The organism is Allobosea sp. BK604, assembly GCF_004341515.1.
Classification (GTDB): Bacteria; Pseudomonadota; Alphaproteobacteria; order Rhizobiales; family Beijerinckiaceae; genus Allobosea.
On record NZ_SLZF01000004.1, the window covers coordinates 402785 to 460455 of the forward strand.

At 66.2% G+C, this 57671-nt stretch carries 48 protein-coding genes (2 of these 48 running past the window's edge); 24 read left to right on the forward strand and 24 right to left on the reverse strand.

Annotated elements, in window-relative coordinates; translation table 11 throughout:
• Window positions 1-2929: the 5' portion of a vitamin B12-dependent ribonucleotide reductase gene (locus EV560_RS14915; protein ID WP_131856556.1), read on the reverse strand. 785 nt of this gene lie to the left of the window's left edge; only the first 2929 of its 3714 coding nucleotides appear in the window; it begins with the start codon at window positions 2927-2929; its stop codon lies off the left edge, out of view.
• A gap of 501 nt (window positions 2930-3430) precedes the next feature.
• On the reverse strand, window positions 3431-4129 hold the full coding sequence (locus tag EV560_RS14920; RefSeq protein WP_131856557.1) for a TetR/AcrR family transcriptional regulator: 699 nt from the start codon (window positions 4127-4129) through the stop codon (window positions 3431-3433).
• Window positions 4130-4235: 106 nt separating this feature from the next.
• Here EV560_RS14920 and EV560_RS14925 point away from each other — a divergent pair, with 106 nt between their 5' ends.
• Complete coding sequence (locus EV560_RS14925) at window positions 4236-4976, forward strand: NIPSNAP family protein (protein WP_131856558.1); 741 nt, start codon at window positions 4236-4238, stop codon at window positions 4974-4976.
• A gap of 170 nt (window positions 4977-5146) precedes the next feature.
• Window positions 5147-5557, forward strand: a complete 411-nt coding sequence (locus EV560_RS14930; protein ID WP_131856559.1) for an NADH:ubiquinone oxidoreductase subunit NDUFA12 — start codon at window positions 5147-5149, stop codon at window positions 5555-5557.
• A gap of 84 nt (window positions 5558-5641) precedes the next feature.
• On the opposite strand, the gene EV560_RS14935 is transcribed toward EV560_RS14930, so the two are convergent.
• Window positions 5642-6985, reverse strand: a complete 1344-nt coding sequence (locus EV560_RS14935) for an Nramp family divalent metal transporter (protein WP_131856560.1) — start codon at window positions 6983-6985, stop codon at window positions 5642-5644.
• A gap of 268 nt (window positions 6986-7253) precedes the next feature.
• Here EV560_RS14935 and EV560_RS14940 point away from each other — a divergent pair, with 268 nt between their 5' ends.
• Window positions 7254-7859, forward strand: coding sequence for a DUF2155 domain-containing protein (locus EV560_RS14940; protein ID WP_248312072.1), 606 nt, complete (start codon window positions 7254-7256; stop codon window positions 7857-7859).
• Window positions 7860-7938: 79 nt separating this feature from the next.
• On the opposite strand, the gene aat is transcribed toward EV560_RS14940, so the two are convergent.
• From aat to EV560_RS14965, 5 genes are all read right to left on the reverse strand, one after another.
• A complete protein-coding gene (gene aat, locus EV560_RS14945) occupies window positions 7939-8613 on the reverse strand; it encodes a leucyl/phenylalanyl-tRNA--protein transferase (protein WP_131856562.1) in 675 nt (224 codons plus the stop codon).
• A gap of 177 nt (window positions 8614-8790) precedes the next feature.
• Entirely contained in the window at window positions 8791-10152 is a 1362-nt protein-coding gene (gene accC, locus EV560_RS14950) for an acetyl-CoA carboxylase biotin carboxylase subunit (RefSeq protein ID WP_131856563.1), read from the reverse strand.
• Window positions 10153-10181: 29 nt separating this feature from the next.
• Window positions 10182-10646 (reverse strand): acetyl-CoA carboxylase biotin carboxyl carrier protein, encoded by a 465-nt coding sequence (gene accB / locus EV560_RS14955; protein ID WP_131856564.1) that lies wholly within the window; start codon window positions 10644-10646, stop codon window positions 10182-10184.
• A gap of 73 nt (window positions 10647-10719) precedes the next feature.
• The gene (gene aroQ / locus EV560_RS14960) at window positions 10720-11178 is read right to left on the reverse strand and encodes a type II 3-dehydroquinate dehydratase (protein WP_131856565.1); all 459 of its coding nucleotides are present in this window, start codon (window positions 11176-11178) and stop codon (window positions 10720-10722) included.
• Between the two features lie 168 nt (window positions 11179-11346).
• On the reverse strand, window positions 11347-12162 hold the full coding sequence (locus tag EV560_RS14965) for a DsbA family protein (protein WP_131856566.1): 816 nt from the start codon (window positions 12160-12162) through the stop codon (window positions 11347-11349).
• Window positions 12163-12353: 191 nt separating this feature from the next.
• Between EV560_RS14965 and EV560_RS14970 the strand changes: the two genes are divergently transcribed.
• Window positions 12354-13541: a pyridoxal phosphate-dependent aminotransferase gene (locus EV560_RS14970; RefSeq protein ID WP_131856567.1), complete on the forward strand. Its 1188-nt coding sequence runs from the start codon at window positions 12354-12356 to the stop codon at window positions 13539-13541.
• 91 nt (window positions 13542-13632) lie between these two features.
• Window positions 13633-15924, forward strand: coding sequence for a mechanosensitive ion channel family protein (locus EV560_RS14975; protein ID WP_131856568.1), 2292 nt, complete (start codon window positions 13633-13635; stop codon window positions 15922-15924).
• A gap of 174 nt (window positions 15925-16098) precedes the next feature.
• Here the strand turns inward: EV560_RS14975 and EV560_RS14980 are convergent, their stop codons facing one another.
• Complete coding sequence (locus tag EV560_RS14980) at window positions 16099-16473, reverse strand: hypothetical protein (protein WP_131856569.1); 375 nt, start codon at window positions 16471-16473, stop codon at window positions 16099-16101.
• Between the two features lie 78 nt (window positions 16474-16551).
• Window positions 16552-19326 carry an Rne/Rng family ribonuclease gene (locus tag EV560_RS14985; RefSeq protein WP_131856570.1) on the reverse strand — a complete coding sequence of 925 codons (2775 nt, stop codon included), beginning with the start codon at window positions 19324-19326 and terminating at the stop codon, window positions 16552-16554.
• A gap of 722 nt (window positions 19327-20048) precedes the next feature.
• Here EV560_RS14985 and EV560_RS14990 point away from each other — a divergent pair.
• The 4 genes from EV560_RS14990 (at window position 20049) to EV560_RS15005 (ending at window position 26395) form a co-directional block, all read left to right on the forward strand.
• Window positions 20049-21206 carry an N-acetylmuramoyl-L-alanine amidase gene (locus EV560_RS14990; RefSeq protein WP_131856571.1) on the forward strand — a complete coding sequence of 386 codons (1158 nt, stop codon included), beginning with the start codon at window positions 20049-20051 and terminating at the stop codon, window positions 21204-21206.
• Window positions 21207-21376: 170 nt separating this feature from the next.
• Window positions 21377-23827 carry a penicillin-binding protein 1A gene (locus EV560_RS14995; RefSeq protein WP_131856572.1) on the forward strand — a complete coding sequence of 817 codons (2451 nt, stop codon included), beginning with the start codon at window positions 21377-21379 and terminating at the stop codon, window positions 23825-23827.
• A 206-nt stretch (window positions 23828-24033) separates the two neighbouring features.
• Window positions 24034-25162 (forward strand): peptide chain release factor 2 gene (gene prfB, locus EV560_RS15000; RefSeq protein WP_131856573.1). Its coding sequence is split into 2 segments (ribosomal slippage): window positions 24034-24102 and window positions 24104-25162, totalling 1128 coding nucleotides; the frame shifts between segments, so codons are not numbered across the junction.
• A 117-nt stretch (window positions 25163-25279) separates the two neighbouring features.
• Window positions 25280-26395: an SGNH/GDSL hydrolase family protein gene (locus EV560_RS15005; RefSeq protein WP_131856574.1), complete on the forward strand. Its 1116-nt coding sequence runs from the start codon at window positions 25280-25282 to the stop codon at window positions 26393-26395.
• Window positions 26396-26418: 23 nt separating this feature from the next.
• Here the strand turns inward: EV560_RS15005 and EV560_RS15010 are convergent, their stop codons facing one another.
• Window positions 26419-27738: a M23 family metallopeptidase gene (locus tag EV560_RS15010; RefSeq protein ID WP_131856575.1), complete on the reverse strand. Its 1320-nt coding sequence runs from the start codon at window positions 27736-27738 to the stop codon at window positions 26419-26421.
• A gap of 111 nt (window positions 27739-27849) precedes the next feature.
• Complete coding sequence (locus EV560_RS15015) at window positions 27850-28314, reverse strand: peroxiredoxin (RefSeq protein WP_131856576.1); 465 nt, start codon at window positions 28312-28314, stop codon at window positions 27850-27852.
• A 240-nt stretch (window positions 28315-28554) separates the two neighbouring features.
• Between EV560_RS15015 and EV560_RS15020 the strand changes: the two genes are divergently transcribed.
• Window positions 28555-32004, forward strand: coding sequence for a YhdP family protein (locus EV560_RS15020; protein ID WP_131856577.1), 3450 nt, complete (start codon window positions 28555-28557; stop codon window positions 32002-32004).
• A 121-nt stretch (window positions 32005-32125) separates the two neighbouring features.
• Here EV560_RS15020 and tyrS read toward each other — a convergent pair whose 3' ends face one another.
• Complete coding sequence (gene tyrS, locus EV560_RS15025; protein WP_131856578.1) at window positions 32126-33367, reverse strand: tyrosine--tRNA ligase; 1242 nt, start codon at window positions 33365-33367, stop codon at window positions 32126-32128.
• A 147-nt stretch (window positions 33368-33514) separates the two neighbouring features.
• On the reverse strand, window positions 33515-34186 hold the full coding sequence (locus tag EV560_RS15030) for an alpha/beta hydrolase (protein WP_131856579.1): 672 nt from the start codon (window positions 34184-34186) through the stop codon (window positions 33515-33517).
• A gap of 296 nt (window positions 34187-34482) precedes the next feature.
• Between EV560_RS15030 and EV560_RS15035 the strand changes: the two genes are divergently transcribed.
• The 9 genes from EV560_RS15035 to EV560_RS15075 all read left to right on the forward strand — a co-directional run bounded on the left by EV560_RS15035 (window position 34483) and on the right by EV560_RS15075 (window position 43171).
• Window positions 34483-35688, forward strand: a complete 1206-nt coding sequence (locus EV560_RS15035; protein ID WP_131856580.1) for a cysteine desulfurase family protein — start codon at window positions 34483-34485, stop codon at window positions 35686-35688.
• A 57-nt stretch (window positions 35689-35745) separates the two neighbouring features.
• Window positions 35746-37218 (forward strand): Fe-S cluster assembly protein SufB, encoded by a 1473-nt coding sequence (sufB, locus tag EV560_RS15040; RefSeq protein WP_131856581.1) that lies wholly within the window; start codon window positions 35746-35748, stop codon window positions 37216-37218.
• 109 nt (window positions 37219-37327) lie between these two features.
• Complete coding sequence (gene sufC / locus EV560_RS15045) at window positions 37328-38080, forward strand: Fe-S cluster assembly ATPase SufC (RefSeq protein ID WP_131856582.1); 753 nt, start codon at window positions 37328-37330, stop codon at window positions 38078-38080.
• Window positions 38080-39429 carry a Fe-S cluster assembly protein SufD gene (gene sufD, locus EV560_RS15050; RefSeq protein WP_131856583.1) on the forward strand — a complete coding sequence of 450 codons (1350 nt, stop codon included), beginning with the start codon at window positions 38080-38082 and terminating at the stop codon, window positions 39427-39429. Before sufC ends, sufD begins: the two co-directional genes overlap by 1 nt.
• Window positions 39429-39635, forward strand: coding sequence for a tautomerase family protein (locus EV560_RS15055; protein WP_131856584.1), 207 nt, complete (start codon window positions 39429-39431; stop codon window positions 39633-39635). Before sufD ends, EV560_RS15055 begins: the two co-directional genes overlap by 1 nt.
• A 3-nt stretch (window positions 39636-39638) precedes the next feature.
• Window positions 39639-40877, forward strand: a complete 1239-nt coding sequence (locus EV560_RS15060; protein WP_131856585.1) for a cysteine desulfurase — start codon at window positions 39639-39641, stop codon at window positions 40875-40877.
• A gap of 13 nt (window positions 40878-40890) precedes the next feature.
• Window positions 40891-41274 (forward strand): SUF system Fe-S cluster assembly protein, encoded by a 384-nt coding sequence (locus tag EV560_RS15065; protein WP_131856586.1) that lies wholly within the window; start codon window positions 40891-40893, stop codon window positions 41272-41274.
• A gap of 6 nt (window positions 41275-41280) precedes the next feature.
• Window positions 41281-42186, forward strand: coding sequence for a protein-L-isoaspartate O-methyltransferase family protein (locus EV560_RS15070; RefSeq protein ID WP_131856587.1), 906 nt, complete (start codon window positions 41281-41283; stop codon window positions 42184-42186).
• 97 nt (window positions 42187-42283) lie between these two features.
• Window positions 42284-43171, forward strand: a complete 888-nt coding sequence (locus EV560_RS15075) for a PhzF family phenazine biosynthesis protein (protein WP_131856779.1) — start codon at window positions 42284-42286, stop codon at window positions 43169-43171.
• Between the two features lie 48 nt (window positions 43172-43219).
• Here EV560_RS15075 and EV560_RS15080 read toward each other — a convergent pair whose 3' ends face one another.
• Window positions 43220-43579 (reverse strand): MmcQ/YjbR family DNA-binding protein, encoded by a 360-nt coding sequence (locus tag EV560_RS15080; RefSeq protein WP_131856588.1) that lies wholly within the window; start codon window positions 43577-43579, stop codon window positions 43220-43222.
• Between the two features lie 10 nt (window positions 43580-43589).
• Window positions 43590-44663 carry a malate/lactate/ureidoglycolate dehydrogenase gene (locus EV560_RS15085; protein ID WP_131856589.1) on the reverse strand — a complete coding sequence of 358 codons (1074 nt, stop codon included), beginning with the start codon at window positions 44661-44663 and terminating at the stop codon, window positions 43590-43592.
• 181 nt (window positions 44664-44844) lie between these two features.
• On the opposite strand from EV560_RS15085, the gene EV560_RS15090 reads away from it, so the two are divergent.
• A complete protein-coding gene (locus EV560_RS15090) occupies window positions 44845-45240 on the forward strand; it encodes a HesB/IscA family protein (RefSeq protein ID WP_131856590.1) in 396 nt (131 codons plus the stop codon).
• A gap of 12 nt (window positions 45241-45252) precedes the next feature.
• Window positions 45253-45618 carry a TfoX/Sxy family protein gene (locus tag EV560_RS15095; RefSeq protein ID WP_131856591.1) on the forward strand — a complete coding sequence of 122 codons (366 nt, stop codon included), beginning with the start codon at window positions 45253-45255 and terminating at the stop codon, window positions 45616-45618.
• Here EV560_RS15095 and EV560_RS15100 read toward each other — a convergent pair.
• Together EV560_RS15100 and EV560_RS15105 are read right to left on the reverse strand one after the other, a co-directional pair.
• The gene (locus EV560_RS15100) at window positions 45578-46636 is read right to left on the reverse strand and encodes a GGDEF domain-containing protein (RefSeq protein WP_165923474.1); all 1059 of its coding nucleotides are present in this window, start codon (window positions 46634-46636) and stop codon (window positions 45578-45580) included. The two genes, EV560_RS15095 and EV560_RS15100, sit on opposite strands and share 41 nt — an antisense overlap.
• A gap of 154 nt (window positions 46637-46790) precedes the next feature.
• Window positions 46791-48245 (reverse strand): DEAD/DEAH box helicase, encoded by a 1455-nt coding sequence (locus tag EV560_RS15105; RefSeq protein ID WP_131856593.1) that lies wholly within the window; start codon window positions 48243-48245, stop codon window positions 46791-46793.
• A 307-nt stretch (window positions 48246-48552) separates the two neighbouring features.
• On the opposite strand from EV560_RS15105, the gene EV560_RS15110 reads away from it, so the two are divergent.
• A complete protein-coding gene (locus EV560_RS15110; RefSeq protein WP_131856594.1) occupies window positions 48553-49245 on the forward strand; it encodes an alpha/beta fold hydrolase in 693 nt (230 codons plus the stop codon).
• A gap of 117 nt (window positions 49246-49362) precedes the next feature.
• Here EV560_RS15110 and EV560_RS15115 read toward each other — a convergent pair whose 3' ends face one another.
• The 4 genes from EV560_RS15115 to EV560_RS15130 all read right to left on the reverse strand — a co-directional run bounded on the left by EV560_RS15115 (window position 49363) and on the right by EV560_RS15130 (window position 53506).
• Window positions 49363-49623, reverse strand: coding sequence for a hypothetical protein (locus EV560_RS15115; RefSeq protein WP_131856595.1), 261 nt, complete (start codon window positions 49621-49623; stop codon window positions 49363-49365).
• A 93-nt stretch (window positions 49624-49716) separates the two neighbouring features.
• Window positions 49717-50634 (reverse strand): LysR family transcriptional regulator, encoded by a 918-nt coding sequence (locus EV560_RS15120; RefSeq protein WP_165923475.1) that lies wholly within the window; start codon window positions 50632-50634, stop codon window positions 49717-49719.
• 243 nt (window positions 50635-50877) lie between these two features.
• Window positions 50878-52959: a DNA topoisomerase IV subunit B gene (parE, locus tag EV560_RS15125; RefSeq protein WP_131856597.1), complete on the reverse strand. Its 2082-nt coding sequence runs from the start codon at window positions 52957-52959 to the stop codon at window positions 50878-50880.
• Between the two features lie 172 nt (window positions 52960-53131).
• Window positions 53132-53506 carry a hypothetical protein gene (locus tag EV560_RS15130; protein WP_131856598.1) on the reverse strand — a complete coding sequence of 125 codons (375 nt, stop codon included), beginning with the start codon at window positions 53504-53506 and terminating at the stop codon, window positions 53132-53134.
• Between the two features lie 235 nt (window positions 53507-53741).
• On the opposite strand from EV560_RS15130, the gene EV560_RS15135 reads away from it, so the two are divergent.
• Window positions 53742-53936 (forward strand): hypothetical protein, encoded by a 195-nt coding sequence (locus EV560_RS15135; RefSeq protein ID WP_131856599.1) that lies wholly within the window; start codon window positions 53742-53744, stop codon window positions 53934-53936.
• 100 nt (window positions 53937-54036) lie between these two features.
• Here the strand turns inward: EV560_RS15135 and EV560_RS15140 are convergent, their stop codons facing one another.
• Complete coding sequence (locus EV560_RS15140; protein ID WP_131856600.1) at window positions 54037-55182, reverse strand: glycosyltransferase; 1146 nt, start codon at window positions 55180-55182, stop codon at window positions 54037-54039.
• Between the two features lie 214 nt (window positions 55183-55396).
• On the opposite strand from EV560_RS15140, the gene EV560_RS15145 reads away from it, so the two are divergent.
• Window positions 55397-56332: an FkbM family methyltransferase gene (locus EV560_RS15145; protein WP_131856601.1), complete on the forward strand. Its 936-nt coding sequence runs from the start codon at window positions 55397-55399 to the stop codon at window positions 56330-56332.
• Window positions 56333-56586: 254 nt separating this feature from the next.
• Here the strand turns inward: EV560_RS15145 and glnA are convergent, their stop codons facing one another.
• On the reverse strand, window positions 56587-57671 hold the 3' portion of the coding sequence (gene glnA, locus EV560_RS15150; RefSeq protein ID WP_131856602.1) for a type I glutamate--ammonia ligase. Its footprint extends 325 nt past the window's final position; the window shows 1085 of its 1410 coding nt (coding positions 326-1410); its start codon lies off the right edge, out of view; it ends in the stop codon at window positions 56587-56589.

Here is a 57671-nt window from a genome sequence, read left to right on the forward strand (position 1 = left end):
CCTGCTCGCGGTTGCGCTCGATGCGCTCGACGATGCGCTCGACGATCTTCTCCGTGACCTGGGTGGCGCGGGCCGCCATCGGCTGCTGCAGCAGCGTCTCGACCGCATCGTCCTCATCGTCCTCGTCGGAGATCAGGGCCGAGTTCAGCGGCTGCGACAGCTTCGAGCCGTCGCGATAGAGGGCGTTGGCCTTCAGCGCCAGCTTCCAGGAGAGCAGATAGGCGCTCTTGCAATCCTCGACGGTGGCGTCGTTCGGCATGTTGATGGTCTTGGAGATCGCGCCCGAGATGAAGGGCTGGGCCGCCGCCATCATGCGGATATGGCTCTCGACCGAGAGATAGCGCTTGCCGATGCGACCGCAGGGATTGGCGCAGTCGAAGACGCTGTAGTGCTCGGGCTTGAGATGCGGGGCGCCTTCCAGCGTCATCGCACCGCAAACATGGACGTTGGCGGCCTCGATCTCGGCCTTGGAGAAGCCGAGGAAGGGCAGGAGCTCGAACGACATGTCGTTGAGCTTCTCGGCTGGGACCTTGAGCTCGCCGGTGAGGAAGTCCTCGCCGAGCGTCCACTTGTTGAAGACGAACTTGATGTCGAAGGCGCTCTTCAGGCCCTTCTCGACCGCGTCGATCTTCTCCTGGCTGAAACCCTTGGCGCGCAGCGAGCTGTGGTTGACGCCCGGCGCCTGGGCCAGCGAGCCATGGCCGACGGCATAGGCCTCGATCTCGGCGATATCCGCCTCGCGATAGCCGAGCGCACGCAGCGCGTCGGGAACGGCGCGGTTGATGATCTTGAAATAGCCGCCGCCGGCGAGCTTCTTGAACTTCACCAGGGCGAAGTCGGGCTCGATGCCGGTGGTGTCGCAATCCATGACGAGGCCGATCGTGCCGGTCGGCGCGATCACGGTCGCCTGGGCGTTGCGGTAGCCGTGCTTCTCGCCGAGCGCGAGCGCCTGGTCCCAGGCCGCCTTGGCATGGGAGGCCAGCGCCGGGCCGGAGCCCCCGAGGCGATTCAGCGTGGCGTGGTCGAGCGGGACCGGCGTGACCTTGAGGCCGTCATAGCCATCGGCCTTGCCATGGGCGGCGGTGCGATGGTTGCGGATGACGCGCAGCATGTGGCTGGCGTTCTTCTTATAGGCAGGGAAGGGGCCGAGCTCGCCCGCCATCTCGGCCGAGGTGGCGTAGGAGATGCCGGTCATGATCGCGGTCAGCGCGCCGGCAAGGGCACGGCCCTCGTCGGAATCGTAGCCGAGGCCCATGGTCATCAGCAGGCCGCCGATATTGGCATAGCCCAGGCCGAGGGTGCGGTACTCGTAGGAGAGCTCGGCGATCTCCTTCGACGGGAACTGCGCCATCGTCACCGAGATCTCGAGCACGACGGTCCAGAGCCGGCACAGATGTTCGTAAGCCGCAACATCGAATGCCTTGGTGTCACGATCGTAGAACTGCAGCAGGTTGGCGGAAGCCAGGTTGCAGGCGGTGTCGTCGAGGAACATGTACTCCGAGCACGGGTTCGAGGCGCGGATGCGTCCCGAGGCCGGGCAGGTGTGCCAGTCATTCATCGTCGAGTTGAAATGCAGGCCGGGATCGGCGCTTGCCCAGGCGGCGTAGCCGATCTTCTCCCAAAGGTCGCGGGCCTTCAGCGTCTTGGTGACCTTGCCGGTGGTACGGGCGGTCAGGTTCCAGTCGCCATCCGTCTCGACCGCGCGCAGGAAGTCGTCGGTCAGCGAGACCGAGTTGTTCGAGTTCTGGCCGGAGACGGTGAGATAGGCCTCCGAATCCCAGTCGGTGTCATAGGTGTCGAAGCCGATCTCGGTATAGCCCTGGCGGGCGAACTGGATGACGCGCTTGATGTAATTGTCCGGCACGGCCGACTTGCGGGCGAGCTTGATCTCGCGCTTCAGGGCCGGGTTCTTCTCCGGATCGAAGCAGGCGTCGCCATCGGCCTCGCAGTTCACGCAGGCCTTCATCACGGCCTTCATGTGCTTCTGGACGAGCTTGGAGCCGGCGACGAGGGCGGCGACCTTCTGCTCCTCCTTCACCTTCCAGTCGATATAGGTCTCGATATCCGGATGGTCGGCATCGACCACGACCATCTTGGCGGCGCGGCGCGTCGTGCCGCCCGACTTGATCGCGCCGGCGGCGCGGTCGCCGATCTTGAGGAAGGACATCAGGCCGGAGGAGCGGCCGCCGCCGGCGAGCTTCTCGCCTTCGCCGCGCAGCATCGAGAAGTTCGAGCCGGTGCCGGAGCCATATTTGAAGAGACGGGCTTCGCGGACCCACAGGTCCATGATGCCGCCTTCGTTGACGAGATCGTCCTGCACGCCCTGGATGAAGCAGGCATGCGGCTGCGGGTGCTCGTAGCTCGACTTCGACTTCACCAGCTTGCCGGTCTTGAAGTCGACGTAGAAATGGCCCTGGCTGGGACCGTCGATGCCATAGGCCCAGTGCAGGCCGGTATTGAACCATTGCGGCGAGTTGGGCGCGACCATCTGGCTGGCGAGCATGAAGCGCAGCTCGTCATGGAAGGCGGCGGCATCCTCCTCGGAGGAGAAATAGCCGCCCTTCCAGCCCCAATAGGTCCAGCAGCCGGCGAGCCGGTCGAAGACCTGCTTGGAGGAAATCTCGGAGCCGTAGCGCTCGCCCTCGGGCAGCTTGGCCAGAGCGGCCTCGTCGGCAACTGAGCGCCAGAGGAAGGACGGGACGTCGTTCTCCTCGACCTTCTTCAGGCGGGCGGGCACGCCGGCCTTGCGGAAATACTTCTGGGCCAGCACGTCGCTGGCGACCTGCGACCAATCTTCCGGAACCTCGATACCCTCGAGGCGGAACACGATCGAGCCGTCGGGATTTCGGATCTCGCTGACGGCCGAACGGAAGGGGATCGCCTGATAGGGCGAGGTTCCGGCGGAGGTATAGCGGCGCTCGATGCGCATAATGATCGTCCCCAATGCATGCCGCGGGCATTTATGCCCCGCGCGGCCGGTTGATCACCGGCTCCAATGTCAGCCCAACTCGGTTTGATGCCCCTGGGTCCTGCGGCGGTGTGGCCCCGCCGTCAGGCTCCGGATGCGGCCAGCAGGACCGCACGTCGCCGTTCGCTGCCGCCGTGTTGGCGCGCCGCGCGGTAAACGTCTCGACCCCTCTGGGAACTCTTTTGCGGGTGTCGAAGGCGTCTCCGCCAGCCGTCACGCGACCGTCAAAAACTAGTCCCGTTTGGGTCGCGGCGTCAAGGATTAGTGTCCGGCAAACTCTGTGGACACGACATCTTGTAGGTAGATGTGAGTTCTGGGGATAAGTTTCAAGGCCCCGGCTAAGCCTTCGGAATCACGTGAGGAATCACGACGGCCCGGGGAGAGTGGGCGATCCCGGGCGATGAGGAAAGGCTAAAATTCTCAACAACTATAGTTAGCCGGTGGTGAATCCGGCCGGTCGGATCACTCCAACGCAAGCTCGGTCTGCACGGGCCCGGCCAAGTCACTGGAGACAGAGACTCTTCGGCCTTTCCGGCTCTGCGCCGGCACAGGTTCGATCATGGTCGAATCATGGCGCGGCGACGTCAGCAGCTGGGCGAGAGTATTCGCGCAGGCGGCGAGCGCGGCCGAATCCTGGGCCGCCTTCGCTTGCGCCATGGCGCCGGAACAGGCAGCGACGATGGTGCTGGCGAGCGCCTCGGCATCTCCGGGCGCATCGTCCTCGCGCAGCTTCGCGGCGATGGCGCTGCGCCAGGCGGCGAAGAGATGTGCCGCAACAGTGCGGAAATCGGGATCGGCGAGGGCGAGCTCGCTGGCCATGTTGCCGAGCGGACAGCCGCGCACCGCGCCGCGCCGGTCGAGTTCGGAGCGGATGGCGGCAAGAACCTGCACGATGCCCTCGCGCGCGCTCGCCGCCTCGCGCACGGGCGCGATCCATGTCATCTCGACCGCCGGCGCCACGCGTTCGCGCAGGACGGCGAGGCCGAGCGCCTTCTTCGTCGGGAAATGATGATGCAAGGCGCCACCGCTGAGGCCGCTGAGCCGGAGCAGGTCCTGAACGCTGGTGGCATGGTAGCCGCCCGCCTGGAAGGCCTCGAAGGCGGTATCGAGGATGCGGCGGCGCACGCCCTCGGGATCATTGCTGCGGATGCGCCCGGCCATGTTCGCTCCTGACGTGGGTTGTCACTCTAGCGCCCCGATAAAACAAGACAACCTGTTTGTTCCTAAAACAGGATGATCAACCTGTTCACGAGAGGTAAATGCGTCGATGCTGGACGACCGGAGTGAGCGACCGCGGGACCGGGTCTTCGAGCTACGGCGCTATCGGCTCGTGCCGGGGCAGCGCGAGACGTTGATTGAGCTGTTCGACCGCGAATTCGTCGAGACGCAGGAGGCGGTCGGGATGAGCGTGGTCGGCCAGTTCCGCGATCTCGACAAGCCCGACCATTTCGTCTGGTTCCGCGGCTTTCCGGATATGGAACGGCGGAAGCAGGCCCTGACGGGCTTCTATACGGGATCGGTCTGGGCGGAGCATGGGCCGGCAGCGAATGCGACGATGCTCGACTCGAAGGACGTGCTGCTGCTCAAGCCGGCGGCAGGGCGGGAGGCCTTTGCGGAGGCGGGTGTCGAGCGTCCGGCGCCGGGTGGCGGCGATGACAGGGCGGGACCGCTCTGGCTCGTCGCCATCCATCATCTCCTGCCGGCGACCCGCGAGGTAGACGCGGTCGCTCTGGCGGATGCCGTTGGCGAGGCTGCTCGGGCTCTGGGTGCCCGTATCGCGGCCAGCCTGGTCAGTGAGCATGCGCCAAATACTTTCCTCCGCCTGCCGGTACGCGAGGGCGAGACCGTCGTGGTGACGGTGCTGCGGCCTGGCGGCGTTTCCGAGCCGGCCCGGCTGATCGCGGCCTTGCAACCGAGCAGCGCTGCGCTCGGTCGCTTCGCCGCCCTGGTGGCCCGGCCGCCCGAGATCTCTCGCCTGATGCCGACAGCCCGCTCGCTCCTGCGCTAGAGAACTTCCGCGCTTCTTCGCATCGCGAAAATTCTCACGCGAACCCGTATCGACTTCACTCGAAAATGCGCTGGGCCGCTTCAGAACGTCGCCTCTGCGCCGTGCAGACTGGACAGGGGCGGGCGCTGACGCCATAAGTCGCGCGAGCCCGAGCCGAGCGGACGAGAGCGATGAATCAGACGCTGCTGCAAATCTTCACCTGGTGGAATGGCCAGACCATGGGCACCCGTTTCCACACCTGGCGCTTCGGCGAGAAGGTCGGCGAGGACGAGTTCGGCAATGTCTATTACCGCACCAAGGGGGGGGTGAAGGACAAGGCGCTCGGCATCCAGCGCCGCTGGGTCGTCTATAATGGCGAGGCCGAGGCTTCCAAGGTTCCGCCCGGCTGGAATGGCTGGCTGCATCACACCGTCGATGTCGCGCCTTCCGAGGAGCATTATCAGCCGCGCGAGTGGCAGCAGCCGCATGAGCAGAACTGGACCGGCACCGCGCTGGCTTATCGGCCCCCGGGCTCGACCCTCGGCGAGAACAAGACCCCGCCGGCGACCGGCGACTACGAGGCCTGGACGCCCGGGCGCTGAAGCCTCCGCACTGATTTCCTGAATGAAAGAACCCGCGGATCCGATTGGATCCGCGGGTTCTTTGCTTTCGCGTATGCCCCGGCGTCAGGCGCCGCCGACGAAATCGATCAGCAGCTTCACGTTCAGCGCCGCGATCACCACGGCGATCAGGACGGCGAAGGCGACGAGCCAGCGCGGCGCGACCAGTTCGCCCATCTTCTTCCTGTCGGCGGTGAACATCACGAGCGGGAAGACGGCGAAGGAGAGCTGCAGGCTGAGCACGACCTGGGTCAGGATCAGGAGCCGGGCCGTGCCGCTGTCGCCATACCAGATCGTCACCGCCGCGGCAGGGACGATGGCGATGCCGCGAGTGATCAGGCGGCGCAGCCAGGGCGCGAGCTTGATCTTGAGGAAGCCCTCCATGACGATCTGGCCGGCGAGCGTCGCGGTCACCGTCGAGTTGATGCCGCAGCAGAGCAGGGCGATGCCGAAGAGCGTCGGCGCGACCGCGAGGCCGAGCAGCGGCCCGAGCAACTGATGCGCCTCGCCGAGCTCGGCCACCTCGGTCTGGCCGGTCTTGTGGAAGGTCGCCGCGGCCAGGATTAGGATCGAGGCGTTGATCAGCAGCGCGAACATCAGCGCGACCGTCGAATCGATCGTCGCGTATTTCAGCGCCTGGCGCTTCTCGGGCAGGGTCTCGCCATAGGCGCGGGTCTGCACGATGCCGGAATGAAGGTAGAGGTTATGCGGCATCACGGTGGCGCCGAGGATGCCGAGCGCGAGATAGAGCATCTCCGGGTTGGTGACGATCTCGGTCGTCGGCGCAAAGCCACGGATCACCTGGCCCCAGTTCGGATCGGCAAGCGCGATCTGGATCGCGAAGCAGATGGCGATGACGCCGAGCAAGGTGATGATCAGCGCCTCGACCCAGCGGAAGCCGAGCCGCTGCAAATAAAGGATCAGGAAGACGTCCAAGGCGGTGATGATCACGCCGATCTCGAGCGGGATGCCGAAGATCAGGTTGAGGCCGATCGCCGTGCCGATCACCTCGGCGATATCGGTCGCGATGATCGCGATCTCGGCGAGGAACCAGAGCATGAAGGCGACGGGCCGGGGGAAGGCATCGCGGCAGGCCTGGGCGAGATCGCGACCCGAGGCAATCGCCAGCCGGGCGCAGAGCGATTGCAGCACGATCGCCATGATGTTGGAGACCAGCGCGACGACGAGCAGCGCGTAGCCGAACTTCGAGCCGCCGGCGAGCGAGGTCGCCCAGTTGCCGGGATCCATATAGCCGACAGCGACGAGATACCCCGGACCGACGAACGCGGCGGCGCGGCGCCAGCCGGGCCCGGTGGAGCGCACCGCGATCGAGCGATGCACATCGGCGAGCGAGGCTTCGCCCCGATCCGTCCGCCAGCCTTCGGGCACTCTCTCAACACGCGCATCCATGGTCTCGTCCCATCCTGCAACTGCAATCCATTCGCAAGATACACAGTTGCAAATAGTTCGCAAGAGCGGTTGGCCGTCTAAGGCATGCGCCGATGGCGATTTGGCCATGCAGGAGCGAGGAGGGGGCAGAAACGCGAGGATGACTGAAAGGATCACGCAACTTGCGGGCTTTCGCCCTTTTTTCGCTGCGAATGCCATGTTAAGCGGCAACCACCCGCGCGGGCGCGGGCAGGAGAGATTCGTAGCGCCGATGCGGGCCTTCAGCAGATTGTCAAAGGTGCCGGCCCTTGCCGCGCCAGCCCTGGTAGCGCTTCTGGCCGCCGCGCCGGCGCAGGCCGACCGCATCCGCAACCCGACCGCGGTCTTCGCCGGGCTCGACAAGATCACCGGGCGGATCATCTCCTTCGAAGTCGCGATCGACGAGACGGTGCAGTTCGGCGCCCTGCAGATCACGCCACGCGTCTGCTGGACGCGGCCACCGACCGAGACGCCGCAGACCGACGCCTTCACCGAGGTCGACGAGGTCACGTTCAACAACGAATACCGCCGCATCTTCACCGGCTGGATGTATGCGGCGAGCCCCGGCCTGCACGGCGTCGAGCATCCGATCTACGATGTCTGGCTGACCGACTGCAAAGGCGGCACCGAGCTGGTGGTCGATCCGAAGGAGCCGGAGGCACCGCCTCCGCCCGAGGAGGCGCGCCGGCCGCCGCGCACGCCGAATCCGCGCGACGTCAACCAGTCGCCGGCTCCTGGCCAGCGCATCGATGTCGAGCCGCCGCGCGGCGTTCCCGTGCAGCCGCGACAGACGCCGAGCCAGCGCTTCTTCCCGACCAATCCGGCGCAAGGTCGCGACCCGACCGGCGGCAACTGACGATTCATCGATACGCTACCGGGGCAGCAGCTTCAGGTCAGCGGCGCAAGCATGATCGAAGCGCTGAAACGGCCCTATCCTAAGGCAGTTCAGCCAGTGCCTCGCGCCCGTTGACCTGGCGGCCCTGCGGCCAGGACCACCAGTCGGCTTTGCGCTCGGTCGCGGCTTCGAGCAGCATCCGATAGGCCTCGCGCGGCACTTCCTGCGTGCCGAACTGGGCGAGATGGCTCGTCTGGAACTGAGCGTCGAGCAGCCGGTAGCCGCCATGGCGCAGCCGGGCGACGAGATGGACCAGCGCGACCTTCGAGGCGTCGGTCGCGCGGTGGAACATGCTCTCGCCGAAGAAGGCCGCGCCGAGCGAAAGCCCATAGAGCCCCCCGACCAATCGCCCCTCGCGCCAGCATTCGACGCTATGGGCATGGCCGAGGCGATGGAGCGCGCTGAAGAGCTCCCTGATCCTGGTGTTGATCCAGGTTTCCGGCCGGTCGGGCCGCTCCTCGGCGCAAGCGGCGATGACCTCGTCGAAGGCGCTGTCCACCCTGATCTCGAACAGGTCGGCCCGGACCGTGCGGGCGAGCCGCGACGGCACATGGAAACGGTCGAGCGGGATGACGCCGCGGATTTCGGGCTCGACCCAGAACAGGCTCGGGTCGTCAGCACTTTCCGCCATCGGAAAGATGCCGGCGGCATAGGCGCGCAGGATGATCTCGGTGGTGATCACCGGCGCGCGAATGGGCACTGAACGGGCCTTCATGCGGTGATGGGAGCGCGGGCGTGCGCCTAAGTCAAACGTTGAATGACGCCCCGTCGCTCCTGGGCGCAGCTGCCGCGTTCGTCATGCCCGGCCTTGTCTCGTCTCGAACGCCGCAGGTGACCGGCGAAGACGTGACTGGTCGCCGCGAGGGCGACCATGGCGGCGGCGGACGACGCCCTATTGCCCTTCCGGCCCCATGCCACCGGCGGCCAGGAACTTCTCCAGCCAGTGGATATTGTAGTCGCCGTTGAGGATGTCGGGGTTGCGCACCAGGGTCCGGAACAGCGGCAAGGTGGTCTCGACGCCGTCGACGACGAACTCGTCGAGCGAGCGGCGCAGGCGCATCAGGCATTCGGCCCGGTTGCGGCCATGGACGATCAGCTTGCCGACGAGCGAATCGTAATGCGGCGGGATCGAGTAGCCCTGATAGGCGGCCGAATCGACGCGCACGCCAAGGCCGCCCGGCGTATGGAACGAGGCGATGCGGCCGGGCGAGGGCCGGAAGTTCGCCGGATGCTCGGCATTGACCCGGCATTCGATGGCATGGCCCTCGATGACGATGTCCTTCTGCGTGATCGAGAGCGCGGCGCCCGCGGCGATGCGGATCTGCTCGTTGACGAGGTCGATGCCGGTGATCATCTCGGTGACCGGGTGCTCGACCTGGATGCGCGTGTTCATCTCGATGAAGTAGAACTCGCCATCCTCGTAGAGGAATTCGATTGTGCCGGCGCCGAGATAGCCGAGATCGGCCATCGCCTTGGCGCAGACGGCGCCGATCCGGTCACGCTCGCCGGCATTGAGCGCAGGCGAGGGGCCTTCCTCCCAGACCTTCTGGTGGCGGCGCTGCAGCGAGCAGTCGCGCTCGCCGAGATGGATGGCGCGGCCCTGGCCGTCGCCTAGCACCTGGATCTCGATATGGCGCGGCTTCTCGAGATATTTCTCGATATAGACAGCGTCGTCGCCAAAGGCGGCCTTGGCCTCGGTGCGGGCCGTCTGCAGCGCGACGACGAGGTCATCCTCGTTGCGCGCCACCTTCATGCCGCGCCCGCCGCCGCCGGCCGCTGCCTTGATGATGACGGGGAAACCGATCTCGCGGGCGATGCGCAAGGCCTCGGCGTCCTCGGTGACGCCGCCCTCGGAGCCAGGCACGCAGGGAATGCCCAGGCGCTTGGCGGTGCGCTTGGCTTCGATCTTGTCGCCCATCACCCGGATATGCTCGGCCTTGGGACCGATGAAGGTGATGTTGTGGCGCTCCAGGATCTCGGCGAAGCGGGCATTCTCGGAGAGGAAGCCATAGCCTGGATGGACCGCGTCGGCGCCGGTGATCTCGCAGGCGGCGATCAGGGCGGGGATATTGAGATAGCTCTCGCGCGCCGGCGGCGGGCCGATGCAGACACTCTCGTCGGCGAGGCGCACATGCATGGCGTTGGCGTCGGCAGTGGAATGCACCGCGACGGTGGCGATGCCGAGCTCCTTGGCAGCGCGCAGGACGCGCAGCGCGATCTCTCCGCGATTGGCGATCAGGATCTTGTCGAACATCTTCGGCCCGTCCGCGCCCGGAAGCCCGCTCACTCGATCACCAGGAGCGGCTCGCCGTATTCGACCGGCTGCCCGTCCTCGACCATGATCGCGGTAACCTTGCCGGCCCGCGGCGCGACGATGTCGTTGAAGGTTTTCATCGCCTCGACCAGGAGCACGCGCTCGCCGGCCTTCACCTCCTGGCCGATCTCGACGAAGGGCTTGGCCTCCGGCGAGGGGCGACGATAGGCGGTGCCAACCATCGGCGAGGTCACGGCGCCGGGATGGGCGGCGGCGGGCTTGTTCGGGTCGAGCGGGGCGGCAACAGCGACAGCAGCCGGAGCAGCGATCGGGGCGGCGGCCGCCATCGGCACCTGCACGGTCGCCGTGATGGTACGGGCGACGCGGACGCGCAGATCGCCCTTCTCGACCTCGATCTCGGAGAGATCGGTCTCGTTGAGAAGCTGCGCCAGCTCGCGCACCAGTTCGGGGTCGATCGGGCTCTTGGTCGCCATGGCGGGTTTCACCGTCCTCGTTTCAGTGTCAGGGGCGGGCGCCGACCGGGCGGCCCGGAATTCTCAAAGCCGCTCAGGCAGCAGACTTGGCCGCGCGCTTCTGCAGCAACGGCACGATCGCGTCGAAAGCAAGGTCGTAGCCGGCGGCGCCGAAGCCGCAAATCACGCCGACGCAGACGGGCGCCATATAGGAATGGTGCCGGAACTCCTCACGCGCATGCACATTCGAGACATGGAGCTCGATGGCGAGGGCATCGACACCCTTGATCGCGTCTCGGATCGCCACGGAAGTATGGGTGTATGCGCCGGCATTGATGACGATGCCTGCGCCGGCGAGGCCCGCCTGCTGGATATGGGTGACGAGTTCGCCCTCGTAATTGGTCTGGCGGAAGACCAGCTCGACGCCGGCGGCGGCGGCGCGCGCCTTCAGCCGCTCCTCGACATCGGCTAGCGTCACCGAGCCATAGGTTCCGGGTTCGCGGGTGCCGAGCAGATTGAGATTGGGACCGTTGAGGACGTGGACGGCGACCATGATGCGGATCGATTCCTGAACCGCCAATATGCGGCAACGCGTCCTCTTAAACGGAACCCAAGAGCAGGGGAAGCCTGAGAAGACCATGCCCGGGCTGTGGAAAAGGCGCGGGAACCGGGTTCCCGCGCCTCTCGCGTGACGGTGGTTGAAGAAGGAATGGGCGGACGTTCAGCCGCTACAGGTCGCCTTGCCGCATTTGCGGACGGCGTCGATCTTGGCCTTCAGGGCGGCCGAGCCGACCGCGCCGAAGACAACTTCGTCGCCGACGATGAAGGCGGGGGTGCCGGTGAGGCCGAGCCTGTCGCCCAGCGCAACGGTGTCCTCGATCACGGCCTTCGTCGTCGGCGCATCCATCTCCTTGCGGACCCGGTCGAGATCGGCGCCGTATTCCTTGGCGATCTCAAGCGCCTTGGCGCCGTTGACCCGGCCCTTGGTCGCCATCAGCTTGTTGTGGAAATCCCAATACTTCTGGCCCTGGAGCTGGTTCTTGACCGCAATGGCGACGCGGCTGGCTTCGACCGAATCGGGTCCGAGGATCGGAAAATCCTTGATCACGATCTTCAGCTTCGGATCGTCCTTGGCGAGCGAGCGGACATCGTCGAGAGCGCGTTTGCAGAAGCCGCAATTGTAATCCATGAACTCGATCAGAGTCACGTCGCCCTGCGGATTGGCCGCGATGACCGAGGTCGCCGGATCGATGAGCTTGTCCTTCTCGGCGGCGACGGCATTGCGCTGGGCCTCGGCCTGGGCGACCTGGTTGCGCCGCTCCAGCTCGATCATCGCTTCCTGGATGATCTCCGGGTTCTTCAGCAGGGTCTCGCGGATGAGGTCGACCATCGCCTGGCGCTGCTCGGGCGTGAGCGCAGGGCTCTGGGCCTTGACGGGGATCGCCGCCAGGGAGACGGCGAGACCCGCCATCCCGAGCGCGAGTGCACCGCGCCGGAAGCCTGCCTGCGCAAGGCGAAGCAGCGTGAACAGGACCATGTCATCATCCTTTCGAGCACACCGCCGCAGCGCGGCCGGCATTTCGAGCCTATCACAAATCAACGCGTCTTCTCGGCCCTTGCCGCGGCAGCGTCAAATCACAGCTTTGCCAGCAGTTGCGGCGGCAGGATGGCTCGGCTAGGCCAACGGCACCGCGCGCTCTCCATCGCGCGGCGAAAACGGATCGCATCATGCAGCAGGCCGCGTCCTTTCCCGTGATTCCCGAATTGGCCGAGCGCGCCGAGCGGGTCGCGCCCTTCATCGTCATGGATGTGATGAACCAGGCCGCGGCGATCGAGCGCAGGGGCGGCTCTGTCGTGCATATGGAGGTGGGCCAGCCCTCGGCGCCGACGCCGGCGAGCATCCGCGCGGCGGCTTCCCGCGCGCTCGAACATGGCCGCATCGGCTATACCCAGGCGCTCGGCACGGATTCGCTGAGGGAGCGCATCGCCCGCCATTACCAGGACGCTTATGGCGTCTCGATCCCGGCCGAGCGCGTCGTGGTCACGACCGGGTCCTCCGGCGGCTTCATCCTGGCTTTCCTCGCCTGTTTCCAGCCGGGGGCGCGCGTCGCCATCACGGCGCCGGGCTACCCGGCCTATCGCAACATCCTGATCGCGCTCGGGCTGGAGCCGGTCGCGATCGAGGTCGGGCCCGAGACGCGCTACGCGCTGACGCCGGAGCTGATCGCCAGGGCGCATGCGGACCGCCCGCTCGCCGGCGTGCTGACCATGAGCCCGGCCAACCCGACCGGCGTGGTGATGGTGCCGGATGCGATCGCCGCGGTCGCTGCCGAATGCCGCCGCCTCGGGCTCTGGTACATCTCCGACGAGATCTATCACGGGCTGACCTATGAGGCGCCGGCGACGACGGCGCTCAGCGCCGATCCCGATACGATCATCGTCAATTCCTTCTCGAAATATTACTGCATGACCGGCTGGCGCGTCGGCTGGCTGGTGGTGCCGGAGCGGATGGTGCGCACCATCGAGCGGCTCCAGCAGAATTTCTCGATCTCGGTGCCCTATCTCAGCCAGGTTGCCGGCGAGGCGGCCTTCGACGCCGTCGAGGAGTGCGAGGCGATCAAGGCCGGCTACGCGCAGAACCGCGCGTTCCTGCTCAAGACGCTGCCGGAGATCGGGCTCGGCGATTTCCTGCCTGTCGACGGCGCCTTCTACATCTATCTCGACATTGGCCGTTACTCGAATGATTCCATGGCTTTCTGCCGCGATGTGATCGAAGATGCCGGGGTCGCGATCACGCCCGGGCTCGATTTCGACGAGGGGCGCGGAGCGCGGACGGTCAGGCTCTCCTTCGCCGGCTCGCTGGCCGAGTGCGAGGAGGCGGTTTCGCGGATGGGAGCCTGGCTGAAGCGGCGCTAGGCATGAGGCAAGCGAGCGCTTGCCAAAATGCCGATGCACGCTCAACTCTGGTGATCGATCTCGCCGCATTGCGCGGCTGGGGAGGCGCAGCATGAGAGATCGCGTCGGGATGGGCGGATACTTGCGATTGTCATGGGTGTTGACCCTGCTGCTTTGCCTCGCGGGAGCGGGGCCGGCACTCGCGCAAGCCAATGGCGACGCCTCCGTCCCGCTGGTGCTGCGCGGTGATGAGAGCCCCGAAACGATCAAGCGCATGCTCGACGCGATCGAGGCCAGCGGCCGCAAGGTCACCGTGCGGATTGCCGGGCCGGGCGAAGCCATGTCGGTTCAGCCTCCGGCTGCAACGGCGCCAGTCGCGCCGGCGAACCCGAAAACCGCCGCGGCACCAAAGGCGCCGGCGCAAACCCCGACCGCCACGTCCAACGCAGCGTCGCGGATCGATGAATTCTGGGAAAGCTTCGTCGCCGGCCTCGACTATGGCAACGACGCGATCCCGGCTGCCGCGGCCTTGCCGGAGGATTGGGAGCGAGCCTGGAGCCTCAACCGCAACGGCGTGGCGGGCTTGCCGGCAGGCTGGCGGCTGCTGTTCTCGCTGACGCTGGCGGTTGGCGCGGCGCTGCTGTTCCGTTGGGCCAGCCGTGGCTGGTTCGCGCGACGCTTGCGGCCGGCCGGGCCTGAATTCACGCCGCGCCTGATCGCCTCATCCTATGGCCTGGTACAGGACCTGCTGACGATCGGCATCGCGCTCGGGACGCTTCGCCTGTGCGGCTCGCTCTTCCTGCCCGAGCCCGATCTCGCCTCCCGGGTGCTGCGAACCGTCGGAAATGCCGCGATCATCAGCGCGGCCTATGTGATTATCGGGCGCTTCCTGCTTGCGCCGGATGGCCCCGAACGCCGGCTCTTGCCGCTGCCGCGAGCCCAGCATCATTTCAGGCTGCTCATCGTCTACGCGATTTTCGCGCCGGTCGTCGTCACCAGTGCAATCGTGGCCGAATGGGTGGCGCTGGATCGCAGGTCGGTCGCGGGCCTGTTCGCGCTCACCGGAATCGCGATCACCCTGTTCAAGCTCTGGTGGTTTTACAACGCGCGGCACGACATCAAGGCGCTCGTCCTGCGCTATTCGGAGACGCCGGGAGCCATGCTCCGGATCGTCGCGACGCTGACGCCATGGATCTACATGGCCGTCTCCGTGGTGATCTGGATGATGGGACGGGCGGCGGCGATGATGTCGGATGGCGGACGCTGGGCCGAGGCGGCGGGGCTGACGCAGATCATCATCGTGCTCGCTCCGGTCTTCGCGATCGGCGCCGGCGCCCTGCTGCGGTGCCGGCAGGCGCACCACGCCGCGCTCAATCCGCAGACGCCGCAGCAGGAGGCGCTGGCGCGCACGGGCCAGGCCGCGGTGAGCGGCATCATCTGGGCCGGCTCCTTCTATCTGTTCGCGCGCCTCTGGGCGGGCTTCTTCACCGATATGGGTTCGCCGGAATTCATCGCCTTCTCGCGGCAGGCCGCCTCGATCGCGCTGCTCGCCTTCGGCGGCTGGGTCGCGCTCGTCTTCCTAAAGGCCTTCTTCGATGCCTATACGCCGAAGGCTGCTCCGACCATGCCCGGCGACGAGGATGCCGTTCATGAGGACCATATCCCGTCGCGCCTGGCGACGGTGCTGCCGGTCTTGCGCGGCGTCGTGCTCGGAGCGGTCGTCGGCCTGGTCGGCCTGGTCGTGCTGTCACGGCTCGGCGTCGATATCGGCCCGCTCCTCGCCGGTTTCGGCATTCTCGGCCTGGCCATCTCCTTCGGCTCGCAGGCCTTGGTGCGCGATATCGTTTCAGGCTTCTTCTTCATGACGGAAGATGCGTTCCGCGTCGGCGAATATGTCGATACCGGCCGGCTGAGGGGCACGGTCGAGAAGATTTCCCTGCGCTCGATGCAACTGCGCCATCAGAGCGGCCAGATCCATACCGTCCCGTTCGGTCAGATTCCGTCGCTGACCAATGCAAGCCGCGACTGGGCGACGCTGAAATTCAACGTCCGCCTCGACCATTCCGCCGATATCGAGAAGGCGCGCAAGACGATCAAGAAGACCGGCTTGGCCCTGCTCGAGGATCCCGAATACGGGCCGCATTTCATCGCACCACTGAAAATGCAGGGCGTCGCCGACATTGCCGACACCGCCATCGTGGTCCGGCTGAAATTCACCGCCAAGCCGGCCTCTGCCTCGATGCTGCAGCGCGAGGCCCTGAAGCGAGTCTATCGGGCGCTCAACGAGGCGGGCGTGCCCTTCGCCTCCAACGCCGTGACCGTGCGCGGTGGTGAGGAACGGGCGGGGGCGGCGGCGATCGCGACAGTGCCGCCACCGACCCCGCTGGCACCGGCGGCGGGCTGACCTAGAGCATTTCCGCGTTTCTCCCGAATCGCGAAAATTCTCTATCTATTTGTTTTGACGCATTTTCTTCACGCGAACCGGTGTCCACTTCGCTCGAAAATGCTCTAGCTTCTTGTTTTCGCATCGGCTTTTCCGAAAACCGCAATCCAGTTTTCGGGCCGATGCGCTGGCTGATCAGCGGGCCATCTCGGTCAGGAAGAGCGCCCCGAAGCCGATAATCACCAGGGCGGCGCCAAGCAGCATGGCGAGCCGCGTTGGGCGAGCCAGTGCGACGAGGGCCGCGCGACTGGCAGCCTTTTCGGCGCGCGCCGCCCGCCCTTCGGCGTGAAACTGGCTGGCATAGAGATCGGGCGTCATTTGCGGGCCGACCGGGCGATTGCCTTCCAGATCGAAGCGGACGGCGACGAAGAGGGTGAAGAGCCCCAGGATCGCGACGCCCAGGCCGCCTGCCGCCTGCCAGGCGAAACAGGCCAAGCCGAAGAGGACAGCGCCGCAGATCGCCGCCAGGACAAGGCTTTCGCGGCTGCGTGGCGGCGGTTGCGGCTCCATCTGCACCTCCCAACGAAAACCCCGCCACGCTAGCGCGTGGCGGGGTCCAAGTCATTCGATCAGCGTCGATCGATCAGGTCACTTGCGGCCGGCAAGCTTGTTCCACCAGCCACCGCGCTTCGGGCGGTCGGGATCGGCGGGCGTCAGCACGACCGCAACCGGCTCCTCGACAACAGTCTTGACCGGCTCGGGCTCGGGCGCCGGTTCCGGGGCGGCCTCGGGCTCCGGCTCAGGCGTGGCCGCGACAGGTTCCGGGGCGGGGGCAGGAGTGACCTCCGCCGGTGCCTCGGCTGCGCCGCCCTCGGTGATCGGGACGACTTTCTTGCGCGAGCGGCTGCGCTTGGGCTTCTCGGCCTCAGTAGCGGGAACCGGCTCGGCTGGCGCCTCCACGACGGGAGCAGCCTCGACGCTCTCCTCAGTCGCGGCCTTCTTGCTGCGGCTGCGACGGGCGCGCTTCGGCTTGGCCTCTTCCTCGGCCGCCTCTGCGGCAGGCGCCTCCGCAACCGGCTCGGCAGCAGCAGGAGCCTCCGCCACCGCTTCGGCTATCGCCGGCTGAGCTTCCTCGGCCGCGACGGCCTCGTCACTACCCTCGCCATCGGCCTCATCGCCTTCCTCGTCGCCCTCGGCATCGCTGCCGCCATCGAGCTGCTGGCCATTGGCGTCACGCTCGCCGCCACGCCGACGCCGGCGGCGACGGCGACGCTTGCGCCCACCTTCACCACGCTCGCCTTCGGAGCGCTCGCCTTGGGTCTCGGAGGAAGCGACGGCATCGTCGGCTTCGGCCTCCTCGGCTTCCGCCTCGGCGGCTGCGTCGAGCGCCTCGTCGTCGACGCTCGGAGCCAGCGCCTCGGCCTTGAACGGGCTTGGGATGACGCGGCCCTCATTGCCGACGAACTCGCCGCGCTCGACCTCGAAATAGCGCGTGCCGAGCAGGGCGGCATCGGCCGAGCAGGTGATGCTGATGTTGAAGCGCTCTTCGAGATCGTGGAGATGGGCGCGCTTCTGGTTGAGCACGTAGAGCGCCACTTCCGGCCGGGTGCGGACGGTGAGGTTGTGCGCAGCGCTCTTGATCAGCGCCTCCTCCAGCGCGCGCAGGATCTGCAGCGCGACCGAAGCCGTCGAGCGGATCATGCCGGCGCCGGCGCAATGCGGGCAGGGAATTGACGAGCTCTCGAGCACGCCGGTGCGGATGCGCTGGCGCGACATCTCGAGCAGGCCGAAGGCCGAGATGCGGCCGACCTGGATGCGGGCGCGATCGTTCTTCAGGCACTCCTTGAGCTTCTTCTCGACGGCGCGGTTGTTGCGGTTCTCCTCCATGTCGATGAAATCGATCACGATGAGACCGGCAAGGTCGCGCAGCCTGAGCTGCCTGGAGATCTCCTCCGCCGCTTCGAGATTGGTCTTGAGCGCCGTGTCCTCGATATTGTGCTCGCGGGTCGAGCGGCCCGAGTTGATGTCGATCGCGACCAGCGCTTCCGTCTGATTGATGACGATGTAGCCGCCGGACTTGAGCGTCACCGTGTTTGAGAACATCGCGTCGAGCTGGCTCTCGACGCCGAAGGCGGCGAAGAGCGGCGTCTGCTCGCGATAGGCCTTCACGCTCTTGGCATGGCTCGGCATGAGCATGCGCATGAAGTCCTTGGCCTCGCGATAGCCCTCGTCGCCGGCGACGTGAACTTCGTCGATATCCTTGTTGTAGAGGTCGCGGATCGAGCGCTTGACGAGGTTGCCCTCTTCATAGACCAGCGCGGGCGCAACGGAAGCGAGCGTCAGCTCGCGCACGCTCTCCCACATCCGCATCAGGTATTCGTAATCGCGCTTGATCTCGACCTTGGTGCGCGATGCGCCGGCCGTGCGCAGGATGATGCCCATCCCCTCCGGAACCTCGAGTTCCTGGGCGATCTCCTTCAGGCGCTTGCGATCCTCGGCATTGGTGATCTTGCGCGAGATGCCGCCGCCCTTGCCGGTATTCGGCATCAGCACGGAATAGCGGCCGGCGAGCGAGAGATAGGTGGTGAGCGCCGCGCCCTTGTTGCCGCGCTCCTCCTTGACGACCTGGACCAGGATGATCTGGCGGCGCTTGATCACCTCCTGGATCTTGTACTGGCGGCGGGTGTGGCGCGGGCGCTCGGGCATGTCGTCGAGGGCGTCGCCGCCACCGAGCTGTTCCGGCTCCTCCTGCGGCTCGTCGCCGCCATCCTCGCCGTCCTCGTCCTCATCGGACTGGCGGCGGCGGGCCTCGGCGTCCTCGGTCGCTTCCGGCGCCTCGGCTTCCGCCTCGACGGTCTCGGCTTCGACAGTCTCCGAAGCCTCAGTCTCGAAGGTCAGCGGGGCGGCGTTCTCGGCCGCGTCCTCGGATTGCGATTCGGTGATCGCCGGCGCGAACTCCTCACCGAAGGCGGGCGCGCCCTCGTTGACCATCGCGGCTTCCTTGCCGTCGGTCTCGACCTCGGCGCTGATCGTCTCGTCGCTGGTCGCGGCCTTCTTGGCGCGGCCGTCGCGGTCACGGCGGTTGCGTCGGCCGCGCTTCTCGCGGCGCTCCTCGTCGCGCTCTTCCTCGCGCTCGGCCCGCGCCTCCTCGGCGATCAGGGCCTGCCGGTCTGCGACGGGAATCTGGTAGTAATCCGGATGGATTTCCGAGAAGGCGAGGAAGCCGTGGCGGTTGCCGCCATATTCGACGAAGGCTGCCTGGAGCGAGGGTTCGACCCGCGTCACCTTCGCCAGGTAAATATTGCCCCGCAGCGGTTTGCGGCTGGCGGATTCGAAATCAAACTCTTCGACGCGCGAGCCGCGGACCACAACGACCCGGGTCTCTTCCGGGTGTGTGGCGTCGATAAGCATCTTGTTGGCCATAAGACGTTTCCATTGGCGCAGCGGCCTTCACCCGCCGGGCTGCGGAAGAGAATCCGCTGCCGCGGGCAGGGGCGCCGCGCATAAGCCGGATTTGACCGGCATGTTGCAGGAGGGTTTGTTCGATCAGGACGTGATGACGGATCGGGGAACCCGGTCGGGCAACAAGCCCGCCGCAGCCCCGAAGGTATGGACGATGCACCGGTAAGCTAAGCGGCGTCGTATGCCCCGACATCTGACCTGACCTGCGGCGTGCCGATGGCGCACCGCGTTTGCACGCTCGCGGGACTGGACTGGCGCCGAACTCGTGCCTGACGCCAGCCGTCCGCGGACGATCCGTTAGCGGCTGCCTTGCCGCGACCGCACCCGAATGGGGCGGCCACCCGGCCTGCCTTGGCGCCAACGGATCCTCGGATCCGGATGCGCCACAAGCAGCTTCGCAATGCAGCCATCTCCATTACAGACAGGTGACAGTGATTTGCAAGCCACATCGCAAGGCAATCGCCCGGTGGGAGCCTTGACGGCGGTTCACCCCGGGAAGAGCACGTGGTAACCCGCTGTTAAAGGTTCGCGCCATCCATGGTTAAATCTTGGTGACGCAAATAGGGAGCATTCCCCTGTCGCTCCGCTTTCGCTCACGTAGTGCCGGTCAGGGCAAATTTCCAGCATCAGGCGTTGTCTGCCTGCTGTTCGGGGCTTGGCTCGCGCTGACGTCCGGCACCGCAGTGGTCGCCAATTCCGCCAAGCCCAGCAATGAATTTCCGGTCGCGACCGATGCGAAGATCGAGCAGGTCGGCGACATCGTGCGGCTGACCCTGGCGCTGTCGCGCCCGGTCGAGGTCGGCACCTCCGTCATGGCGGCGCCGGACCGCGCCATCATCGAATTGCCTTCGGTCAATTTCCAGGTCCAGCCCGGCGCGACCAGGAAGAGCGTCGGCTTCGTCAGCGCCTTCCGCTTCGGCCTGTTCACGGCCGACAAATCCCGAATCATCCTCGATCTCTCGCAGCCGGCCATCATCTCCCGCGCCGAGATGCGCAGCCAGCGCGGCGGTTTCGGCGAGCTGGTGGTCGAGCTGAAACGGGTGAGCCGGGCCGAGTTCCAGGCTGCGGCGAACACGCCGTCTCGCCAGCCGGCCGAGCCGCCTCCCGCGCCGGCCAAGCCGCACGGTGATTCCCGCCAGCTCGTGGTGATCGATCCGGGCCATGGCGGTATCGATCCAGGCGCCGTCGTCGCTGCGGTCGAGGAGAAAGCGGTCGTTCTCGCCTTTGGGCTCGGCCTGAAGGAGCAGCTCGAGGCAAGCGGGCGCTACCGTGTGATGATGACGCGCGACGAGGATCGTTTCGTGCCGCTCGGCGAGCGCGTCCGGATCGCGCGCACCGCCGGAGCCGACCTGTTTATCTCGATCCATGCCGATTCGCTGACGCGGGCACAGGATGTGCGCGGCGCCACGGTCTATACCGGCTCGGAACGGGCCACCGACGCCGAGTCGGCCCGGCTGGCCGCCAAGGAAAACCAGGCCGATGCCGTCGCCGGCCTCGATGTCGCCGAGGAGGTGCAGGATGTGGCCGGCATCCTGATGGACCTCGCCAAGCGCGAGACACGGACCTTCTCGTCACTCTTTGCACGCAACCTCGTCGCGAAGCTCGGCGGCTCGGTGAAGATGCACAAGGTGCCGCTGCGCTCGGCCGGGTTCAGGGTGCTGACCGCGCCTGACGTGCCGTCGGTTCTGATCGAATTGGGGTATATGTCGAGCCCGAAGGATGCCGAGTTGCTGAACTCGGCGGAATGGCGGGCACAGGCGGTGGCCGCCGTCCGCACCGCGGTCGACAGCTATTTCGAACGCGGGCAGCCGGTCGGGAAAGCGGCGTCGAACCAGCGCTGAGCGCTGCGCCGGCCATTAAAGAGGGTCTTGACGGTAATTTGTGGTGTTCAGGCCACGGTTCCGCCATTTCCGCCATGCTATAGACGTGATTTGGAAGCGACGAGGACTGACGCGGCGAATCGGATGTGTCCGGCGCAAACCGCGCAGTGGAAGCAGGGGCTAGGGCCTTAATGCGGTTTGTACTGCGATTCTTCGGATGGCTGTTCGCTGCGGGAGCGGTCGTCTTCGTCGTCGGCGCGCTCGGCGCGGCGGCGCTGATCTGGCATTACTCGAAGGACCTGCCCGACTCGGCGCAGCTGCGCGATTACGAGCCGCCGGTGATGACGCGCGTCCATGCCGGCGACGGCAGCCTGATCGCAGAATTCGCGCGCGAGCGCCGGCTTTATTTGCCGATCCAGGCCGTACCCAAGCTGATCATCGACGCTTACCTCTCGGCCGAAGACAAGAACTTCTACAAGCATGTCGGCGTCGATCCCGAAGGTCTCGTGCGCGCCGCGATCTCGAATTTCCGCAACCGCGGCTCGGGCCGCCGGCCGCAGGGCGCCTCGACCATCACCCAGCAGGTGGCGAAGAACTTCCTGGTCGGCTCGGAGGGCTCGCTCGAGCGCAAGATCCGCGAGGCGCTGGTGGCGCTGCGGATCGAGGCGACCTATTCGAAGGATAAGATCCTCGAGCTCTATCTGAACGAGATCTATCTCGGCGCGCCGGCGCCGGGGCAGGGCAGCTACGGCATCGCCGCGGCGGCGCTGAACTATTTCGGCAAGTCGGTGCATGAGCTCAACCTGCAGGAAGCCGCCTATCTGGCCGCCCTGCCGAAGGCGCCGACCGACCTGCATCCCTTCCGCAACCGCGAGCGCGCGATCGAGCGGCGCAACTACGTGCTCGACCGCATGGCCGAGAACGGCTTCGCCTCGCGTGAGGCAGTCGAGAAGGCGAAGGCTTCGCCGCTCGGCGTCAACCCGCGCTCGGTTTCGCCGAACAATATCGCTGCCGGCTATTTCGCCGAGGAGATCCGGCGCGAGCTGCAGGACCGCTATGGCGAGAAGAAGCTGCTCGAAGGCGGGCTCTCGGTGCGCTCCACCGTCGATCCGAAGATGCAGCTGCTCGCCCGCAAGGCGCTGGTCGACGGTCTCGTGCGCTTCGACGAGGCGCGCGGCTGGCGCGGCGCCATCCAGAAGCTCGATATCACCGCCCGCGACTGGGGCCTTCCGCTCGGCGAATTGCCGGTGCTCGGCGACGTCTCGCCCTGGCGTCTCGCCGTCGTGCTCGACGTCGCCGGCGATAGTGCCCGGCTCGGCCTGCACCCGATGCGCGACAATTCCGGCGCGCTGCTGAACGACCGCCAGACGGTGACGCTCGGCCCCGACGGCATCCGCTGGACGCGGCGCGCCCGCGTCAGTCAGGCGGTCTCGGCCGGCGACGTGGTCTATGTCGAGCCGCTCGACGGCAAGCCCGGCCAGGTCCGCCTGCGCCAGATGCCTGAGGTCAACGGCGCCATCACCGTGATGGACCCGCAATCGGGCCGCGTGCTCGCCATGGTCGGCGGCTTCTCGCATGACCAGTCCGAGTTCAACCGCGCGACGCAGGCGCTGCGCCAGCCCGGCTCGTCCTTCAAGCCCTTCGTCTACGCGACCGCGCTCGACAATGGCTACACGCCGTCGAGCATCGTGCTCGACGCGCCGATCGAGATCGACCAGGGCGGCGGCCTCGGCATGTGGCGGCCGGAGAACTATGACGGCAAGTCGACCGGGCCGCGTACGCTGCGCTACGGCATCCAGTTCTCGAAGAACCTGATGACGGTGCGTCTCGCCAAGGATGTCGGCATGCCGCTGATCGCGGAATATGCCCGCCGCTTCGGCATCTATGACGACATGCTGCCAGTGCTCTCGATGGCGCTCGGCGCTGGCGAGACCACGGTGATGCGCATGACCGCGGCCTATTCGATGCTGGTCAACGGCGGCAAGCGCATCCGCCCGACCCTGATCGACCGGATCCAGGACCGCATGGGCGCGACGATCTACCGGCACGACCAGCGCGTCTGCGAAGGCTGCAATGCCGATAAATGGACGAACCAGCGCGAGCCGCGCCTGATCGACAACCGCGACCAGGTGCTCGACCCGCTGACCGCCTACCAGATGGTCTCGCTGCTCGAAGGCGTGGTCCAGAACGGCACGGCGCAGGTGGTCAAGGCGGTCGGCAAGCCGCTCGCCGGCAAGACCGGCACGACCAACGAGGCCAAGGACGTCTGGTTCGTCGGCTTCTCGCCTGATCTCGCCGTCGGTGTCTATATGGGCTTCGACAAGCCGAAGTCGCTCGGCAACTCGGCGACGGCAGGCCAGTATGCCGCGCCGATCTTCCGCGATTTCATGATGGCGGCGCTGAAGGACAAGCCTGCGACCCCGTTCCGCGTGCCGCCCGGCATCAAGCTGATCCGGGTCGATCCGCGCACCGGCATGCGTGCCGGCGGTGAGGGCGGCATCCTCGAGGCCTTCAAGCCGGGCACCGCACCGCCGGACAGCTACTCGGTGATCGGCGCTGCGGGCGATGGCGGCGGCGGGGCGCTCAGCGTCGCGCCTTCCGGTGGACGCGGCGTCGGTTCCGGCACCGGCGGGCTCTACTGAGCCCGTCAGGACAGTCGTAATGCTCGGGCTCGCCCGAGCATCCCATGACGAAAGAGCTCGATCGGCCACGATTCTTCGGCCAGGATTCCCGGGCCTGCATTTCGCGTAGCCCGGGAATGACGCCATGCCGGCGTTTACACATCGGCCTTTCGCCCCTATCTCCAGCGCTCCAACGCACAATCCTCAACGGAAGCCCTGTTCGAATCATGCGTCCCGAAGCCCAGACCAATCTCGACAACGCCAAGCAGTCGATCGGACTGCTGAGGAGGCATCTTTGACTGGGATGTCGCACAACGACGTCTCGCTGAGCTGAACGCGCTCTCCGAAGGCCCCGATTTCTGGAACGATGCCGAGCAGGCGCAGAAGCTGATGCGCGAGCGCACTGCGCTCGAAACCCAGATCGAGGGCATCACCAAGCTCGAGCGCGACCTCGATGACGCGCTGACTCTGATCGAGCTCGGCGAGATGGAGGAGGACGAGGCCACCATTTCGGAGGGCGAATCGGCGATCAGCACGGTCCAGGCCGAGGCTGCGCGGCTCCAGGTCGAATCGCTGCTTTCGGGCGAGGCCGACATGCTCGACACCTATCTCGAGATCCATCCCGGCGCCGGTGGCACCGAGAGCCAGGACTGGGCCGAGATGCTGTTCCGGATGTACCGGCGCTGGGGCGAGCGGCGGAAGTTCAAGGTCGAGACGCTCGACTACCAGGACGGCGACACGGCCGGCATCAAGTCTGCGACGCTCGTGCTCAAGGGCCACAATGCCTATGGCTGGCTCAAGACCGAGTCGGGCGTGCATCGGCTGGTGCGGATCTCGCCCTTCGATTCCAACGCACGGCGACAGACCTCGTTTGCCTCCGTCTGGGTCTATCCGGTGGTCGATGACCGCATCCAGATCGACATCAAGGAATCGGATTGCCGGATCGACACCTACCGCTCGTCCGGCGCCGGCGGCCAGCACGTCAACACCACCGATTCCGCGGTGCGCATCACCCATCTCCCGACCGGGATCGCGGTGGCCTGCCAGCAGGAGCGCTCGCAGCACAAGAACAAGGCCAAGGCCTGGGACATGCTGCGCGCCCGGCTCTACGAGGTGGAGCTGAAGAAGCGCGAGGAAAAGGCCAATGCCGAGGCGGCCTCGAAGACCGATATCGGCTGGGGCCACCAGATCCGCTCCTACGTGCTGCAGCCCTATCAACTCGTGAAGGATCTGCGCACCGGCGTCGCTTCGACCGCGCCGTCCGACGTGCTCGACGGCGATCTCGACCCGTTCATGGAGGCTTCGCTGGCGCAGCGGGTCTATGGCACGGAAGTCGAGGTCGAGGATATCGACTAGGGCCGTTCGTGATCCTTCGAAACACGGAACTGCCCTAGATCTTTGTTTTATCGCATTTTCTTCGCGCGAACCGGTGTCCACTTCGCTCGAAAATGCTTTCGCCACCGGGAGCCGGGCATGACCATCGAGAAGCCCGGCTCGCGCCTGCGCAACGGCCTGATCAATCTCGGGGTCTCGCTGGCGAGCCTCGTCGTCTTCCTGCTGTTCTGCGAGTTTGTGCTGTTCCGGTTCGTGCTGCCGGGCAGCGATGTGCCGCGCAATGATTTCGTCAACGAGGTCGTGCGCTATGCGCCGAACCAGCAGGGCGTCTGGCGCATTCGCGACGAGGTCGCGGCGCCATTCTCGATCAACGCCCAGGGCTGGAACTCACCGCTGCCCGACTATCCGCGCGAGCGCCGGCCGGGCGTGCGCCGAATCGCCTTCGTCGGCGACAGTTTCGTCGAGGCGTTGCAGGTGCCGGTCGGACGCAGCTTTGCCGAGGTCGTGCAGGCCGGGCTCGCGCCCTCGGCGCCGACGGAGACCTTTCGCTTCGCCCTCGCCGGCGCGCCGCTCAGCCAATACCTGCATATGGTCGAGCGCGAGGTCCTGGCGACGAAGCCGGACACGATCGTCGTGCTCCTGGTCCATAATGATTTCGACGAGAGCTTCGTCTACAGGCCCGGGCGCTACACCTCGAGCTTCCTCAAGCTGAAGATCGAGGACGGCAAGGTCACCGGCGAGATTCCGCCGCAACCCTGGCGGCCGGGCGCGGTGGAATGGCTGCGTCAGACCGCGACGGCGCGCTATTTCCTCTATCGGTGGCAGCTGCGGCCTCAAGCGCTGGTCGATGCCATTTTCGGCCCGGCCCATGCGGATGACGACCGTTTCGCGGCCAATATCGACGTCTCTTCGGTGCTCAGCCATGAGGCGGAGATCAGGGTCGCGACCGACTATGTGTTCAAGCGCCTGGCCGAACGGGCGCAAAGCATCGGCGCCAGGCTGCTGATCGCGATGGATGGCGATCGCCGCGCGATCTACGCGGAACGCTCCGACAGCCGGGCTTTGACGCTGAACCGGATCGCGGCTGAAGCCGCCCAACGTGCCGGAATAGGCTTCCTCGATCTCCACCCGGTCTTCGCCGCGGACTGGGCCAAGAACCACCGCCGCTTCGATTTCGATGCCGACTCGCACTGGAACGAAGCCGGCCACGCCGTCGCTGGCGCAGCCGTTCTCGAAGTGCTTAAAGCGCAATAGTTCTGGCGGATTGGCCTGGTTTCTTAAAGCATGCCCGCAAGCTTGCCGCCGGCACGCAGGAAGCGCGTCGGATCGAGCGGCTCCTCGTTGATGCGTGTCTCGTAATGCAGGTGCGGGCCGGTCGAGCGGCCGGTGGTGCCGACCTTGCCGACGATCGTGCCGGTCCCGACCACCTGGCCGGGTGAGACCAGGATCGCCGACATATGGGCGTAGCGCGTGCTGACGCCGCCGGCATGTTCGATCTCGACCATGTTGCCATAGCCGCCGGTATACTCCGCCGTGACCACCTTGCCCGGCGCGGTGGCGCGGACGGGCGAGCCGGTTTCGGCACGGAAATCAATGCCGGTATGCATGGCCGGCGAGCGCGTGAACGGGTCGACGCGGTAGCCGTAGTTCGAGGTCATGTCGACCTCGCCCTGCATCGGCTTGCGCAGCGGCAATTGATCGATCAGGCCGCGCAGGCGCACGACCGAGGAGATGCGCGGCTGCAGGGCGTCCAGGGTCGCCTCGAACGGGCCGGCCGAAGGATCGATCTTGAAGGGAACGAACGGCCCGCCGACGCCCCCCTTCGCCGCGGGTGCAATGGAGGCGGCGAGGCGGTCAGCGTCGAGTCCGGTCTCTGCCAGCGCGCCCCGCATGGTCTTTTGCGATTCGGCCAGGTTCTCATCCATCTGGCGCAGGGCGACGAGCTGAGCATTCGCCGTCGTGGTGATCGAGCGGTCGAGCCGGTCGAGCGTGCCGGCGACGCGCTGCGCGGGCGCCTGCGGCTCGGCCGCGCCCGATTCCCAGGGCGTTGCGCCCTTGCCGGCCTCGGCGCCGCGCAGGGACGGCGTCTCGGGGGCAGGCATCGGCTTGTTCGGGGCGATCGGTGCGAAGCTCGAGACATTGGAGGCGCGTACCGGCTCCTCCGGCTTGATCAGGCGGGCGCGCAGAGGCGCTTTCGTCGCAGCCGGCCCGATGCCGATCGATTGCAGCGTATCGGTGACCGAGGCGACCAGGGCCTGCTTGCTTTCGAGCTCGGCCTGGCGCGTCACCAGCTCGTCGACCCGGGCTTCGACGCCATCCTGATCGAGCAATGCGCGGCTGGCGAGGCGGTCGATATCGGCGCGCAGCGCCGCGATCCGGTCCTCATAGGCATATTGGCGGGCGGTCTCGCGGGCGATGAGCCGGGCGGCGAGATCGTCCTTGTTGAGGATGTACCAACCGCAGGCGCCGCTCAGCGCCGTGGTCAAGGTCAGCAGGGCGAGGCCGGCGAAGGCGGTCGAGCGGCTGATCGTGTAGGTCTTGTGCGAGACAAGTCCTGAGACGGGGAGGGAAGGGCCTTGGGAAGCGGGATGAGTCATACGCAAAACCGAGTGTGACGCTGCCGATATCCCGCATCAGACATTGTTAGGGTTAATGTTTTGCAAATCAGGGCCCCGGCCACGTCGGGCAGAGGCCGTTCCGCTCGGCTTTCACAGCGCCCGCACCGCCGCCAGCACCTCCTCGGCATGGCCGGCAACCTTCACCTTCGACCAGATTCGGGCGATCCTGCCGTCCTTGTCGATCAGGAAGGTGGTGCGCTCGACGCCCATATACTTGCGGCCATACATGCTCTTCTCGACCCAGAGCCCATAGACTTCGAGCATCGTGCGGGTCTCGTCGGCGACGAGCGGGAAGGCGAGGTCGTACTTCTTCTTGAACCGGTCATGGCGCTTCACCGGATCGGGCGAAATGCCGACGATCTCGGTTCCGGCCGCAGCGAATTCCTTCCTCAAGCCATTGAAAGAAATGGCTTCTTTGGTACAGCTCTCGGTATCGTCCTTGGGATAGGCATAGAGCACGAGCTTCCGGCCGCGCAGGCTGGACAGCGCCAGCGAACCGCCGCCATCGGTCGGCAAATTGAAATCCGGAGCGAGGTCGCCTTCCTTCAATGACACGGCTGCCTTCCTTTCGTCGCGTTCGACCTGCAATGAGCCAGAGAATCGGTTGGCAAGGTACGCTGCGTTTCCGAATGGAAGCCAGCCGGCAGGGATGCGCGCCGAATCAGTTAGGGTAGCCGACGCACTGGTGCGGTTATCCGCTGGCCTCTGGGCAGGACGAGGCTCATGATACGGCGGCTGGCCTACCCGGGGATCGGAGAATCGGCTTCGACCCTTCATCCCAATGCATAGGTCCCAGTGAACGACACGGCAGACAAGAGCGGGCAGGCCAAGGCAGCAACGCCGGCCTGCGAGGAGGTCGCTGCGGTGGCGCGGCGGGCCAAGGCCGGGCTCGTCACCATTGCGGTTGCTGCCGTCGTCGCCCTGGTCACGCTGGCTGCTGCCGCCGGCACCTTGCTCGTCACCGGGATGATCCCGCTTTCGGGGCTGGAAGGGCGGATCTCGGCGGCGATCGCCGAGCGGCTCGGACCCGACTGGCAGGTCGAGGCCGGACAGGCTGAGCTCAGCCGCATCGACGGCCGCTCGCAGCTCATGGTCAAGCAGGTTTCCTTCCGCCATCGCAGCGGCGCTGCCTTCCGCGCTCCGGAGGCCGTGCTCGGCTACGAGCCGCTCGCCTTGCTGCGGGGAGAGATCAGGCTGGTCTCGGTCGATCTGCGCGGCGTCAACGTCAGACTCGGCGTCAATCACGACGGGGCGCTGATCGTCAACGCCGATTCAGCGCCGCCCGAGACGCTGCCCCAGCCGGTCGTGGCCGATGCCGGGCATTGGAACGCCTTCACCAGCATCATGAGCGCCGTCGGGACCCTCGCCCAGGGCGACGGGCTGCTCGGTGCGCTCGAGACCGCCGGCATGCGCGGCGCCAGGCTCGCCCTGGTCGATCCGGACGGGCGCCAGAAGGCCGGGCTCGAGGATGTCGATATCAGGCTGTCGCGTGCCGAGGGCGGCGTCACCCGCCTGACCATGAAGGGCAGGACCGGCCCGCGCTGGAAAGAGCTCTCGATCGATCTCTCGACCGACAAGGACGGCACGCATCACGCCGAGGTCGATATTACCCGTTTCGAGCCAGCTGAAGCGATGGCGCTCGCCTTCGGCACGGCCAGCGTCGCGATCGACGGGCTGCCGATGAAGGGCAAGGTCTCCCTGGCACAGAAGCCGGGCGGCCCAGGCAAGATCGAGGCCCGTTTCGACATCCTGCCCGGCACGGTGCATTTCCGCGACAGCCCGATCGAGCCGATCAAGATCGAATCCGCGCATGTCGAGGTCGAGAGCAATGGCGGGCTGAACGATTTCCGCATCGTCTCGACCGAGGTGAACGCCGGGCTGACCCAGTTGCGTGGCACGGGCCGGCTCAGCGAGCAGAATGGCGTCTGGCAGGCTGCGCTTGACGTCAGCGGCCAGGTCGCCGGCCTCGATTCCGATCCCCCGGTTGTGATCGACCGGATGCATGGCGACCTGACGCTCGACCAGCGCGTCGGCGAGGTGCGGATTCCGAACGTCACCGTGCAGGGACCGGCGATCCATGCCGAGATGACCGCGCTCGTCCGGCGCGAGGGCGATTCGCCCTATCAGAAGTTCCTGATCAAGAGCACGGATTCGGATGCGCGCGCGATCCTGGCGATCTGGCCGGGCTGGACCTCGCCGGAACTGCATGGAACGCTGCGGCGGCAGCTTCTCGCCGGGCGGATGAAGAGCGTCGTCGTCGATCTCGACCTGCCCGCGGCCGATCACGCCCGGATGCTCAAGGGTGCGGGCATGCCGGACAAGTCGCTTTCCGTTTCCCTCGATGGAACGCAGGTGCGCTTCCAGCCCGGGCCGGGATTGCCGCCCCTGGTCGATGCCGATGTCAAAGGCACGACGAGCGGGCGCATCGTGACGCTTTCGATCCCGAAGGCGACGGCCGATCTCGGCAATGGCCGCAAGCTCATGCTGAGCGAGGGCAGTTTCAACCTGCCCGAAATCTGGATGCATCGGGCACCGGCGCAGGTCGGCTTCCGCACGACCGGCCCGATGGAAGCGCTCGCTGCGCTGTTCGCCTTTCCCGCACTGAAGGATTTCACGCCGGGCGCACTCGACCCGGCCTCACTGCGCGGCACGAGCGATCTCAAGACCGCGCTGACCTTGCCGCTTGCCCCCGACGTCAAGGCGAACGAGGTCACGGTCCAGAGCGCGGGCACGTTCTCGAATGTCGGCTCCGACAGCCTGCTTGCGCCTGAGAAGCTCGACGGCGCCAATCTCGCCGTCACCTTCGACGCCAACGGCTTGTCGCTGCGCGGCGACGGACGGGTGAGCGGCGACAAGGCGCAGATCGACGTCAGGCAGAATGCGAAGGGGCAGGGCGAGGCGAATCTATCCTTCGTGCTCGACAATGCCGCTCGGCAGAGGCGCGGCTTTGGGCCGGAGGCCGGGATCACCGGCTCGGTGCCCGTCAAGGTCAGCAAGCCGCTCGGCAGGGGCGCGGACCAGCCGCCGCGTGTCGAGCTCGACCTGACCAGGGCGGCGATCGAGAGCAGCGTCCCCGGCTTCACCAAGGCAGCCGGCAAGGCCGGCAAGGTGAGCTTCAACTTCATCGCCGATAATGACGGCCCCGACCTCGACGATTTCACGTTCGATGCCGCGCCGGTGCTGATCAAGGGCAAGATCGAGCTCGGCAGGCAGAACAGCTTCGAGAGCGCCAGCCTGTCGCAGGTCCGGGTCTCGCCCGGCGACAACCTCAAGGTCGAGGCCAGGCGCGACGGCAGCTTGACCAAGCTCACGGTTCGCGGCGCGGTTGCGGATGTCAGGCCCTTCGTCAAGGATCTGCAGGGCGGACCGGCTCCGTCCCAGCGCCGCGAGAAGAACCCGGCGAAAGAGGCCGATATCGACATTGATCTCGATGTTCCGATCCTGACCGGGTTCAACAACGAGGCAATCGGCAACGGCAAGATGAGGCTGTCGAAGCGCGACGGCGACCTGCGCTCGCTGAGTTTCGACGGCCGGATCGGCAAGGCCACCGTGTCCGCCCGCAAGGGCGACACGGCAGCGCCGCTGGTGGTGCAATCGGAAAATGGCGGCGCCGTGCTGCGCTTCTTCGACTTCTATCGCCGCGCCCATGGCGGCGACCTGATCCTGACGCTCGGCCCGGGCGAGAACCGCCAGAGCGGCGAATTGCTGTTCCGCGATTTCGTGGTGCGCGACGAGCCGGCACTGAAGCGCGTCATTGGCGAACAGACCAACCTTGCCATGGCGGGCGATGCGCCGGGTGGGGTCGCGACGCCGCGCATCAATGCCAATGAGGCCGCCTTCACCAAGCTCAGGGCCGAGTTCAGCCGGTCGTCTAGCCGGCTCGATGTCTCCGACATGGTGATCTGGGGCCAGCAGGTCGGCTTCACCTTGCAGGGCAATGTCGATTACGGCCGCGACAAGGTCGACATCGCCGGCACTTTCGTGCCGGGCTATGCCTTCAACAACGCCTTCGCGCAGGTGCCGGTCGTCGGAGCGCTGCTCGGCGGCGGCAGCCAATATGGCGGCCTCTTCGCGGTGAATTTCCGAATCTCGGGCTCGGCCAGCGCGCCAACCATGTCGATCAATCCGCTTTCGGCGATCGCCCCCGGCATCCTGCGCCGCTTCGTCGACCCGCTCGGCGGCACACCGAATGAGCGGCCGGTGCAGGGGCCGAGGACGCTGGGCTCGGCCGAAGCGCAGCGCTGAGCGTAGCCGGCAAGCCGCTCAGGCTGCCATCATTGCGAGGAACAAGGCGGCGACGTGACCCGGGCGGCAGAGCGCCCCGTCCAGGGATTGCTTCGCTCGCAATGGTGATGCAGGCGGCGTTTCACTCGGGCCGTAGCAGGACGTGCTTCTTCTTGCCGAAGGAGAGCTTGATCACGCCCTCGGCGAGGTCCGAGGCCGAGAGCGTCGCGCGCTCGTCGCTGACCAGCATATCGTTGACGCGCAGGCCGCCGGCCTTGATTTGGCGGCGGGCCTCGCCGGTCGAGGGCACGAGCCCGGCCGTGACGAAGGCGCTGAGCACGCCGAAGCCGGCATCGAGAGTCCCCTTCGGCACCGCGACGCTCGGCAGGTCGGCGGCGAGCGCGCCTTCCTCGAAGGTCTGGCGAGCCGTCTCGGCCGCTCCTTCAGCCGCCTCGCGGCCATGCAGCAGCGCGGTGACCTCGGTGGCCAGCACCTTCTTGGCGTCGTTGATCTCCGAGCCGCCGAGCGCAGCGAGCTTCGCGATCTCCGCCATGGGCAGCTTCGTGTAGAGCTTCAGGAAGCGCTCGACATCGGCATCTTCGGTATTCCGCCAGAACTGCCAGAATTCGTAGGGGCTCATCAGGTCGGCATTGAGCCAGACCGCGCCGGAGGCTGTCTTGCCCATCTTGCCGCCCGAGGCGGTGGTGAGCAGCGGCGAGGTCAGCGCGTAGAGCTGGACGTCGGCCATGCGGTGGCCGAGATCGATGCCGTTGATGATGTTGCCCCACTGATCCGAGCCGCCCATCTGCAGGATGCAGCCGGTGCGCTTGTTCAGCTCGACGAAATCGTAGGCCTGCAGGATCATGTAGTTGAATTCGAGGAAGGAGAGCGACTGCTCGCGGTCGAGCCGCGTCTTGACGCTGTCGAAAGACAGCATGCGATTGACCGAGAAATGCCGGCCGACATCGCGCAGGAACTCCAGGTAATTCAGCCCGAGCAGCCAGTCGGCATTGTTCATCATCGTCGCCGGGCCGCCGAAATCGAGATAGTTGGCGAAGACCTTGCGGATGCCGACGAGGTTGCGCTCGATATCCTCGACCGTCAGCAGCTTGCGCGCCTCGTCCTTGAACGAGGGATCGCCGACCATCGAGGTGCCGCCGCCCATCAGCGCGATCGGCTTGTGGCCGGTCTCCTGCATCCAGTGCAGCATCATGATCTGGATCAGCGAACCGGCATGGAGCGAGGTCGCCGTCGCATCGAAGCCGATATAGGCGCTGATCGGCCCCTTGGCGGCAGCCGCGTCCAGGCCCTCCGGATCGGAGATCTGGTGGACATAGCCGCGCTCGGTGAGGACGCGCAGGAGATCGGACTTGAAGCTGGTCATGATGCGACTCGGCTGACTGGGACTATCTGGCGATTCCGTTGCCCCGTCATGGTCGGGCCTGGCCCGACCAGCCACGTCTTCGCGGGTCGAATGCGATGTTCAGGACGTGGCTGCCCGGACCGAAGCCCGAGCATGGCGGCGTTCGGCTCAGGGCTGTTCCTGCTCGGTCTTGGCGATCTCGGGGCCGACCTTGCGGTCGAGATAGGCGCTGACCTGCTCCATGAGCTGATCGACCCGGCCGTCGAAGAAATGGTTGGCGCCATCGACCACGGCATGCTCGATCTGGATGCCCTTCTGGGTCTTCACCTTCTCGATCACCGCCATGACCTCCTTGACCGGGGCGACGCGATCCTCCGAGCCATGCACGAACAGGCCTGAGGACGGGCAGGGCGCCAGGAAGGAGAAGTCGTAGCGGTTGGCCATGGCCGCGATCGAGATGAAGCCCTCGATCTCCGGGCGGCGCATCAGCAGTTGCATGCCGATCCAGGCGCCGAAGGAGACGCCGGTGATCCAGCAGCTCTTCGCCTCGGGATTGAGCGCCTGCATCCAGTCGAGCGCGGCGGCCGCGTCCGAGAGCTCGCCGGCGCCGTGGTCGAAATGGCCCTGGCTGCGGCCGACGCCGCGGAAATTGAAGCGCAGCGCCGAGAAGCCGCGATTCACGAAGGTGTAGAACAGGTTGTAGACGATCTGGTTGTTCATCGTCCCGCCGAATTGCGGGTGCGGATGCAGGATGATCGCCAGAGGCGCGCCCTTCTTCTTGGCGGGCTGGTAGCGGCCCTCGATCCGGCCGGCCGGTCCGTTGAAAATAACCTCGGGCATCTGTCACTCGCCTTTTGCTGGGGCGGGCCTGTTTCGGGGCGGGCGAGGGCGGCAATTGCCGCCTGAATCGCCCCGCCGCCCTTGACGGACCCGCCGCTCGCGCCCTACATGAAGCGCTTAGAACGGTTCTAACACCCGTGAACAATATAGGAACAAAGGGAAGTTTGGCCGGGATCGGCGCTTCCCGCGCTCCTGACACGAGGCGTTGGAGCGGCGGCTATAGCATGGCGCATGGGTGCGATTTCAAGCATTTCGTGCCTGCCTGAGCCGCAAACAAGATCGGAGCCTGACAGAACGTGACCGGGACGCCCCGCGCCTATCTCGATCATAACGCCACGACGCCCATGCGTCCGGAGGCGGTCGAGGCCATGGTCGCAGCACTCGGGCTCGCAGGCAACCCATCCTCCGTCCATGGCGAGGGACGGGCGGCGCGAGCCGCCGTCGAGCGCGCGCGGGCGCAGGTCGCGGCTTTGTGCGGCGCCAGCGCGGCCAATGTCGTCTTCACCAGCGGCGGCACCGAGGCGAATGCGACGATCCTTTCGCCCGGGCTCATGGAATGCAGCGGCGGGCGCGACTGCGTACGTGTTCCCGCTACGCTCCTGCTTTATGGCGCGACGGAGCATGCCTGTGTGCGCGACGGGCATCGCTTCCCGGCCGGCAATGCGGAAGCGATCCCGGTCGATGGCGCGGGGCGGATCGATCTCGAATGGCTCGAGGCGCGGCTCGCGCGTTTCGCCACTGAGAATCCCGGGGCGCGGGCTCTGGTCTCGCTGCATCTCGCCAATAACGAAACCGGTGTGATCCAGCCCGTCGCCGCGGCAGCCGGGATCGTGCATAGCCATGGCGGGCTGCTGCACAGCGACGCCGTGCAGGGAGCAGGCAAGATCGCGATCGATATCAATGCTTTGGGTGTGGATGTTCTGACGCTGTCGGCGCATAAGCTCGGCGGGCCGAAGGGGATCGGCGCCATCGTCTTCCGGAGCAGCGCCTATGAGCTCGCCGACAAGCCGATGCGTGGCGGCGGCCAGGAGCGCGGCTGGCGTGCGGGCACGGAGAACGTGCCCGGCATCGTCGCTTTCGGTCTGGCGGCCGAGATCGCTGGCAAGACGCTTGCGGCCGAGGGCGAACGGCTCTGCGCGTTGCGCGACCGGCTGGAGGCCGGCATCCGGGCGCTTGCACCCGAGACTGCGGTCTTCGGGCACGGTACTGAGCGCCTCCCGAACACCAGCGCCTTCGCGACGCCGGGCATCAAGGCCGAGACGGCGCTGATCATGCTCGATCTCGCCGGCGTGGCGCTGTCCTCCGGCTCGGCCTGCTCGTCGGGCAAGGTGCGGCGCTCGCATGTGCTGGACGCGATGGGAGTAGACCCTGCCATGAGCGCAGGGGCCTTGCGGGCGAGCCTGGGATGGACCACCTGCGAGGCGGATATCGAGATGTTTCTGGCGGCCTATGCGAAGTCTGTGGCCGCGAATCGAAGCCGGGAGACGCAGGCGGCGGCCTGACGAACCGGAAAGAGTACCCAACCGGCGGGCCTTGAACCCGCGACTGGAGACTGAACAATGCCAGCGGTCCAGGAGACCATCGAACAGGTCAAGTCGATCGACGTGACCGAGTACAAGTACGGCTTCGTCACCGAGGTCGAGGTCGACAAGCCCGCCAAGGGCCTGACCGAGGACACGGTGCGCTATATCTCGTCGCGCAAGAACGAGCCGGAATGGATGCTGGAATGGCGGCTCGACGCCTTCCGCCGCTGGAAGACCATGACCGAGCCGACCTGGTCGCGCGTGCATTACCCGCCGATCGACTATCAGGACCTGTACTATTACGCCGCGCCCAAGAAGGGTGCTTCGCCCAAGTCGCTCGACGAGGTCGACCCGGCGATCCTGGAGACCTACAAGAAGCTCGGTATCCCGCTGCGTGAGCAGGAGATCCTCGCTGGCGTGCAGCCGGAGAACCGCGTCGCGGTCGACGCCGTGTTCGACTCGGTCTCGGTCGTCACCACCTTCAAGAAGGAGCTGGCCGAGGCCGGCGTGATCTTCTGCTCGATCTCGGAGGCGATCCAGGAGCATCCCGAGCTGGTGAAGAAGTATCTCGCCAGCGTCGTGCCGGTGACGGACAATTATTTCGCCACGCTGAACAGCGCGGTCTTCACCGACGGTTCCTTCGTCTATGTGCCCAAGGGCGTGCGCTGCCCGATGGAGCTCTCGACCTATTTCCGCATCAACGAGCAGAATACCGGCCAGTTCGAGCGCACGCTGATCATCGCCGACGAGGGCGCCTATGTCAGCTATCTCGAAGGCTGCACGGCGCCGAAGCGCGACGAGAACCAGCTCCATGCCGCGGTGGTCGAGCTGATCGCGCTCGACGATGCCGAGATCAAGTATTCCACGGTCCAGAACTGGTTCCCCGGCGATGCCGAGGGCAAGGGCGGCATCTACAATTTCGTGACCAAGCGCGGCGACTGCCGCGGCCGAAACTCGAAGATCTCGTGGACGCAGGTCGAGACCGGCTCCGCCATCACCTGGAAATACCCGTCCTGCATCCTGCGCGGCGACGGCTCGCGTGGCGAGTTCTACTCGATCGCGGTCTCGAACGGCATGCAGCAGGTCGATAGCGGCACCAAGATGCTGCATCTCGGCCGCAACACCACCTCGAAGATCATCGCCAAGGGCATCGCGGCCGGCAAGTCGGACTCGACCTATCGCGGCATGGTCTCGGCCCATCGCAAGGCGATCGGCGCGCGCAATTTCACCAATTGCGACTCGCTGCTGATCGGCGACCAGTGTGGCGCCCATACCGTGCCCTATATCGAGGCCAAGACCGCGACCGCGGTGTTCGAGCACGAGGCGACCACCTCGAAGATCGGCGAGGACCAGCTCTTCTACTGCCAGCAGCGCGGCCTCTCCGAGGAAGAGGCGGTGGCGCTGATCGTCAACGGCTTCGTCAAGGAGGTGCTGCAGCAGCTCCCGATGGAATTCGCCGTCGAGGCGCAGAAGCTGATCACGATCTCGCTTGAAGGCTCCGTGGGCTGACGCCCGTCCCGTTTCCGAGATGCCCGGGACAGGCCCGGGCATGACGCCGAGACAGGCGCGTCATGGTCGGGCTTGACCCGACCATCTCCCACCGAATGGAACTCTGACAATGCTCGAAATTCGCAATCTGGTCGTCAAGATCGCCGACGAGGACAAGCAGATCCTCAACGGGCTCAACCTCACCGTCTCGGCCGGCGAGGTCGCCGCGATCATGGGCCCCAACGGCTCCGGCAAGTCGACCCTCTCCTACGTGATCGCCGGCAAGGAGGACTACGAGGTCCTCGACGGCGAGATCCTGCTCAACGGCGAGAACGTGCTGGAGATGGAGGCCGATCAGCGCGCCGCTGCCGGCATCTTCCTCGCCTTCCAGTACCCGCTGGAGATCCCCGGCGTCGCCACCATGACCTTCCTCAAGGCGGCGATGAACGCGCAGCGCAAGGCGCGCGGTGAGGCCGAGCTGCTGACGCCGGACTTCATCAAGCAGGTCAACGCCGCCGCCGACAAGTTGGGCATTGCCCGCGACATGCTGCGCCGGCCGCTCAATGTCGGCTTCTCCGGTGGTGAGAAGAAGCGCATGGAAATCCTTCAGATGGCTCTGCTTTCGCCGTCCATGTGCATTCTCGACGAGACCGATTCCGGCCTCGACATCGACGCGCTGCGCATCGTCGCCGAGGGCGTCAACGCGCTCCGCGACAAGAACCGCGGCTTCCTCGTCATCACCCACTATCAGCGCCTGCTCGACCACATCGTGCCCGACACCGTGCACGTGATGTCGAAGGGCAGGATCGTGAAGACCGGCGGCAAGGACCTGGCGCTCGAGCTCGAGAAGAGCGGCTATGCCGCCTATGGGGAGGCCGCCTGATGGCCATCGTCACCCCGCTGAAGACGGCGGCCGAACAGGCGCTCGTCCAGCAATTCGCCAATGTGAAGGCGGAGCTGCCGGGCGGCAACGCCGTGCGCAAGCTGCGTGAGGACGCTTTTGCGGGCTTCGAGGCCAAGGGCCTGCCGCATCGCCGGCTCGAATCCTGGCGCTATACCGACCTGCGCGGCCTGCTGCGCGACGCCAAGCCGCTCGCCGGACAGCCGGCGATCACACCTGAGATCGCTGAGCGCCTCGCCGCGCTAAAGCTCGACGGCATCCGGCTCGTGCTGGTCGACGGCGCCTTCGCCGCCGAGCTCTCGACCCTGGAAGGCTTGCCCGAGGGCGTCACCGTCAATGCGCTCGCCGACGCCCTGGTCTCGCCGCGCGAGGATCTGACCCGCATCCTGTCGGGCCCCGGGGTCTCCGCCGATGATTCCGGCCTGATGCTGAACACCGCGCTGATGCGCGACGGCGTCATGGTCGAGATCGCAGAAGGCGTCGAGCTCGAAACCCCGATCGCGATCGTCTCGCTCGTCTCGGGCGTCGAGGAGCAGGCGGTCTATAGCCGCTCGGTCGTGCTTTTCGGCAAGGGTGCCAAGGGCACCGTCGTCGAGGTCAGCGAGGCCGCCGGCCCGAAGGCGGCGCAGATCAACGGCGCGCTCGTCATCGAGACCGGCGACGAGACCGAGGTCCAGCATGTCCGCATCGTGACGCGCCACGCGGCCGAGAGCGTGCAGGTCCAGAGCCTGCTCGCGACCGTCGGCGCCCAGGCCAGATTCGACTCGTTCGCGCTGGTCTGCAATTCCGGCACGGTGCGCCAGCAGCATTTCGTGCGCTATGCCGGCGAGCATAGCGAGGTCGGCCTGCGCGGCGTCAGCCTGCTCGGTGGCCAGGAGCATTCCGACGTCACCCTGATCGTCGACCATGAGGTGCCGCACGGCACCAGCCGCGAGCTGTTCAAGTCGATCATCGGCGGCGAGGGCACCGGTGTCTTCCAAGGCAAGGTCATCGTGCGCCCGCATGCGCAGAAGACCGATGGCGGCATGAAGAGCAATGCGCTGCTGCTGAACGATGGCGCGACCATGTTCAACAAGCCGGAGCTCGAGATCTTTGCCGATGACGTGGTTTGCGGCCATGGCGCGACCGTGGCGCAGATCGATGGCGAGCAGCTCTTCTACCTGATGGCGCGCGGCCTTCCGCGGCCGCAGGCCGAGGCGCTGGTGCTGCAGGCCTTTGCCGGCGAGGCGGTCGAGTTCGTCGCCGACGAGAACCTGCGTGTGCTCATCATGAGCGAGGTCGAGGCCTGGCTCGGCGAGCGTGAGGCCCATGCTGTGGTGAGTGCGATCTGATGCCCTACGTCAATCTCCAGATCACCAAGGGCGCGACGCGCGAGCAGAAGGCCGAGATCGTCAAGCAGTTCACGCAGACGCTGGTCAGCGTGCTCGGCAAGAATCCGGCCAATACCCATATCGTGATCCAGGAGATCGAGCGCGAGGATTGGGGTCATGCCGGTGTGCTCGTCGCCGACAGGCAAGGCAATCCCGGAAAGGCGTGAGCGATGAATGCGCCCGTGAAGCCCTATGACGTCGAGCTGATCAGGAAGGATTTCCCGATCCTGAGCCGCGAGGTCTATGGCAAGCCGCTGGTCTATCTCGACAATGCCGCCTCGGCGCAGAAGCCGGAGGTCGTCATCGACGTGATGTCGAGCCTGATGCGCGAGAGCTATTCCAACGTGCATCGTGGCCTGCACTATCTCGCCAATGCCTCGACCGAGGCCTATGAGGCGGCGCGCGAGAGCGCGCGGCGCTTCCTCAACGCGGCGCATCTCGAGGAGATCGTGTTCACGCGCTCCTCGACCGGCGGGCTCAACGCGGTCGCGTCCTCGCTCGGGCGCTATCTCCAGATCCAGGAGGGCGACGAGATCATCCTCTCGGCGCTGGAGCACCATTCCAACATCGTGCCCTGGCATTTCTGGCGGGAACGCTATGGCGCGGTGCTGAAATTCGCGCCGATCGACGAGGACGGCAATTTCCTGATCGACGAATTCGAGAAGCTGATCTCGCCGCGTACCAAGATCGTGGCGCTGACCCAGATGTCGAACGCGATCGGCACCATCGTCCCGATCCAGCAGGTCGCGGCGCTCTGCCAAGCCTATCACATTCCGCTGGTGGTCGATGGCAGCCAGGGCGCGGTGCATCTGCCGGTCGACGTCCAGACGCTCGGCTGCGACTTCTATTGCTTCACCGGGCACAAGACCTATGGGCCGACCGGCTCGGGCGTGCTCTGGGGCAAGCGCGAATGGCTTGAGAAGCTGCCGCCCTATGAAGGTGGCGGCGAGATGATCATCACCGTCAGCGAGGACAACATCACCTATAACGACCCGCCGCACCGGTTCGAGGCCGGCACGCCGGCGATCGTCGAGGCGGTGGGGCTCGGCGTCGCGCTCGACTACATGATGGCGCTCGGGCGTGAGAACATCGCGGCTCACGAGGCCAAGCTCGGCGACTATGCCCGCCAGCGGCTCGGCGAGATGAATTCGATCAAGATTTTCGGCAATGCCCGGGAGAAGGGCGCGATCGTCTCCTTCGAAATGAAGGGCGCCCATGCCCATGACGTTGCGACCGTGATCGACCGCGCCGGTGTCGCAGTGCGCGCCGGCACCCATTGCGCGATGCCGCTCCTCGCACGATATGGGGTGACGTCGACCTGCCGCGCTTCCTTCGGGCTCTACAACACGATGGAAGAAGTCGATAAGCTGGTCGAGGCCTTGCAGAAGGCCGAGACGTTGTTTGTGTGAACGGATTGATGCCATGACCGATAGCGCAACCGAAGAGCTGAAGCCGAATGCGCCTGCGCTCGGGGCTGGCTCGACGCTGCCGCCGGAGGAGATCGACCGTCTCACCGACGACATCATCGCGGCCCTGAAGACGATCTACGATCCCGAGATTCCGGCCGATATCTATGAGCTCGGCCTGATCTATCGCGTCGATATCGCGGATGACCGCCAGGTCGCGATCGACATGACGCTGACCGCGCCGGGCTGCCCGGTCGCCGGCGAGATGCCGGGCTGGGTCGAGAATGCCGTCAGCGCCGTGCCGGGCGTTTCCGCGGTCACGGTCAACATGACCTTCGATCCGCCCTGGGATCAGTCGCGCATGTCGGATGAGGCGAGGGTCGCTCTCGACATGTGGTGAGCGCGCATGCCGGGGAAAGGGCGCACGAACGGGCGGCATCTCGCCATCGTCCGGCGCGCCTATGCCCGGCAAATGCTGGCCAGCGTCGGCGTCGACGGCAATCAGCGCCTTGAGGATGCCCTCTCGGAGATTCCCCGTGAGCGCTTCCTCGGCCCACCGCCCTGGCAGCTTTCGCGCGGCGGCCTCTATTCCGGCCTCAGCAGCGACGATCCCGTCGTGCTCTATCAGGATGTCCTGGTCGCGCTCGCGCCGGAGCGTGGCGTCAACAATGGCAGCCCGTCGCTGCACGCGCTCTGGCTCGACAGGCTGGCGCCGCGGAGGGGCGAGCGCATCGTCCATATCGGCGCCGGAACAGGCTATTACACGGCGATCCTGGCTGCGCTCGTCGGTCCCGAAGGCAAGGTCCTTGCGGTCGAGTTCGATCAGGATCTCGTCGCGAAGGCCAAGGCCAACCTCGCCGACCTGCCGCAGGTGAGCGTGCTCCAGGGCGACGGTGCGGATTGGCCGCGCGAGCCGGCCGATTGCATCTATGTAAACTTCGCCGTCGCGCGACCGGCCGCCGCCTGGCTCGAACAGCTCGCGCCGGGCGGACGCCTGATCTTCCCACTTGGTCTCCCCCCACAGCGGAGCGGCCCGCGGCGACGCACCGCGCTCTATGGCGCGAGCTTTCTGATCGAGCGGCGAGCCAACGGCCTGGCCGCGTCCTGGCTCGGCCCGGTCTCCTTCGTTTGCGCCGAGGGGATGCTTGCCGGCTCCGAGGTCGACCAGGTGGCGCTCTCGGCGGCCCTGGAGAAGGAGGGAGCCGAATTCGTGCACAGCCTGCGGCTCGGCCGGGCGGCGCAGCCACAGCGCTGCTGGCTCTGCGGAGAGGGCTGGAGCCTGAGCTATGACGAGCTCCAGGCCGAGGGCTGAAGCTGGCAAGCCTCCGTGATCGATCGCATTCGCTTTGTTCATTTTCAGCCTGCGGCGATCGGTGGCAACATGGATGGTGGAGCTGCTGGAGCCCGCCATGCCGACCTATGCCTATGAGACCGTCGACGTCTTCACGGACCGCCGTTTCGGCGGCAATCCGCTCGCCGTCTTCACCGATGCGCGCGGCATGTCGGATGGCGAGATGCAGGCGCTCGCGGCTGAGATGAACTATAGCGAGACGACCTTCGTGTTGCCGCCGGAGGACCCGGCCCATACCGCGCGCGTCCGCATCTTCCATCGCACCGGCGAAATGCCCTTCGCCGGCCATCCCAATGTCGGCACAGCCTGCGTGCTGGCGCGCCATGGCCGCGACAAGGATGGCGTGCTGCTGTTCGAGGAACTAGCCGGGCTGGTCGAGGTCAAGGTCGAGCGCGACGGCGCCGACAACGTGACCGGGGCGACCATCGCAGCGCCGCAGCCGCTCTCGACCGGGATCGAGCTTCCAGTCGACGGCATCGCTTCCTGTGTCGGGCTCGCCCCTGCCGATATCATCGTTGCGGCCCACAGGCCGATCCAGGCCTCGGTCGGCGTCAAGTTCGTGCTGGTCGAGGTCAAGGCCGAGGCGCTCGCCCGGGCGCTGCCCGACATCTCGGCCTATCGCGTGCTGGAGGCAGCCCATCCAGTGCTGCAGGGACGGCTCTCGTTGTTCCTCTATGTCCGCGAGGGCGGCAAGATCAGGGCGCGGATGTTCGCACCGCTGGCCGGCACCTGGGAAGATCCTGCGACCGGCTCGGCCAGCGCCACGGTCGCGGCTCTGCTGCTCTCGCTGGAAGGTGGCGACAGCGCCAGCTTCGAGTTGACCCAGGGCGTCGAGATGGGCCGGCCCAGCCTGCTGAAGCTGACCGCGCAGCGCGGCGCCGACGGTATCCGCGCGACGGTCGGCGGCGGCTGCGTCCCGGTCTTCCGGGGCGAGGCCCTGCTTTAGCGCATCGGCCCGAAACGTAGATTGCGGTTTCGGAAAAGCCGATGCGATCTAGAGGCCGAGCTCCAGCTCAGCCCGCAATTTCTTCGGCAGCTTGAGCGCGACGAGCCGGTGGCTCTCGCGCAAATAGTCCTTGAAGGCGTCGTCCGGCATGCTTTCGCCATTCTGGCGCTGAATCCAGCTCATGCCACGTGAGGCCAGATAGGGCGCGGGCCTGAGGCCGGGCTGCTCCCTGAGGATGGCGAAGGACATCTGCGAACATTTGAACGAGACCGCGAGCTGGCCGCTGCCGACGCCGCCAACGGCGAAGACCTTACCGCCGACCTTCCAGACATGTGCGCCGCCCCATTGCACGACATGGGTCGTGGCGGGGAGGGAGGCGCAGAAGCTGTTATAGTCGTCGAGCGTCATCGCCTTAGGGTCAGAAGCGTTCCGCATCGATGCCGAAGCGAGCCGCTGCGGCGACGATCTGCGCCCAGGTCTCGTCGTCCAGCGGGATACCGGTCTTGGCCCGCTCGATACGCGTGGCGCGTTCCTTGTCGCCGGGGGCGAGCACTGGATCGGCGGGATCCTGCGGCTTGGCGGCGCGGACGAAGGCGAGATAGCTCTCGATCCGGCTCTTGCGCAGGCCCGCGTCGGGCTCGAGCCGGGCCGGGTCGATCAGCACGCCGAAGAGCGAATTGATGACCCAGGTCTTCTGCGGCTTCTCGTCGATCCGCGCCGCGCCCATCAGCCCGGCCGAGAGCAGCTCGACGATCAGCGACAGGCCCGCGCCCTTGTGATCGCCGAAGGGCAGCAGCGCGCCGAGCGGCTGGCCCGGGATGGCATGCTGGAAGACATGGGCCGGGTCTGTGGTCGGGCGGCCCTCGCCATCGATGATGAAGCCGGGCGGAACGGGCACACCCTTGTTGAGCGCGACGCGAGCCTTGCCATGCGCCATGCGGCTGGTGGCGAAATCGAGGATGATCGGCTCGTTATCCGGCACGGGAATGCCGATCGCATGCGGGTTGGTGCCGAAACGCGCCTGTTTCGCGCCAAAGGGCGCGACGATCGGCGGGCGGCCGGCGACATTGACCCAGAAGAACGAGATCAGCCCGGCCTCGGCCGCGATCTCGGCATAATGGCCGATACGGCCGATATGATGCGCATCGAGCAGGTTGAGGATCGCGACGCCGCCACTCTGCGCCATCGTCGCGGCGTGGCGCACGGCGTCGCTCGCCGTGGGCTGGCCGAGCGCGACATTGCCGTCGACGATCAGGAAGGGCGCAGCCTCGACCCGGACCTTCGCCTTCGAGCTGGGCTTGAGATTGCCGTCCGTGAGCGAGTTGAAATAGAGCGGCAGCATGCCGACGCCGTGGCTGTCATGGCCGCTGAGATTAGCGAGCACGAGGTGATGCGCGGTCTCCGCCGCCTCATCTTCGGTCCAGCCGGCCTTGACGATCATCTCGCGGGTCAGCGCGCGAAGCGCTTCGTGGCGGTGCAGGCGATAGGTCATGTCTTCCGGGTCAAACGCTTCGGGGGATGCCAGAGTGCATGAGCCGGCCCGCCATGCAATGCGCAGTGCGATATCATGCCTACGCGCCGCAGCATCTCGACCTTCTCTTCATCAATCCCTATGTTATGCCGAGCAATCCTGGTGCGTCGGACCTTGAATCCGATCGAGGAAGGACAGAGGTATGTTTTCGATTCCTGGCTTGAAGGTCGTCTCGCTGACCGACGCGGCGGCTGGCCGTATTCGCGAGATCATGGCGCAGTCGGCGCGCGACAACCCGGACGCCCCGGCGCTCGGCCTGCGGGTCGGCGTCAAGAAGGGCGGCTGCGCCGGCATGGAATACACGTTCGAGGTGGCGCGCGAGCTCAACAAGGGCGACGAGCTCGTCACCGAGAAGGATGCAAGCGTCATCGTCGACGCCAAGGCGGTGCTGTTCCTGCTCGGCACCGAGCTCGACTTCAAGACCGACCGCTTTTCCTCGACCTTCGTCTTCAACAATCCGAACCAGGTCTCGGCCTGCGGCTGCGGCGAATCGGTCGAGATCAAGCCGCGGGCGGAAAGCGCGCTGGCGACGCAGTAGCGTTCGCGTCCGATGGACGCCGCGGCAATCCGCGATCTCTTCGCCGATATTCTGCCGGTGCGCGTGCGCATGATGTTCGGCGGCTACGGCATCTATGACGGCGAACTGATGTTCGCACTCGCGGCTGACGGCGAGATCTACCTCAAGGCCGACGAGGTGACCAAATCCCGCTTCGAGGACGTTGGCAGCCGGCCCTTCACCTATGACAGGAAGGGCAAGCCGTTCTCGCTGAATTACTGGCTGGTACCGGAAACCGCGCTCGACGATGTCGAGGAGCTGCGACGCTGGACCGCGCTCGCACTCCAGGCGGCGCGGGAGCGCAAGGCCGCCAAGCCGGTCAGGCGACGCGGCTCGTCGCCTCGAGCGCCTCTTCGGTGACGGTGCGGTTGCGACCGTCGCGCTTGGCCTGCATCAGGGCCTGATCGGCACGATCGACGATCGAACCGGCGGTATCGCCGCGGCGATAGCAGGCGACGCCGAGCGAAATGGTGATGCGGCCGAGATTCTCGTTGGTCGAGCGCTTGACCAGCTCGCGGGTCAGCAGTGCCTGGCGCACGGTCTCGGCACCGAACTTGCCGGCGACGATATCGGTATCGGGCAGGATGATGGCGAATTCCTCGCCGCCGAAGCGGGTGATGATCGCCTTCTCCTTGAACTTGTCCTTCATCGTGCGCGCGACGAGGCGCAGCACCTGGTCGCCGGTCAAATGGCCATGCGTGTCGTTGAAGGTCTTGAAGAAATCGATATCGGCCATGACCAGCACAAAGGGCTCGCGCCGCAAGGTGGTCTGGTCGATCGTCTTCTGCAGCATCTCCTCGAAATGGCGGCGATTGGCGAGGCCTGTCAGCGGATCGGTCAGGGCTTCGGCGCGGGTCGATTCCAGCGCCTCGCGCAAATGGCGGATCTCGTTCGAGCTGTCGCGCAATTGGCTCTCGAGCTGGGTCTTGCGCACGACCTCCTCGCGCGTCGACATCACCAGCGCCTCGACCCATTCACGCAGGCGCTGCCGATCGGCCGGAGGCGGGACCTCGTCGGACATGGCGGCGAGGCGGCCATGATAGCGCTCGCTCGAATCGAGCGCCTGATTGACGAGGTTCATCAGGCCGTCGATCTCGCCGAGCACTTGCAGGCTGGTGCGCTCGGCCTGGCGGGCCAGGCGCTCCGTGCCGATGAAACGATCATAGAGCGTGTCGATATCGGCGATGCCGACATGGCCTTCGCTGGCGGCAAGGATGGCATTCATCTGCATGCTGAGTGCCGGCATCTCACCGCTCAGATGCGCGTACCAGACCTCGAAGGCGCGCGGATATCCGGGCGAACCGTGCTGGCGCATGGCGGCGACGACACGATCGGCGAGCTCGATCGACTGAAGGGATGCTTGTGCCTGCTCGCTCATCGACAACGCCCGACCGACCATGAACCGGCGACGCCGGCCCTTGGCTTGTGAATCGAAGCGGGACATCCTGTCCGTCGTGACGGTGGCAAGCGCCCCGCGCGGTAATACTGGCCGCAGCGGGACATTGACCGAATTGAATTAAGATATCGTAAGGTCAGCCGACCCTGACAGGGCGCAGAAGGAAGGCAGGAACATGATCTCCGAGCCCCTTCACCTTGGGCTCGTGGTCATCGTCATCGCGCCGGCGCTGTTGAGCCTGCGCCGGCCTCTGAGCTTGATCGCGCTCGGGGCGAATGCGCGTCTTGGTCGCTCCCTCGGAGCCCTGCCGGCGCGGCTCGCCATTGGGGCGCTCGGTCGCGACAGCCTCGGCCTGCTCGCCGCGCGGTGCGCGTTCGGGACGGCCGCGATCGCGACCGCGTCCTGGGCGGCGCTCGTCGCGACGCTCGCGCCGCTCGGCGCGCGGCTCGCCGGGGGGCAAGGCATCGAGGCCGGGGCCTTCCCATTCGATCGGCTGGCCGGTCAGCTTCTCGATCGCCGCGACGAGCTTGTCGTCATGGCGGGTGACGATGGTGAAGGACGCGCCTTCGCGCCCCGCGCGGCCGGTGCGGCCGATGCGGTGAACATAATCCTCGGCATGGGTCGGCACGTCGAAATTGAAGACGTGGCTGACGGCCGGGATGTCGAGACCGCGGGCCGCGACGTCGCTGGCAACGAGGATCGGGTTCTCGCCGGTACGGAAGGATTCCAGCGCGGCCATGCGCGCGTACTGGTCCATGTCGCCATGCAGGGCGACGGCCGGGAAGCCATGCTTCTGCAGCGATTTGTGCAGCGTCGCGACATCGCGCTTGCGGTTGCAGAAGACGATGGCGTTCTGCAGGTCCTTGGCGTCCTTGATCAGGCGGCGCAGCGTCTCGCGCTTCTCGAAATCCTGGCTGTTCGAGGCGATCAGGCGCTGGGTGATCGTCGTGGCGGCTGTCGCCGGGCGCGAGACCTCGACGCGGGTCGGGTTGTGCAGGAACTGCTCGCTGATCCGCGTGATCTCCGGCGGCATCGTCGCCGTGAAGAACAGGGTCTGGCGGGTGAAGGGCACCAGCTTGCAGATGCGCTCGATATCCGGGATGAAGCCCATGTCGAGCATGCGGTCGGCCTCGTCGATGACGAGAAGCTCGACGCCTGTGAGCAGGAGCTTGCCGCGCTCGACATGATCGAGCAGGCGGCCGGGCGTGGCGATCAGCACGTCGACGCCGCGGGTGATCTTGGCGTCCTGGTCGCCGAAGGAGACACCGCCGATCAGGAGAGCGACCGAGAGCTTCTGGTTGACGCCGTAGCGGGTGAAGTTCTCCTCGACCTGAGCCGCGAGCTCGCGGGTCGGCTCCAGGATCAGCGTGCGTGGCATCCGGGCACGGGCGCGGCCGTTCTCCAGGATAGTCAGCATCGGCAAGGTGAAGGCGGCGGTCTTGCCGGTGCCTGTCTGGGCGATTCCGAGGACATCGCGGCGGGCAAGGACGTGGGGGATGGCCTGGGCTTGGATCGGGGTCGGCGTAGTGTAGCCAGCGGTCGTGACCGCTGTCAGAACCTTTTCACTGAGGCCGAGTTCGGCAAAAGACATCGACGGTTGCGCTTCTCAAGGGTCGGTTGCACGTGGCGGGATGACCTATCAACCGCGACGCTGGCGCGACGTCTCTCTCCTGCGCGCCTTCGGACTCCCGTGCAATGCAGAAAAAGCGCGGCGAAGTCAATAAACTAGGCTGTCAATGCAGCATTGCTCTATCGACATCATCGCATTATCCCGTTTGCGCGCGGCTCCAACAGGCGCGATCCTGATCATGGCGCGACCTCCGGCCCCCTTGCTCCGGTCAGGCAACTCGCTCTTCACTGCGGCCCATCCTTCGCGAGCCAAAGAGGATTTACGCCTTATGCCTGAACCGCTCGTCCTGATCCCGGGCCTGAGCTGCACGGCCGCGCTCTACGGGCCGCAATGGCCGGCGCTGGCGCCGGGGCGGGCCATCCTGGTCGCCGACCATGCCAAAGACGAGCGCCTGAGCGCGATCGCGACCCGCCTGCTCGCGGCGGCGCCGGAACGCTTCGCGCTGTGCGGCTTGTCGATGGGCGGCTATATCGCCTTCGAGATCATGCGGCAGGCGCCGGCGCGGGTGACGCGGCTAGCATTGCTCGACACCAGCGCCAAGCCGGCGACGCCGGAAAACAATGTGCCGCGCGAGCAAATGATCGCGCTGGCGGAGAAGGGCGCCTTCGACAATGTCACGACCCTGCTCTGGCAAAGGCTGGTCGCGCCGAGCCACCTGACCGACGAGTCCTTGCGGCTGCTCGTGCGGCAAATGGCCGATGATATCGGCGCCGAGGGCTTCATCCGGCAGCAGCGCGCCATCATGGGGCGACCGGATTCGCGGCCTGGCTTTGCTGCGATTTCAGTGCCGACGCTGGTGCTGGTCGGCGAGGAGGACGTGATCACGCCGGTCGCCGAGGCGCAGGAAATGGCGGCCGGCATCGGCAAGGCGAAGCTGGTGGTGCTGCCCGGCAGCGGCCACCTCTCGACGCTGGAGGCGCCGGAGGCGGCGAGGCAGGAGCTGTTGGCCTGGCTGGGCTAGATTCTCAGACCGGATCTAGAGCATTTCCGCGTTTCTTCGAATCGCGAAAATTCTCCAGGCTTTCGTTTTGGCGCATTTTCTTCACGCGAACCGGTACCGACTTCGCTTGAAAATGCTCTAGCGCGGCAGATTGCAGGGATCGAGCTTCGTCTCATTCGCGCTCTTGCGGATCGAGCCCGTCACGAGCGGATCGATCGGCTGGCCTTTCGACGCCGCGGCTGCGACCTGGCTCAGGCGCTCGCTATCGAGGCGCGCCGTCTGCGACGAGATGAAGTTGGCGGCGATGACCGAAAGGAAGGCGATGGCCGCGCCGGCCTTGGCGATATCGGCGACCATCGTGCCGCGCTCGTTCTTCCAGAACAGTTTGATGATTTCCATGCGACAGCCCGCCATGCCCCCGGCGCGCAGGCGCCAATGGCAAGAGAATGCGCGCGGCGCAGTAAAAAGACGGTTAGCGAATGCTTGCCGCGATCAGCCTGATGCAGCGGATTGATCGCCGGCCCGATGAATGATGCTCGAGGCGACGCCGTCGCCGTTCAACCGGGCCCGGTTCTCGCGAAACACGCTCTGGAGTGCCTTGAGCACGGCGAGCACGGCCGGGCGCTGCCGCGAGACCTCATGCGAGACGAGGAAGATCTCGTCGGCTGTTTCAGGTGGTGGCGGCCCCAGCCGCACCAGCGCCTCATCGGCATCGGCCATGAAGCAAGGCGCCATCGAGACGGCGCCGGACGAGCGGATGCTCTCGTAGCGAGCGGCGGAATCGCCGACTCGGGCGGCGATCGGCCGACCGTTGGCCCAGCGCAGGATATGCTGGTCGATCCGCGACGAGACCTCGCGATTGACCGAGATAATCGGCGCCGTCGCCGGATCGGCATCGCGGCGCGCATAGAGCGCCTGCGCCAGCCGGCCGACCTTCTGGCTGAAATGACCGTTCTCCTGCGGCGGCTTGTGCATGCGCACGGCGATGTCGGCATCGCCGCGTGCGATATCGAGCCGCTCGCGCGTGCTGATGATCACGATCTCGACGTTGCCGGCGGCCGCCGAGATGCCTGTCGCGTGCATGGTCAGGAAGAGGCTGATCGAGGTCGTAGCGGTGATGCGGACCGGGGCGTCGTCGGCTGCGCGCATCGCCCGCGCGCGGTTGACGAAGCGCTCGACGCCGGACGCGATCTCCGCCGCATCCGCGGCCAGCGCAGCGCCGGCCTCGGTCAGGACCAGCCGGTTCGCAGTACGCCGGAACAGCGGGACGCCAAGCCGCGCCTCGAAGGCCTTGATGCGTCTGGCGAGCGTCGCATCGCTCAGCCCGAGCGCCGCCGCCGCCAGGACCAATGCGCGATGGGCGACGACGGCGTGGAAGAGGGCGATATCGTCCCATTGCGCGGGCGCCAAGCCAGCGTCGCGTCGAGATGGAGCGGGAGCAGGCTGCCCCGCGCGCTCAGCGGCCATTGCTGGGGCGGGACACGAGGCCAGTCGTTGGGCGCGCGGCATGGGCCATTGGGGTCTTGGCGATGTCTCTTCGGCATGCGGGCACGATGCCGGTGTGCCGCGCTGCGGACAGCCCGCCGAAATTGACGGCGAGGCCGGCAAATCTGACGGGGTGGCGCGCCCGGCCCGAGCGCGCGCCGCCGGCCGTCAAAGGTCGATCAGCTCGCCGGCAAAGGCGGCCCGCTCCTGGATGAAGAGGAAGCGTGCCTCCGGCTTGTTTCCCATCAGCCGCTCGACCGTATCGGCGGTCTCTTCCTTCGCCTCGTGATCGACCATGACCTTGAGCAGCGTGCGCTTGCTCGGATCCATGGTGGTCTCCTTGAGCTCGGCCGGCATCATCTCGCCCAGGCCCTTGAAGCGGCCGATCTCGGGCTTCTTGCCCTTGAACACCGTCTCCAACAGCTCGTCCTTATGCGCATCGTCACGGGCATAGATCGACTTCGTGCCATGGCGGAGCCGGTAGAGCGGCGGCACCGACAGGTAGAGATGGCCCTTCTCGATCAGCCGCGGCATCTGGCGCCAGAAGAAGGTGACGAGCAGCGAGGCGATATGGGCGCCGTCGACATCGGCGTCGGTCATCACGATGACCTTCTCATAGCGCAGGTCGTCCTCGCGGAACTGGCTGCCGATGCCGCAGCCGAGCGCCAGGATCAGGTCGGCGAGTTGCTGGTTGGCGTGGAGCTTGTCGCGCGTCGCATTGGCGACATTGAGGATCTTGCCGCGCAGCGGCAGGATCGCCTGGTTGGCGCGGTTGCGCGCCTGCTTGGCCGAGCCGCCGGCGGAATCGCCCTCGACGATGAAGATCTCGGAGCCCGCGGCGCCAGCAGAACTGCAATCCGCCAGTTTCCCCGGCAATCTCAGCTTGCGCGTCGCGGTCTTGCGCGAGACCTCCTTCTCGAGCCGGCGGCGCAAGCGCTCCTCGGCCCGGTCGACCGACCAGTCGAGCAGCTTGAGCGCCTGTTGCGGTGCCGCAGCGAGCCAATGGTCGAAGGCGTCGCGCACCGCGTTCTCGACGATGCGGGAGGCCTCAAGGGTCGCGAGCTTGTCCTTGGTCTGACCCTGGAATTCCGGCTCGCGAATGAAGACCGAGAGTATGGCGGCGCAGGTGGCCATGACGTCATCAGACGTGACCTGCGCCATGCGCTTCGATTGGCCGATGCGCTCGGCATGGTCGCGCAGGCCGCGCAGCAGCGCGATGCGCAGGCCGGATTCGTGAGTGCCGCCCTCGGGCGTGGGGATGGTGTTGCAATAGGAGGAGGAGAAGCCGTCCTCGCCGGTCGCGAGCCAGGCGATCGCCCATTCGAGCGAGCCGTGGCTGCCCTCCTTGGTGATCTTGCCGGAGAAGATCGGCTCGGCGACGAGGTCCTTGCCCTCGATCTCGCGGGCCAGGTAGTCGCGCAGGCCGCCGGGGAAACGGAAGACGGCCTCGGCCGCGACATCGCCCTCGGGCTTCAGGAGCGACGGGGCGCAGGTCCAGCGGATCTCGACGCCGCCGAAGAGATAGGCCTTCGAGCGCGCCATGCGGAACAGGCGGGCAGGCGAGAAATGCGCGCCCTCGCCAAAAATCTGCGCATCGGGATGGAAGCGAACCTTGGTGCCGCGCCGGTTGGCGACGCGCCCGACCGTCTCGAGCGGCCCTTGCGGAACGCCGCGCGAGAAGACCTGGCGATAGAGCGTCTGGCCGCGCGCGACCTCGACCTCGAGCCGGTCGGAGAGCGCGTTGACGACGGAGACGCCGACGCCGTGCAGGCCGCCCGAGGTCTCATAGGCCTTCGAGTCGAACTTACCGCCGGCATGCAGCGTCGTCATGATGACTTCAAGCGCCGATTTGCCGGGGAACTTCGGATGCGGATCGACCGGGATGCCGCGACCATTGTCGTTGACGGCGAGCGAGCCGTCCTCGAACAGCTCGACGTCGATGAAGGTGGCGTGGCCGGCGACGGCCTCGTCCATGGCGTTGTCGATCACCTCGGCGAAGAGATGGTGCAGCGCGCGCTCATCGGTGCCGCCGATATACATGCCTGGGCGGCGACGGACAGGCTCCAGACCTTCCAGCACCTCGATGGCGGAAGCGGTATAGCCGGTCTCGGACAAGGTGCCGTTGCCGCGCGGCGCGCTGTTGCCCGCGGCAGCTTTGGCCGGCTGTGCCGGCTCGCGCTTCTCCGGCGGCGCCGGCGGGCGCGCCGCGCTGTTGTCATTCCCGCCAAAAAGATCGCCGCTTTCAGCCATTCGGTTCCGCCGGTCCACCTGATTCGCAACGCCCTAGACTAGCGCAAGGTCGCTGTCATCCGCCTTAACGGACATAGCAGAGCCGTCATGCGGGGGCGAAGGTCTCCAGGAAAATCGCGGTGGATTTGTGGGCTCGGCGTGCAAAGCCCCGAATGGCGCTGCCAAGGCCGGTTCAGCTCGTCCGGGCGACGATCCAGGCGAAGATCGCCATCGAGGCAATGGTGAGCAGCGAGCCGACGACCGCGAAGGGCTCGAAGGAACGGTCGCCGAAGGCAAGGCCGGCCAGCCCGGTTCCTAGTGACGCGAGCCCGAGAATGGCAAAGCCGAAATGCCAATAGGCGAGGCGGCCATCCGCCGCGGGCACGACGCGGTAGTACAGGCCGGCCAGGAACATCGAGACCCAGCCGATCAGGTTGATATGGGCATGCAGGGTTTGCAGCCGGTGATCCTGGCTGATGCCCATGGCGATGCCCAATCCCATCCCGGCGAGGGCGAGCAGCGGGGCGAAACGAAGGAAGAGGGTGGCCGACGGCGTGCGCGGGGTCATGGCGTTGCTTTCTGGCTCAAGTCAACTGGATGGCCGAAGTACTTCGATTCGGTAGTTCCGCTGTCATGCAGATGATGGAGGCAGTTGCGTCTGGCTATTTTGGACTAAGCCAGTTGCGCCCACCTGGGAACGAATCCGGCTCATGTGGCGTTAAGTCAGCCCGACGGACACTCAGACCGAAGTCGGGCTTCGCAATTCGCTGCGATGAGCTATAACTTTGGCAGGGGGACGAGCCATGACATCGCATGCGCCGGTACCAAGGGTGAAGCTGGCTGGACTGGAGCGGACCGCTCGTCTTGCCGGCGAAGCTTTCGCGCATGAGGACCTGGCCGTCCTGCCCCCGCGCTTCGGCATGAGCCAGTCCCGGCGCCTCTGGTGGCTGGTCGCCGCGATTGCGCTGGCCGGGCTTGTCGCCCTGGCGCTGCGCTAAGGCATCGGGCAAGGGACCGACGCGGCAGTCGGCCATTTTTGCCGGCGCGGGCCTTTTGCCCGGCTGGTGCGTCGCGGCACCCCCAATATGAATACAGACCCTAGGCAACAAGCTCGCCGGCGATCAGCCGGTCGTAGAAGGCGAAATGCGCCTGTGCCGCATCATCCCAGGATTTTGCGAGATCGACGCCGATCGCTTCCGCCTTGCGGGCATGGGCGGCGAGGATGGCTTCGGCGAAGACCTCCGGCGTCGCATCGATCGGACAGAGCACCGTGGCGGGATTGTCGATCTTGGCTTTGAGCGAAGGCGCGAGGTCGAATTCGTCCGGCAGCTCCGGGAACGTGGAGACCAGGGGTATAGCTAGCTGGCTAACGGCCTGAAAGCTGCCGCGCCGCGTGCTGATGCCGTCGGTGAAGGGCAGCAGGAAGACGTCGGCTGCCGAGAGGGCCGCCATCAGCTCGCCCTCGTCGTCGATACGGCCGCGGAAATCGAGCCAGTCGAGCATGCCGAGCTCGCCGGCGAGCCCGAAGAAGGCCTCGCGATCCCCTGGCTTGTCCCAGAGAAAATCGCCGCAGATCAGCAGTCGGGCTTTCGTGCCACGCTCGTGCAGTGCCTTGACCACGCGCAGCAGCATGTCCGGGCGCTTGCTGGCATAGAGCACGCCGAAATAGCCGATGACCAGTTCGGCGGCCTTGTCACCGGCGCCGCGTGTTTTCAGGCGCTCCTCGGCAACACGCGTCGGATCGATCCGGGCCGGCATGATATTGGGACCGATCGGGATGACGGGGGCCGCCTGCTTCTTCCTCTCGCCGACCAGCGGTGTCCGGAGGAAACTCTCGCGCTGCTGCTGCGAGACCAAGATGAAGCCGTCGGTGGCCACCACGTCCGGGATCATCGAGAGATAGCGCAGCCGGTTGAGCGAGGCCCATTCGTGCAGGGTCACGGCGATGCGGCCCTTGCGGGTCATGAGGCGAGCCGCCATCAGCGCCGAGCCGGGCAGGATCGCATTGCCCCAGCCCTCGACCGGGAGCTGGAAATGCGCGACCTGACCATGCCGCAGGGCAGCGGCGACAGCAGAGACGAAGGCGACGGGTTGCTGCGGCTCGATCGTCCGCATCGTGACGAAGCCGGGGCGATGGGCGTTGATCGCATCACAGAGGCGGCGCGAATAATCCATCACCGCGCAGGTGACCGGCCGGGCCGAACCGAAGATCACGACGGCGGGTGTCGGGGAGGGGGAACGCATGCGGGCTGCGGCTCATCAGAGGGGCTCACAGGCGTCATGGCACGGCTTTCCTAAGGTTAGGTTTGTAACGGTCGGTGCCGAGCACTCCGGCACCGTCTCAGCGCATTGGTAAGGTTGACGGGCGCAATGATTGGAGCCGCCGCGCAACTGCGCCTATGGTCCGCATGCCCCAACGTCGCTGCGCCGACGTTCGGCGCTGCTTCGAGGTCTGCCTATGTCCGATATCGTGTTGCGCGCTGATCGATCCGTCGGTGACGTCTCGGTCATCGAACGTTTGGCACTATCGGGCTTGAAGCTGTCATCGCAGTTGCTCGAGCCGACGCATTTCAAGGGCTATGGGCGCATCGCTTCGCTGCTTCGCCGGGCGGCGCCGGGGCGCCATGTGGTTCTGGAACTCGATCGCGGCAGCCGTTTCAGGTTCCCATTCGGCGATGCCTATTGGAGCCGGCTGCTCGCGCCGGGCGTGGTCTACGAGCCGGAGATGATGGCACTCTTTCGCCTGATCCGCGGCCAGGACTACGGCTTCGTCGATTGCGGCGCCAATTTCGGCTATTGGTCGATCCTGGTTTCCGGACAGGCGCTCGGCGGACATCCGGCCATCGCGATCGAAGCCTCCGGGCGCAACGCCGCCGAGCTCAAGGCCAATGCGGCGGTCAATCAGAACCGCTTCGAGGTCGTGCACGCTGCCGTCGCCGAGGCCGATGGCGGCGTCGTGACATTGGGAGGCCCGACCCATGAGGGCCTCGCCATCGTCGACGCGGCCCAGGCGGGACCGGGCGCTGAAACCGTCTCCTGTGTCTCGCTCGACGGCCTGCTGGAGAGATTGCCCTGGTTCTCCCAGCGAAAGAGCCTGGTGCTGAAGCTCGATGTCGAGGGCGTCGAGGAGGCCGCCTTGCGTGGCGCCAGCGAGATGCTGCGGCGCGACACGCTGCTGATCTACGAGGAGCAGGGCTCCGACACGGCACATGCCAATACGAAGTTCGTATCGGGCGCGCTCGGCATGCCGGTCTTCGTCTATGACGGCCAGCGCTTCAAGGAGGCCGCCGATCCGCTCGCCGCGATGAGCGCGATGAAGACGAACAGGCGGCGCGGCTACAATGTGCTGGCGACGACCTCGCCGGATTGGCTCAGGCTCCTGCGCAGCGCGTAGCCCCTGTGGCATCGAGCCGGTCTTTGGCAGCACGACCATAACCGCGTCGGCACTGCGAAATCCGGCACCAATCTCGCCACCAGGGTCGGCAGCGTCACCTTAAGCCATCATCGCAGTCTCTGAGCCGGGCGGCTCGCCGGAAGCGCCGCACACAAAAAACCGGGGCGTTTCCGCCCCGGTGTTTCAGGTGGATCGCGAACCATTCGCGATCGGGAGGAAGATCGACGCGCCGGGCCGAGCCCGGCGCGCAAATCTCAGTAGGAATAGTACATCGCGAACTCGACCGGGTGCGGCGTCATCTCGAAGCGCGCCACATCCTGCATCTTGAGCTCGATATAGCTCTCGATGAAGTCGTCATTGAAGACGCCACCGGCCTTGAGGAAGGCGTTGTCCTTCTTGAGCGCCTCGAGCGCCTCGCGCAGCGAGCCGCAGACGGTCGGGATCTTCTTCAGCTCGCGCGGCGGCAGGTCGTAGAGATCCTTGTCCATGGCCGGGCCGGGATCGATCTTGTTCACGATGCCGTCGAGGCCGGCCATCAGCATGGCGGCGAAGGCGAGATAGGGGTTCGCCATCGGATCGGGGAAGCGGACCTCGACGCGCTTGGCCTTCGGCGAGGTCGTCCACGGGATACGGCAGGAAGCCGAGCGGTTGCGGGCCGAATAGGCGAGCAGGACCGGGGCCTCATAGCCTGGGACCAGGCGCTTATAGGAGTTGGTCGACGGGTTGGTGAAGGCGTTCAGGGCCTTGGCGTGCTTGATGATGCCGCCGATGTACCAGAGGCACTCCTGCGACAGGTCGGCGTACTTGTTGCCGGCCATGATCGGCTTGCCACCCTTCCAGATCGACTGGTGGACGTGCATGCCCGAGCCGTTATCGCCATAGATCGGCTTCGGCATGAAGGTCGCGGTCTTGCCGTAGCTCTGCGCGACATTGTGGATCGCGTACTTATAGACCTGCATCTGGTCGGCCATGTGGGTCAGCGTGTCGAACTTCATGCCGAGTTCGTGCTGCGCCGAGGCGACCTCGTGGTGATGCTTCTCGACCTTGACGCCCATGGCAGCCATGGCCGCCAGCATCTCGCCGCGCATGTCCTGCGCCGAATCCTGCGGCGGGACCGGGAAATAGCCGCCCTTGGTGGCGATGCGGTGGCCGAGATTGCCGCCTTCGTATTCGGTCATGCCGTTGATCGGCAGCTCGATGTTGTCGAGCTTGAAGCCGGTGTTGTACGGATCGGCCGAGATTTTGACGTCGTCGAAGACGAAGAATTCAGCCTCGGGGCCGACATAGATCGTGTCGCCGATGCCGGTCGACTTGAGATAGGCCTCGGCCTTCTTGGCGA

Excerpts from the sequence above, each read along its gene's own strand:
- sufB (WP_131856581.1), top strand. The coding sequence starts at position 35,746 with ATGCCAGCGGTCCAGGAGACCATCGAACAGGTCAAGTCGATCGACGTG.
- EV560_RS15100 (WP_165923474.1), bottom strand. The coding sequence starts at position 46,636 with ATGAGCGAGCAGGCACAAGCATCCCTTCAGTCGATCGAGCTCGCCGAT.
- accC (WP_131856563.1), bottom strand. The coding sequence starts at position 10,152 with ATGTTCGACAAGATCCTGATCGCCAATCGCGGAGAGATCGCGCTGCGC.
- EV560_RS15075 (WP_131856779.1), top strand. The coding sequence starts at position 42,284 with ATGCCGACCTATGCCTATGAGACCGTCGACGTCTTCACGGACCGCCGT.
- accB (WP_131856564.1), bottom strand. The coding sequence starts at position 10,646 with ATGGCGACCAAGAGCCCGATCGACCCCGAACTGGTGCGCGAGCTGGCG.
- EV560_RS14975 (WP_131856568.1), top strand. The coding sequence starts at position 13,633 with ATGAGAGATCGCGTCGGGATGGGCGGATACTTGCGATTGTCATGGGTG.
- EV560_RS15105 (WP_131856593.1), bottom strand. The coding sequence starts at position 48,245 with ATGTCTTTTGCCGAACTCGGCCTCAGTGAAAAGGTTCTGACAGCGGTC.
- EV560_RS15110 (WP_131856594.1), top strand. The coding sequence starts at position 48,553 with ATGCCTGAACCGCTCGTCCTGATCCCGGGCCTGAGCTGCACGGCCGCG.
- sufD (WP_131856583.1), top strand. The coding sequence starts at position 38,080 with ATGGCCATCGTCACCCCGCTGAAGACGGCGGCCGAACAGGCGCTCGTC.
- EV560_RS14980 (WP_131856569.1), bottom strand. The coding sequence starts at position 16,473 with ATGGAGCCGCAACCGCCGCCACGCAGCCGCGAAAGCCTTGTCCTGGCG.
- EV560_RS14935 (WP_131856560.1), bottom strand. The coding sequence starts at position 6,985 with ATGGATGCGCGTGTTGAGAGAGTGCCCGAAGGCTGGCGGACGGATCGG.
- aroQ (WP_131856565.1), bottom strand. The coding sequence starts at position 11,178 with ATGGTCGCCGTCCACGTCCTCAACGGTCCCAATCTCAATCTGCTCGGC.
- EV560_RS15005 (WP_131856574.1), top strand. The coding sequence starts at position 25,280 with ATGACCATCGAGAAGCCCGGCTCGCGCCTGCGCAACGGCCTGATCAAT.
- EV560_RS15060 (WP_131856585.1), top strand. The coding sequence starts at position 39,639 with ATGAATGCGCCCGTGAAGCCCTATGACGTCGAGCTGATCAGGAAGGAT.
- EV560_RS15055 (WP_131856584.1), top strand. The coding sequence starts at position 39,429 with ATGCCCTACGTCAATCTCCAGATCACCAAGGGCGCGACGCGCGAGCAG.
- EV560_RS14995 (WP_131856572.1), top strand. The coding sequence starts at position 21,377 with ATGCGGTTTGTACTGCGATTCTTCGGATGGCTGTTCGCTGCGGGAGCG.
- EV560_RS15095 (WP_131856591.1), top strand. The coding sequence starts at position 45,253 with ATGGACGCCGCGGCAATCCGCGATCTCTTCGCCGATATTCTGCCGGTG.
- EV560_RS15080 (WP_131856588.1), bottom strand. The coding sequence starts at position 43,579 with ATGACGCTCGACGACTATAACAGCTTCTGCGCCTCCCTCCCCGCCACG.
- EV560_RS15140 (WP_131856600.1), bottom strand. The coding sequence starts at position 55,182 with ATGCGTTCCCCCTCCCCGACACCCGCCGTCGTGATCTTCGGTTCGGCC.
- EV560_RS15135 (WP_131856599.1), top strand. The coding sequence starts at position 53,742 with ATGACATCGCATGCGCCGGTACCAAGGGTGAAGCTGGCTGGACTGGAG.
- EV560_RS15030 (WP_131856579.1), bottom strand. The coding sequence starts at position 34,186 with ATGCCCGAGGTTATTTTCAACGGACCGGCCGGCCGGATCGAGGGCCGC.
- EV560_RS14965 (WP_131856566.1), bottom strand. The coding sequence starts at position 12,162 with ATGGTCCTGTTCACGCTGCTTCGCCTTGCGCAGGCAGGCTTCCGGCGC.
- parE (WP_131856597.1), bottom strand. The coding sequence starts at position 52,959 with ATGGCTGAAAGCGGCGATCTTTTTGGCGGGAATGACAACAGCGCGGCG.
- tyrS (WP_131856578.1), bottom strand. The coding sequence starts at position 33,367 with ATGACCAGCTTCAAGTCCGATCTCCTGCGCGTCCTCACCGAGCGCGGC.
- EV560_RS15130 (WP_131856598.1), bottom strand. The coding sequence starts at position 53,506 with ATGACCCCGCGCACGCCGTCGGCCACCCTCTTCCTTCGTTTCGCCCCG.
- EV560_RS15065 (WP_131856586.1), top strand. The coding sequence starts at position 40,891 with ATGACCGATAGCGCAACCGAAGAGCTGAAGCCGAATGCGCCTGCGCTC.
- EV560_RS15090 (WP_131856590.1), top strand. The coding sequence starts at position 44,845 with ATGTTTTCGATTCCTGGCTTGAAGGTCGTCTCGCTGACCGACGCGGCG.
- sufC (WP_131856582.1), top strand. The coding sequence starts at position 37,328 with ATGCTCGAAATTCGCAATCTGGTCGTCAAGATCGCCGACGAGGACAAG.
- EV560_RS15070 (WP_131856587.1), top strand. The coding sequence starts at position 41,281 with ATGCCGGGGAAAGGGCGCACGAACGGGCGGCATCTCGCCATCGTCCGG.
- EV560_RS15115 (WP_131856595.1), bottom strand. The coding sequence starts at position 49,623 with ATGGAAATCATCAAACTGTTCTGGAAGAACGAGCGCGGCACGATGGTC.
- EV560_RS15010 (WP_131856575.1), bottom strand. The coding sequence starts at position 27,738 with ATGACTCATCCCGCTTCCCAAGGCCCTTCCCTCCCCGTCTCAGGACTT.
- EV560_RS14985 (WP_131856570.1), bottom strand. The coding sequence starts at position 19,326 with ATGGCCAACAAGATGCTTATCGACGCCACACACCCGGAAGAGACCCGG.
- aat (WP_131856562.1), bottom strand. The coding sequence starts at position 8,613 with ATGAAGGCCCGTTCAGTGCCCATTCGCGCGCCGGTGATCACCACCGAG.
- EV560_RS14925 (WP_131856558.1), top strand. The coding sequence starts at position 4,236 with ATGCTGGACGACCGGAGTGAGCGACCGCGGGACCGGGTCTTCGAGCTA.
- EV560_RS14930 (WP_131856559.1), top strand. The coding sequence starts at position 5,147 with ATGAATCAGACGCTGCTGCAAATCTTCACCTGGTGGAATGGCCAGACC.
- EV560_RS14920 (WP_131856557.1), bottom strand. The coding sequence starts at position 4,129 with ATGGCCGGGCGCATCCGCAGCAATGATCCCGAGGGCGTGCGCCGCCGC.
- EV560_RS15145 (WP_131856601.1), top strand. The coding sequence starts at position 55,397 with ATGTCCGATATCGTGTTGCGCGCTGATCGATCCGTCGGTGACGTCTCG.
- EV560_RS14970 (WP_131856567.1), top strand. The coding sequence starts at position 12,354 with ATGCAGCAGGCCGCGTCCTTTCCCGTGATTCCCGAATTGGCCGAGCGC.
- EV560_RS15085 (WP_131856589.1), bottom strand. The coding sequence starts at position 44,663 with ATGACCTATCGCCTGCACCGCCACGAAGCGCTTCGCGCGCTGACCCGC.